The 56,885-nt window shown below is 69.5% G+C and carries 49 protein-coding genes (1 of these 49 running past the window's edge); 24 read left to right on the plus strand and 25 right to left on the minus strand.

Translation table 11 applies throughout. From position 1 onward, the window contains the following. Positions 1 to 328: 328 nt before the first annotated feature. A complete protein-coding gene (locus HWX55_RS31310) occupies positions 329 to 1,753 on the minus strand; it encodes a PLP-dependent aminotransferase family protein (protein WP_175978523.1) in 1,425 nt (474 codons plus the stop codon). A gap of 402 nt (positions 1,754 to 2,155) precedes the next feature. Between HWX55_RS31310 and HWX55_RS31315 the strand changes: the two genes are divergently transcribed. Further along, on the plus strand, positions 2,156 to 2,476 hold the full coding sequence (locus HWX55_RS31315) for a hypothetical protein (RefSeq protein ID WP_244140683.1): 321 nt from the start codon (positions 2,156 to 2,158) through the stop codon (positions 2,474 to 2,476). 83 nt (positions 2,477 to 2,559) lie between these two features. Here HWX55_RS31315 and HWX55_RS31320 read toward each other — a convergent pair whose 3' ends face one another. The 5 genes from HWX55_RS31320 to HWX55_RS31340 form a co-directional block, all read right to left on the minus strand. Beyond that, positions 2,560 to 3,480 (minus strand): hypothetical protein, encoded by a 921-nt coding sequence (locus HWX55_RS31320; protein ID WP_175978524.1) that lies wholly within the window; start codon positions 3,478 to 3,480, stop codon positions 2,560 to 2,562. A gap of 91 nt (positions 3,481 to 3,571) precedes the next feature. Beyond that, positions 3,572 to 3,895 carry a TfoX/Sxy family protein gene (locus HWX55_RS31325; protein ID WP_175978525.1) on the minus strand — a complete coding sequence of 108 codons (324 nt, stop codon included), beginning with the start codon at positions 3,893 to 3,895 and terminating at the stop codon, positions 3,572 to 3,574. Between the two features lie 56 nt (positions 3,896 to 3,951). Continuing rightward, the gene (locus tag HWX55_RS31330) at positions 3,952 to 5,688 is read right to left on the minus strand and encodes a site-specific integrase (RefSeq protein WP_175978526.1); all 1,737 of its coding nucleotides are present in this window, start codon (positions 5,686 to 5,688) and stop codon (positions 3,952 to 3,954) included. A gap of 184 nt (positions 5,689 to 5,872) precedes the next feature. Next, positions 5,873 to 6,064, minus strand: coding sequence for a DUF2964 family protein (locus HWX55_RS31335; protein ID WP_175978527.1), 192 nt, complete (start codon positions 6,062 to 6,064; stop codon positions 5,873 to 5,875). A gap of 13 nt (positions 6,065 to 6,077) precedes the next feature. Next, entirely contained in the window at positions 6,078 to 6,557 is a 480-nt protein-coding gene (locus tag HWX55_RS31340; protein ID WP_175978528.1) for a universal stress protein, read from the minus strand. Between the two features lie 298 nt (positions 6,558 to 6,855). Here HWX55_RS31340 and HWX55_RS31345 point away from each other — a divergent pair, with 298 nt between their 5' ends. Continuing rightward, positions 6,856 to 7,617 carry a fumarylacetoacetate hydrolase family protein gene (locus tag HWX55_RS31345; protein WP_175978529.1) on the plus strand — a complete coding sequence of 254 codons (762 nt, stop codon included), beginning with the start codon at positions 6,856 to 6,858 and terminating at the stop codon, positions 7,615 to 7,617. A gap of 31 nt (positions 7,618 to 7,648) precedes the next feature. Continuing rightward, positions 7,649 to 9,061 (plus strand): 3-deoxy-D-arabino-heptulosonate 7-phosphate synthase, encoded by a 1,413-nt coding sequence (locus HWX55_RS31350; RefSeq protein ID WP_175978530.1) that lies wholly within the window; start codon positions 7,649 to 7,651, stop codon positions 9,059 to 9,061. A 46-nt stretch (positions 9,062 to 9,107) separates the two neighbouring features. Here the strand turns inward: HWX55_RS31350 and HWX55_RS31355 are convergent, their stop codons facing one another. From HWX55_RS31355 to HWX55_RS31365, 3 genes are all read right to left on the minus strand, one after another. Then, positions 9,108 to 10,160 (minus strand): AraC family transcriptional regulator, encoded by a 1,053-nt coding sequence (locus tag HWX55_RS31355; protein ID WP_175978531.1) that lies wholly within the window; start codon positions 10,158 to 10,160, stop codon positions 9,108 to 9,110. 148 nt (positions 10,161 to 10,308) lie between these two features. Beyond that, positions 10,309 to 10,635 (minus strand): hypothetical protein, encoded by a 327-nt coding sequence (locus HWX55_RS31360; RefSeq protein WP_124557104.1) that lies wholly within the window; start codon positions 10,633 to 10,635, stop codon positions 10,309 to 10,311. Between the two features lie 33 nt (positions 10,636 to 10,668). After that, the gene (locus HWX55_RS31365; protein ID WP_175978532.1) at positions 10,669 to 12,174 is read right to left on the minus strand and encodes a hypothetical protein; all 1,506 of its coding nucleotides are present in this window, start codon (positions 12,172 to 12,174) and stop codon (positions 10,669 to 10,671) included. 451 nt (positions 12,175 to 12,625) lie between these two features. Here HWX55_RS31365 and HWX55_RS31370 point away from each other — a divergent pair, with 451 nt between their 5' ends. Both HWX55_RS31370 and HWX55_RS31375 read left to right on the plus strand, forming a co-directional pair. Next, positions 12,626 to 14,794, plus strand: coding sequence for a hypothetical protein (locus HWX55_RS31370; RefSeq protein WP_175978533.1), 2,169 nt, complete (start codon positions 12,626 to 12,628; stop codon positions 14,792 to 14,794). 7 nt (positions 14,795 to 14,801) lie between these two features. Beyond that, positions 14,802 to 15,509 (plus strand): DUF3142 domain-containing protein, encoded by a 708-nt coding sequence (locus HWX55_RS31375; RefSeq protein ID WP_175978534.1) that lies wholly within the window; start codon positions 14,802 to 14,804, stop codon positions 15,507 to 15,509. Between the two features lie 102 nt (positions 15,510 to 15,611). Here HWX55_RS31375 and HWX55_RS31380 read toward each other — a convergent pair whose 3' ends face one another. Together HWX55_RS31380 and HWX55_RS31385 are read right to left on the minus strand one after the other, a co-directional pair. Next, the gene (locus HWX55_RS31380) at positions 15,612 to 16,448 is read right to left on the minus strand and encodes an alpha/beta hydrolase (protein WP_175978535.1); all 837 of its coding nucleotides are present in this window, start codon (positions 16,446 to 16,448) and stop codon (positions 15,612 to 15,614) included. Between the two features lie 133 nt (positions 16,449 to 16,581). Further along, entirely contained in the window at positions 16,582 to 17,415 is an 834-nt protein-coding gene (locus HWX55_RS31385) for an oxidoreductase (protein ID WP_175978536.1), read from the minus strand. Between the two features lie 94 nt (positions 17,416 to 17,509). Between HWX55_RS31385 and HWX55_RS31390 the strand changes: the two genes are divergently transcribed. Beyond that, the gene (locus HWX55_RS31390; RefSeq protein WP_175978537.1) at positions 17,510 to 18,481 is read left to right on the plus strand and encodes an AraC family transcriptional regulator; all 972 of its coding nucleotides are present in this window, start codon (positions 17,510 to 17,512) and stop codon (positions 18,479 to 18,481) included. A 195-nt stretch (positions 18,482 to 18,676) separates the two neighbouring features. Here the strand turns inward: HWX55_RS31390 and HWX55_RS31400 are convergent, their stop codons facing one another. Beyond that, positions 18,677 to 19,882, minus strand: coding sequence for an MFS transporter (locus tag HWX55_RS31400; protein ID WP_175978538.1), 1,206 nt, complete (start codon positions 19,880 to 19,882; stop codon positions 18,677 to 18,679). Beyond that, a complete protein-coding gene (locus HWX55_RS31405; protein ID WP_175978539.1) occupies positions 19,879 to 20,244 on the minus strand; it encodes a RidA family protein in 366 nt (121 codons plus the stop codon). Before HWX55_RS31405 ends, HWX55_RS31400 begins: the two co-directional genes overlap by 4 nt. Before the next feature lie 134 nt (positions 20,245 to 20,378). On the opposite strand from HWX55_RS31405, the gene HWX55_RS31410 reads away from it, so the two are divergent. Together HWX55_RS31410 and HWX55_RS31415 are read left to right on the plus strand one after the other, a co-directional pair. Continuing rightward, positions 20,379 to 21,197 (plus strand): helix-turn-helix domain-containing protein, encoded by an 819-nt coding sequence (locus HWX55_RS31410; protein WP_175978540.1) that lies wholly within the window; start codon positions 20,379 to 20,381, stop codon positions 21,195 to 21,197. 16 nt (positions 21,198 to 21,213) lie between these two features. Further along, positions 21,214 to 22,074 carry a PhzF family phenazine biosynthesis protein gene (locus tag HWX55_RS31415; protein ID WP_175978541.1) on the plus strand — a complete coding sequence of 287 codons (861 nt, stop codon included), beginning with the start codon at positions 21,214 to 21,216 and terminating at the stop codon, positions 22,072 to 22,074. Between the two features lie 27 nt (positions 22,075 to 22,101). On the opposite strand, the gene HWX55_RS31420 is transcribed toward HWX55_RS31415, so the two are convergent. Beyond that, a complete protein-coding gene (locus tag HWX55_RS31420) occupies positions 22,102 to 23,265 on the minus strand; it encodes an aldose epimerase family protein (protein ID WP_175978542.1) in 1,164 nt (387 codons plus the stop codon). A gap of 104 nt (positions 23,266 to 23,369) precedes the next feature. Next, complete coding sequence (locus tag HWX55_RS31425) at positions 23,370 to 24,407, minus strand: AraC family transcriptional regulator (protein WP_244140684.1); 1,038 nt, start codon at positions 24,405 to 24,407, stop codon at positions 23,370 to 23,372. Between HWX55_RS31425 and HWX55_RS31430 the strand changes: the two genes are divergently transcribed. Continuing rightward, complete coding sequence (locus HWX55_RS31430; RefSeq protein WP_089471125.1) at positions 24,395 to 25,303, plus strand: LysR family transcriptional regulator; 909 nt, start codon at positions 24,395 to 24,397, stop codon at positions 25,301 to 25,303. The two genes, HWX55_RS31425 and HWX55_RS31430, sit on opposite strands and share 13 nt — an antisense overlap. Positions 25,304 to 25,477: 174 nt before the next feature. Here the strand turns inward: HWX55_RS31430 and HWX55_RS31435 are convergent, their stop codons facing one another. The 5 genes from HWX55_RS31435 to HWX55_RS31455 all read right to left on the minus strand — a co-directional run bounded on the left by HWX55_RS31435 (position 25,478) and on the right by HWX55_RS31455 (position 31,252). Continuing rightward, on the minus strand, positions 25,478 to 26,965 hold the full coding sequence (locus HWX55_RS31435; protein ID WP_175978543.1) for a mechanosensitive ion channel family protein: 1,488 nt from the start codon (positions 26,963 to 26,965) through the stop codon (positions 25,478 to 25,480). Positions 26,966 to 27,076: 111 nt separating this feature from the next. Continuing rightward, a complete protein-coding gene (locus tag HWX55_RS31440; protein ID WP_175978544.1) occupies positions 27,077 to 27,496 on the minus strand; it encodes a DoxX family protein in 420 nt (139 codons plus the stop codon). A gap of 230 nt (positions 27,497 to 27,726) precedes the next feature. Next, positions 27,727 to 29,532 (minus strand): winged helix-turn-helix domain-containing protein, encoded by a 1,806-nt coding sequence (locus HWX55_RS31445; RefSeq protein WP_175978545.1) that lies wholly within the window; start codon positions 29,530 to 29,532, stop codon positions 27,727 to 27,729. Between the two features lie 408 nt (positions 29,533 to 29,940). Continuing rightward, complete coding sequence (locus HWX55_RS31450) at positions 29,941 to 30,762, minus strand: alpha/beta hydrolase (RefSeq protein WP_175978546.1); 822 nt, start codon at positions 30,760 to 30,762, stop codon at positions 29,941 to 29,943. A gap of 58 nt (positions 30,763 to 30,820) precedes the next feature. Beyond that, on the minus strand, positions 30,821 to 31,252 hold the full coding sequence (locus HWX55_RS31455; RefSeq protein WP_175978547.1) for a DUF3331 domain-containing protein: 432 nt from the start codon (positions 31,250 to 31,252) through the stop codon (positions 30,821 to 30,823). Between the two features lie 526 nt (positions 31,253 to 31,778). On the opposite strand from HWX55_RS31455, the gene HWX55_RS31460 reads away from it, so the two are divergent. Further along, positions 31,779 to 32,600, plus strand: coding sequence for an alpha/beta hydrolase (locus HWX55_RS31460; protein ID WP_175978571.1), 822 nt, complete (start codon positions 31,779 to 31,781; stop codon positions 32,598 to 32,600). A 100-nt stretch (positions 32,601 to 32,700) separates the two neighbouring features. Here HWX55_RS31460 and HWX55_RS31465 read toward each other — a convergent pair whose 3' ends face one another. After that, positions 32,701 to 34,281 carry an MFS transporter gene (locus HWX55_RS31465; protein WP_175978548.1) on the minus strand — a complete coding sequence of 527 codons (1,581 nt, stop codon included), beginning with the start codon at positions 34,279 to 34,281 and terminating at the stop codon, positions 32,701 to 32,703. Positions 34,282 to 34,364: 83 nt separating this feature from the next. Between HWX55_RS31465 and HWX55_RS31470 the strand changes: the two genes are divergently transcribed. Next, complete coding sequence (locus HWX55_RS31470) at positions 34,365 to 35,393, plus strand: HlyD family secretion protein (protein ID WP_175978549.1); 1,029 nt, start codon at positions 34,365 to 34,367, stop codon at positions 35,391 to 35,393. Next, positions 35,390 to 36,826, plus strand: a complete 1,437-nt coding sequence (locus tag HWX55_RS31475) for an efflux transporter outer membrane subunit (protein WP_175978550.1) — start codon at positions 35,390 to 35,392, stop codon at positions 36,824 to 36,826. Before HWX55_RS31470 ends, HWX55_RS31475 begins: the two co-directional genes overlap by 4 nt. A gap of 25 nt (positions 36,827 to 36,851) precedes the next feature. On the opposite strand, the gene HWX55_RS31480 is transcribed toward HWX55_RS31475, so the two are convergent. Beyond that, on the minus strand, positions 36,852 to 38,123 hold the full coding sequence (locus tag HWX55_RS31480; protein ID WP_175978551.1) for an NAD(P)/FAD-dependent oxidoreductase: 1,272 nt from the start codon (positions 38,121 to 38,123) through the stop codon (positions 36,852 to 36,854). A gap of 221 nt (positions 38,124 to 38,344) precedes the next feature. On the opposite strand from HWX55_RS31480, the gene HWX55_RS31485 reads away from it, so the two are divergent. The 12 genes from HWX55_RS31485 to HWX55_RS31540 all read left to right on the plus strand — a co-directional run bounded on the left by HWX55_RS31485 (position 38,345) and on the right by HWX55_RS31540 (position 51,643). After that, positions 38,345 to 38,617: a UBP-type zinc finger domain-containing protein gene (locus tag HWX55_RS31485; protein WP_175978552.1), complete on the plus strand. Its 273-nt coding sequence runs from the start codon at positions 38,345 to 38,347 to the stop codon at positions 38,615 to 38,617. 156 nt (positions 38,618 to 38,773) lie between these two features. Beyond that, positions 38,774 to 39,253: a VOC family protein gene (locus HWX55_RS31490; protein WP_175978553.1), complete on the plus strand. Its 480-nt coding sequence runs from the start codon at positions 38,774 to 38,776 to the stop codon at positions 39,251 to 39,253. A gap of 1 nt (position 39,254) precedes the next feature. Continuing rightward, the gene (locus HWX55_RS31495) at positions 39,255 to 40,478 is read left to right on the plus strand and encodes an FAD binding domain-containing protein (protein WP_175978554.1); all 1,224 of its coding nucleotides are present in this window, start codon (positions 39,255 to 39,257) and stop codon (positions 40,476 to 40,478) included. 73 nt (positions 40,479 to 40,551) lie between these two features. Further along, positions 40,552 to 40,911 (plus strand): DUF485 domain-containing protein, encoded by a 360-nt coding sequence (locus tag HWX55_RS31500; RefSeq protein WP_175978555.1) that lies wholly within the window; start codon positions 40,552 to 40,554, stop codon positions 40,909 to 40,911. Then, positions 40,908 to 42,593 carry a cation/acetate symporter ActP gene (gene actP / locus HWX55_RS31505; protein WP_175978556.1) on the plus strand — a complete coding sequence of 562 codons (1,686 nt, stop codon included), beginning with the start codon at positions 40,908 to 40,910 and terminating at the stop codon, positions 42,591 to 42,593. Before HWX55_RS31500 ends, actP begins: the two co-directional genes overlap by 4 nt. Continuing rightward, positions 42,590 to 43,720: an amidohydrolase family protein gene (locus HWX55_RS31510; protein ID WP_175978557.1), complete on the plus strand. Its 1,131-nt coding sequence runs from the start codon at positions 42,590 to 42,592 to the stop codon at positions 43,718 to 43,720. Before actP ends, HWX55_RS31510 begins: the two co-directional genes overlap by 4 nt. 274 nt (positions 43,721 to 43,994) lie before the next feature. Continuing rightward, entirely contained in the window at positions 43,995 to 45,275 is a 1,281-nt protein-coding gene (locus tag HWX55_RS31515; RefSeq protein WP_175978558.1) for a c-type cytochrome, read from the plus strand. Continuing rightward, a complete protein-coding gene (locus HWX55_RS31520) occupies positions 45,272 to 45,772 on the plus strand; it encodes a (2Fe-2S)-binding protein (protein WP_050014128.1) in 501 nt (166 codons plus the stop codon). The genes HWX55_RS31515 and HWX55_RS31520 overlap by 4 nt, the downstream gene beginning before the upstream one ends. Then, a complete protein-coding gene (locus HWX55_RS31525) occupies positions 45,772 to 48,033 on the plus strand; it encodes a molybdopterin cofactor-binding domain-containing protein (RefSeq protein ID WP_175978559.1) in 2,262 nt (753 codons plus the stop codon). Before HWX55_RS31520 ends, HWX55_RS31525 begins: the two co-directional genes overlap by 1 nt. 103 nt (positions 48,034 to 48,136) lie before the next feature. Continuing rightward, complete coding sequence (locus HWX55_RS31530) at positions 48,137 to 49,054, plus strand: LysR family transcriptional regulator (RefSeq protein WP_050014126.1); 918 nt, start codon at positions 48,137 to 48,139, stop codon at positions 49,052 to 49,054. 181 nt (positions 49,055 to 49,235) lie between these two features. Continuing rightward, positions 49,236 to 50,453 carry an MFS transporter gene (locus tag HWX55_RS31535; RefSeq protein WP_175978560.1) on the plus strand — a complete coding sequence of 406 codons (1,218 nt, stop codon included), beginning with the start codon at positions 49,236 to 49,238 and terminating at the stop codon, positions 50,451 to 50,453. 77 nt (positions 50,454 to 50,530) lie between these two features. Next, entirely contained in the window at positions 50,531 to 51,643 is a 1,113-nt protein-coding gene (locus tag HWX55_RS31540; protein ID WP_124639746.1) for an alkene reductase, read from the plus strand. Positions 51,644 to 51,737: 94 nt separating this feature from the next. Here HWX55_RS31540 and HWX55_RS31545 read toward each other — a convergent pair whose 3' ends face one another. The 3 genes from HWX55_RS31545 to HWX55_RS31555 form a co-directional block, all read right to left on the minus strand. Then, positions 51,738 to 52,412, minus strand: a complete 675-nt coding sequence (locus HWX55_RS31545; protein ID WP_175978561.1) for a phosphohydrolase — start codon at positions 52,410 to 52,412, stop codon at positions 51,738 to 51,740. A gap of 81 nt (positions 52,413 to 52,493) precedes the next feature. Beyond that, entirely contained in the window at positions 52,494 to 54,392 is a 1,899-nt protein-coding gene (locus HWX55_RS31550) for an amidohydrolase (protein ID WP_175978562.1), read from the minus strand. Positions 54,393 to 54,515: 123 nt separating this feature from the next. Beyond that, positions 54,516 to 56,885, minus strand: partial view of a winged helix-turn-helix domain-containing protein gene (locus HWX55_RS31555; protein ID WP_175978563.1) — the 3' portion only. 582 nt of this gene lie beyond the right edge of the window; only the last 2,370 of its 2,952 coding nucleotides appear in the window; the start codon falls outside the window, past its right edge; the stop codon is at positions 54,516 to 54,518.

The raw sequence follows: 56,885 nt of genomic DNA on the forward strand, positions 1-56,885 counted from the left end.
CTCTCAGAATAGTAGATCCTCGGCCTCTGCTTCATTTGCAACACCTCCGCTGCTTGCGCAGATTCTAGTGTGTTGCATCGACCGGTTGAATCCGCAACGCGCTTCGGCCGCTCTCTCCCGGTAGCGGCGTCATCGTAGATCCTAGCCCGTAGGAAGGCCACACAAGCGGCGCGGCAGATCGACTGATCGCTCCGCGGCTGCGAGTCTCGTATCCTCTACGTCCTCTCCGGGTCGGCCAGCGACGCCCACGGAAAACCATGAAGAACCAAAACAAAACCGGCCCGAGGCCGGCTGTGTTATCGAAGCGCGACATACCGCAAACGCCCCTTCACCGCATGCACGCCGCGGCCAGCTTCCCGACCGTAATCACCGCCTGCTCGATCTCCGGCGACCACGGGCTGCTGTAGTTCAACCGGATGAAGTTCCGGTAGTTGTCCGTGATCGAGAACATGTAGCCGGGCCCGATCGTGATCCCCTGCTCCAGCGCAAGCTGGTACAGCCGCATCGCATCGACCTGTGAGGGCAACTCGACCCACAGCACATACCCGCCCGCCGGGCTCGACATGCGCGTGCCGTCCGGAAAGAACCGCGACACCATCGCGCGCATCAGGTTCGCCTGCTGCGCATACGCCTTGCGAATCCGCCGCAGGTGATGCTCGTAGCCGTCGCGCTCGAGAAACTCCGCGATCGCCAGTTGCGGCAATGACGGCGTCGCGAGCGTATTCAGGAACTTCAGCTTCTCGACCTGATCGCGGTAGCGGCCCGGTAGCGCCCAGCCGATCCGGTACGCGGCCGTCAGGCTCTTCGAGAACGACGAGCAATGCAGCACGATCCCGGTCCGGTCGTAGGATTTCAGCGAACTCGGATGCGTGTCGCCGAAATACAGTTCGTTGTACACGCCGTTCTCGATGATCGGCATCCCGGCTTTCGTTGCGAACTCAACCAGTTCGCGCTTGCGCTCGTCCGGCATCTGGAAACCCAGCGGATTCTGGAAGTTCGGCATCACCATGCACGCGGCGATCGGCTGCGACTTCGCGATCGCGGCCAGCGCCGCGATGTCGATTCCGTATTCCGGATGCGTGGCCACCTCGATCGCCTTCATCCCCATCCGCTCGATCGCGTGCAGCATCGCGTAGAACGTCGGCGATTCCACCGCGATCGTGTCGCCCGGTTTCGCGACCGCCTGCAGGCACAGGTTGATCGCCTCCGTCGCGCCGACCGTCACGATGATCTCGTTCGGGTCCACCGACATCCCGTTTTCCAGGTAGCGGCGCGCGATTTGCCGGATCAGCCGCGGATGGCCGGGCGGCAGCCCGTCGGTCACGCCCCACAGCGACTTGTCGCGGCCGGCCGCGTACGCGTAGCGGTTCAGCTTCTCGAACGGGAACAGGCTCGGGTCCGGATACGGCGAACCAAGCGGCACCGCGTCGTCCGTGCCGATCGAGCGCAGCGTCGACAGCACGAGCCGGCTCACGTCGACCGACGACGAGATCGCGATCGGCTTCGACGGCCGCAGCTCGCGCACCGGCGCGTGCCCGTCGTCGCGCCGCAGGTTCACGAAATAGCCGGACTGCGGCCGGCTTTCGAGCAGCCCGCGGCTTTCCAGCAGCAGATACGCATGCAGTACGGTCGTGATGCTGATTCGGTGCTGCTGGCTTGCCTGCCGCACCGACGGAATCCGGTCGCCGTGCCGGTACACGCCCTGGCGGATCAGGCGCTCGATATCGTCCGCGAGTTTTTCATAGAGTTTCATCGTGCGCCTCCCGCCGGCGCGCGCGGCCGCGCCGTCAGGCCGTGTGAACCCGACACGCACATGTTTCGCCCGCCGAGCGGGCCATCGTGATTCCTGATCTTCCCCTCCGGTTTTGCCTTTTCCATCGCACTGGCTCTCTCTTGAAGATGCGCCGGCAGGATTCCGGAACAGCTGGATCTGCGGCACTGTGCACTTGATGATTGGATCTTAAGAGAAGAACAGTTGGCGGCGAGTACACACCTCGGACGCGCGAACAAGAGTACAGTTCGGCGCGAATCACGCATGACGAAAAAACTGTACGTCTTATGAAATGGCCGGACGGTCGGTTGGCCTGCCGGATCGGCCTGGAACGCCCGCCGCACCGGCGACGCAATTGGGGGGCACTACTGCAGGGTTTTCGTCGTGAAAGCCCACGCTGCACGCAGGACGGACCCGGCCCGCCAGCGTGATATCGAAACGCAGCGCCAAGAACCGCCTGAACCGGTGTCGGATCTGCCGCTGGGCGTGAGGGCGCGACATCGCCGGCACGTGCTGTCGCGCGTGTTCGCCGAACCGGTTGCGCAAGGGAGGATCACGCTCGACGAACGCCACGCGCGCGTCGGCGCGTGGCCGGTGCATTGCGCGACCGGCCGCGTGACGCGTGACGCGCGAAGGCGATCCGGTCGAACCGAGGATCGCGTCGTCGCCGTCGCCGCTGCGCGTGGTGCCGTGACTGCCTTATGACGAATCGCTGCTGCAGCGGGTCATCGACGTCGTCGCCGGGTTGCTCGACTGAGCCGACGCCGAGCAGCAGGCGGCAGGCGGCGTCATCGCGCCGCCTGCTGCCGCTGCACCTCCTGCGCTTTCATCTGCAGATACGCACCCCGCTCCACCTCGTGCAGTTGCTGCGGATACTGCTCGGTCGCGTCGAACCAGCGCGCGAGGCGCTGGTCGATCGGCTTGTCGAGCGTCGCGAGATACGTGTCGATCGCGAGGTAGTAGCGCATCGTGTTGCGCTCCAGCAGCCCGCGCACGCCGCCGACGTACTGCGGCTGCCCGGCCGACGCGGCGCCGACGGTCGTGAACCCGACCTTGTCGCTGCCGACCGTCGCGAGATAGGTCTTCATCGCCATCCGGCCGACCGTGCCGAAACCATACGAATACGTGAGATGCAGGAACGTGCGCGACGCGCCGACCGGCACGGCCTCGAGCGCGATCCGGTAATCCTTCGTGCCCATCGGGCCGCTGTCGGCGGTCAGGTCGACCTGGAAATAATCGGGCGTCGCGGCGGCCACGCGATAGCGGAACTGCACGCGATAGGTGTCCGACAGCTTTTGCTCGATCTTGCGGCCGAGGTTCACGTCGAGCACCGGGCCGTTGCCGCCGCTCGACGCATGACAGTACTTGGTGTTCAGGTGCAGGATCAGCACCGCGCACCAGTTCGCGGGGCCTTGCGCGGGATCGTTGAGCTGGCCGTTCACGGCCGCGAACGGATAATCGACGACCGCGTAGATGTCGCCCTTCAGCGACGACGACGCCTCCGACGATTCGAGCACCACGGGCCGGTGAAACGCGTTGTCCTTCAGTTGGGGCCCGAGGCTGCGATAGCGGTCGAGCAGCGCGGCCGCGCCGCTCGCGCCTTCCGCGCCGAACGACAGCGCGCTCCAGCCGACACACAGGCTCACGACGAGCACATGCCATGCGCGGCGCGCCAGCCGCGGGCGGCGCGTCAATCCGGATGTCTCCATGTTGGTACTCCCTGGCGCACGATGGTCGCGCGCATGTGCCACAGAATACGCCTGCCCGCCGCGCGGCGTGGCGCGGCATGCGGCGCGATCGTCATCGGCTTCGCTTCACCGGCAGCGGCAGGTGCGCGGCGGTGATCCGGATCAGCGTCGCCAGCCATTCGCGGTCGTCCCAGCGATCGCCGGCAATCACGAGATGCGGCTTCGCGCTCGGATACGGCGGGGCTTCGTCGTACGCGCCGAGATACGTGCGGCCTTCGGGCGTCGGCTTGACGAACAGCCGGTCGTCGCAGACGAGCGCGACCATCCTGCCGTCGCAATAAATGCCGTATTCGCCGAACATCTTGCGGGCCGATACCGTACCGGCCGCCGCGATCTGCTCGACGATGAAATCGACCGTGCTTTGGCTCGACGCCATATGAATCTCCGGGATCGAAACATCGTCTGACCGGCGTCGATGCCGCGCCGTTCCACTCATTTGTCGATGCCGAACGCGCTCGACATCTGCCGCGCCCGCTTCACGTCGTCGCCATGCAGATAGATCGACGTCGTCGAGATCGACGCATGCCGCAGGTTGTCGCGCACCGTCGTCAGCTCCGCGCCGCGCGCCAGCGCGTGCGTCGCATGCGTATGACGCATCCAGTGCGGGCTCGCCTGGCGCAGCTTGTGCGCGAGCGCCGGGTGGTCGGCTTCGACGGCGTCGGCCGTCTGCGCGAAGAACCGCTGCATCACCTTCCACAGCCGCACGCTCGTGATCGCGGCCGCGTCGTCTTCCGCGAGGCTCGGAATCAGCGGCGTATCGGGCCGCCAGCGCGCCGGCGTGACCGGCAACCGGCGCGCGACCAGATAGCGATCGAGCGCCGTACGCGCGAGCGGCGGCAGCGCGACGCGGGCGGCCTTGCTGCCCTTGCCGATCACCTTCAGCCACGCGTCGCCGTGCGCGTCCGTCTCGATGTCGCCGAGCGTCGCGCCGACCAGCTCGCTCGCGCGCAGCCCGGTCGCATAGCCGAAATCGAGAATGAAACGCAATCGTTGCGCGGCGGCCGGCGTCCAGCCCGACTGCGGCGCACCGTCGCCCGCGCGCTGGCCGAACTCGAGCCCGTCGGCGATCGTGCGGACCAGCAGCCACTCGCCTTCGGTGAACGCATGCGACGTATCGAGCGCGGTCGCGCCGCGCGTGTCGCGCACCTTCACGCCCGCGAACGGATTCGCGAGCAGGTAGCGCTGCTCGATCAGCCAGCGGAACAGCGCACCGAGCACCGACAGCGTGTACGCCGCCGAGCGCGCGGACAGCGCGCCCGAGAACGGCCGCCAGTCGGGCGCGCCGCGCGGCCGCACGGGCCCGACCCAACGCTCGTGCGGCGTCGGCCGCCGGATGAACGCGCGATACGCGAGCGCATCCTCGGTCGTCAGCGACGACAGCGCGCGGCCGCGCTCGACGATCGCCCACAGGATCAGCCGCTCGGCCTCTTTCCGGTACGCGCGCCGCGTCGCGGCCGATTCGTGCAGCGACAGCCACGCGTGCACGGCCGCGTAATCGTTGTCCGCGTCGAGTGTGCTGGTCGCGCGCGGCGCGCGGAACGTGCCGGCCGAGCCGTCGACTTCGTGCGGCAGCTTCAGGTGCTCCCACGGCACGATGCTGCCGCGCGGCGTCGCGGCGATCAGCGCACGCGCCCGTTCGGTCAGGTCCGGATGCGCGGCGAAGAACGCGTCGATGCGCCGCGCGCTGGCCATGCCGAGGCCCGCGATCGCCCGCCACCACTGGCGCCGGCGCGGAATCCGCACCGTCAGGTCGGCGAGCGTCGCGATCCCGTGCGCACGCAGTGCCGCGACCGCGCGCGCCGGCAGCCACAGGCCGACGTCGTCGCTGATCTGCGGGACCGGCGCGCGCGCATGACGCAGCAGGCCGATCGCGTCGGTGGCCGCTTTCGCCTCCCGCAAACGCTCACCGTCCGCATGGCCGAGCCGTTCCGCGAGATCGGGGCGGCCAACCTGCCGCGCGACGCGCACGAGGCGACGGCGGATCGCGCCGATCACGCCGCGCGCCGAGCGCCCGTCGCCGAGCCGGTCGGGCAGGTAGCGTTCGACGGCCTGACGCACGGTCATGCCCGCGTACCACGCGCGCAGCGCGGCCAGTTCGTCGGCGTCGGGAAAGCCTGCGGGCGCAGGCGCGGAATCGGCGGAAAGCGGTGCAGTGAGGCGCGGTTTCATGGGCGCCAGTTTGACAGAAGCGCCGAGCGGGCGGCAACGTTGAAGCGGCTGATGATTCAGGCCGGCCGGGACGGCACGAAATCGCCGGCGACGACACGTGACCACGCGAAATCACGGCGTGACAACGGCTGTCGCCGGTCGTCGCGAAACCGTGGCCCGACGGGCGCCGCGCCCCCCGTGCGGGTCACTCCTCGCCTTTCGGCCCCGGGTTCAGCATCACGACGAAGCCGGCGACGCCGACGATCAACGCGAGCGCGCCACCGCACAGCGCCGTCGCGGCATCGAACAGCAGGCCCGTCACGACGGCCATCATGCCGGCGAGCGACACGAACACGGCGATCGCCGCGACGACGATCCGGTACTGGCGGCGTATCATCGCGCGCGCCGCGTCATGCCGCGGCCGCGGCGGCCGCCGCGTCGACGTCGTCGCCGCGAATCAGCAGCACCGGGCACTTCGAGCCGCGCACGAAGCGCTCGGCGACGCTGCCGAGCAGCACGCGCCGGATGCCGCGCCGCCCGTGCGTACCGACCACCGCGAGATCGATCCCGTGCTCGTTCACGTAGCGTTGCAGGCGTTCCGCGACGTCCTCGCCGATGCTCTCGGTCTCGACGAGTTCGGCTTCGCCCTTCGCGCCGGCCAGCGCGATGATCTGTTCGGCCTCGCGCAGCACCTTGCGCCCGTCGTCGCGGATTTCCTCGACGAGCGCGTGCGGATCGAGACGGCCCGCATACGTGAACAGCACCGACTTGTCGACCACATACACCGCGTTGACGTGCGTGTCGCCCGCCAGCGCCACCTTCACGGCTTCGGCGAGCGCCTGTTTCGACGAAGCGCTGCCGTCGACGGCCACCATGATTTTCTCGTACATGCGAACCTCGCTGGGGTGAGTTGCCGCACGCGCTGTCGCGCACGGCCATGCCACCATCATCGGCCGGCGGCGGGTCCGGATGTTGACGGCGGTCAAGCCCCGGCGCTACCGCCGCATGCGGCAAAGCGACGCGACGGGAAGCGGCCGGCTTGCGTTGTCGCTCAGCCCCCGAACCGGGCAGGCGATGCGAACGCCGCTGCCCTTTCGAGCGCCCATCGCGCCGAAGGCGCTATCATCGACTATGCGACTTTCGTCCGGCCCTTTTTTGCGGGCCCCACTTTCAACTCGCTCAACCGACATGACAACGACTACCGAACGCGTGGACGGCGCCGCCCAGCATCTCGTCGCCGCCCGCCATGCCGGCTCGCCCGGCCCGCTGTTGCCCGATGCACTGCGCCCCGACGACATCGACACCGCGCTCGCGATCCAGCAGCGCGTGGCCGATCTGCTCGGCGAACCCGTCGGCGGATGGAAATGCGCGTTGCCGCCGCCCGATCGCGTGATCCTCGCGCCGATCTTCGCGTCGACGATCCGCGAAGCCGATGCGCCGTACCGCGTCGTCGGCGGGCCGATCGTGCGGATCGAGCCGGAAATCGCGTTCGTGCTCGATCGCGGCCTGCCCGCGCGCGCGCAGCCGTATGACGAAGGCGACGTGCGCGCGGCGATCCGGGAAGTGCGCATCGTGCTCGAGGTACTCGGCTGCCGCTATGCGGAACCGGCGCGCGCATCGAAGTTCGAGCTGCTGGCCGACGGGCAATTCAACCAGGGGCTTTGCGTCGGCCCGGTCGTGCCCGACGGGCTGAACGTGCCGCTCGCGACGCTCGCGCTGTCGTTCGAAGGCGCGCTGAACCGCACGATCGACGGCCGCCACCCGGACGGCGATCCGCTGAAGCCGCTGGTATGGCTCGTCAATTTCCTCGCGTCGCGCGGCGATGCGGTGCGCGCCGGCCAGATCGTGACGACCGGCTCGTACGCGGGCGCGATCGACGTGCCGCTCGGCGATGCGCTGAAGGTGCGCTTCGGCGAGCTCGGCAGCCTGTCGGTGACGCTGACCGCTTGACGGGTCAGGTCTCTTTCACGCCCAGACCGCCATGTCGCTGACACCGCTTCCCGCCCTGCTCGACGCCATCCTGCGCGCCGTCGCGCGCCGTTACCGGCTGCCGCCGCTCGAGCGCGCGTCGTCGCTGACCGACGCGACGAACCCGGCCACCGCGCTGGCGATCGTGATCGAGGAAGCGCGCAGGATGCGGGCGGACGGCCACGCGCCCGGCGCCGACTTGCGGCAGCGCTTCATCGATGCGCTCGCGCGGATGATCCGCGACGCGATGGATCCGTCATCCGGCGATCCGTCGTTTCAGGCGTCGGTGCTGCGTCACGATGCGCCGAACGTGCGCGAATACGCGTCGTTGTCCGCGCACGCCGAGCAGGACCGGCGCGCGCTCCACTCGGCCGTCAACGCGATCGCGCACCCGGCCAAGCTCGAGCGCAGCGCCCAGGCCTGGCAACGCGACGGCCTCGCGCGCCTGCATGCGGCGGTCACTTCGGCGTCGTGGGCCGAGCTGCACGCGGCGCTCGCGCATCTGCTCGCACTGCCCGAGATGGCGGCCGACCCGGCGTTCGAGCAGGACATCGTCAAACTGAAGGACAGCCCCGCGCTCGAACGCATGCTGCGGCTCGATGCGCTCGCCGCGGACAAGGACGTCCGTCGCTACCGCGCGCTGTGGGTCCGGCAGGGGCCGCTCGTCGGCAGCACGGTCGCCGTCGCGCAGGGCGTCGCGTCGCAGCAGCGCGGCGCAGCCGTCGAAGCGCTGGCGGCGCAGGTGCTCGACGCACTGGCGCGCAGGCTCGACGCGGTGGACGAGCAGCGCACCTACCGCGTCGTCACGTCGATGCGCGTGCCGTCGTCGATCCCGGGCCGGCACGACCGCGCGAAAACCGAATGGGATGCGATCCTGCTCGAACGCGCGCGCGGCAACGACCCGGCGCCCGCGTGGAACGTGCGCTTCCTCGTCGAGGCGAAGGCGTCTGCGGATGCCGCGACGACCGATCTGCCGCGGCTGCTGCGCGGCCTGACCCTGCTCGCGCAGGCGGCCCCCGACACGGTCTATGCGTTCGAGACGCACCAGGGCACGGTGCGCGTGCATGGCGCATCGCTGCATGCGTTGACGACCGACGAAGCGGCGCTGCCCCGCGAAGTGCTGTATTGCTGCGACGCGTCGGCGGATGCGACGCCGCGGCTGCTGAGCGCCGCGAGCCGGATGCAGCTGCTGTCCGCGCAGGCGAGCCTCGACTACGCGAGCGCGCTCACGCAACGGCCGGATGCCGATCCGGACGGCCTCGGCGTCATCTGGCACGCGCTGCTGACCCTGCCGCAATGGCAGGCCGTGCTGCATCAGTACCCGTCGCTACGGCAGGTGCGTGAGCTGATGGTGGCCATCGACGACTTGCGCGCCGTGCTGGACGAGATGGACGACGGAGGCATCGCCAGCAGCGTGTGCGCGTGATGCGCGAATACAGCCGGCCGCCGCACGGCGCTCGCGCATGGACCGCTCAGTTGGTGAGCACCCCGAACGGCAGCGTCCACCCGGCCAGCCGGCCGCCGTCGCCCCAGCGCCCGTCGGTCGCACCGCACGGCAGCAGGATCGGCGCGGCCGCGCACTCGAGCGTCTCCTTCGGCGTGTGGCCGAATTCCGCCTTGAACAGCCGGTGGAAATACTTGTCGTCGGGAAAACCGTGCGCCCACGCGATTTCCGCGATGCGCTGATGCCGGCGCTGCGGATCGCCGAGCACGTGATACGCGTGACGCAAGCGCCGCCGTGTGATCTGCCGCATCACGCCGCCCTCTTCCTTGAACAACTGATAGAGCCGCGCCCGCGACACGCCGATGTCGCGGCAGATCCGTTCGGGCGTCAGGTCCGGCTCCAGCAGATGCACGTCGATGTAGCGACGCACGCGGTCGACCAGCGCATGCTCGATCGGGCCGCGCGCGTCGTTCAATGCCTGCGCGGTCGGCGACACCGCCGCGGCCAGCAGCAACAGCATCGACTGCACGATGCTCGGCACGTCCTGCAGGCGCAGGTTCGGCAGGTTACGGAACAGCGACAGCATCTGATCGGCGACCAGCCGGCCCACGCCGCTCGTCAGCGTCTGGCCGTGCATCTGCGCCGCATGGCTCGGCAGCAGGTAGCGGGGCACGACGAGGCTGATCACGTCGCCGGCCTCGACCTTGCAGTCGTTGATCTGCGCGACGTCGTAGACGAACAGGTCGCCGGCACCCTTGATCAATTCGGGGCCGCCGGTATGGCTCGCCAGCCGACCGCCGAGCAGCAGCGTGAAGCGGATCGAATCCTGCCCGTCGAGCCGGATCCGCCGGGGGGTGCGGCGAACCGTATAGGTCGGCGCGCGCGAGTGCCAGTGCCGGCCCGACAAGATCAGCGGGCCGAGCGCCGCGCCGCTGGCTTCCGCGTCGCACGGCCCGTGGCCGCCGTCGTCGTCGAGGCGATAGTCGCACAGCATGTCCTTGACCCAGACGTGGAACCGGTCCGGCTCGGGGTAGTCGATCGTGCGGAACTTGAAAACAGGGACAAATGCAGCTTGATCCATGACAGTTTTTTTATCGAACCGGCGGGCAGGAAAGAATCGGTTCGTCGATTATCGGACCAAATTGCGCGGGCGCAAGGCCCACGCGATGCATCGTCCCCCTAAGCGATCGACCGACGCCCGATGGCGGGCGCGGTCGTCATCGCGGCCATCAGCGTTGCGGATGGCATTCCCAGTTGTTATACGTCGGCCGATCGATCGGCGTGAGCCCCGGAATCATGAACACCGTACAGCCGAAACGCCGCCCCTTGCCGGTCGTCGCGTCGTAACTCACCTTCTGGCCGCCGAGCCCGTCCTTCTTCCCGTACTGGACGTTGGCGATCGTGATCTCGTCCGACGACGCGAGCCCGAGCGTCTTCGCGGTCGACGTCTGCACGTCGACCATGTTCATCTGCGTCGAGCCGCACGCGGCGAGCACGAGGCCGGCGACCGTGACGCCCAGCGCGGTCCGTACGGTGCAATGCAAGGTTTGCTTCATGGTTTCTCCTTCGGTTTCCCCAATGCGAGGCGCTTACGTGCCCGGCGTATAAAAACTGGCCTGGATCTGGCTGCCGATCGTCGCGACGTACGATTGCCAGAGCAGCGCCATCGCTCCCGTCGCGTTGACGGCCAGCGCGGGCCACGACGCGCTCTGCGGCGCCACCGTCGACGCACTCCACGCGCCCTTCCGGTAGCTGGCCGCGATGACGGCCGACGCACCCGGCAAACCGGTGTCCTGCCACGCGGCCGTCACGTTGCCGCCCGCATCGACCACGAGCGGCGGGTACTGGAGTGCCGCGCCGTTCAGGTGTTCGGTCAGCCGCTGCAACGGCCCCCAGTTGCCGCTGGCATCGGACACGCTCACCTGCAGCGCCGCACCGCCTTCCGCCCACATCGCGGCGGCCACGCCGTTCTCGTTGACGGCCAGCATCGGCGTCGCGATGAAACCGGTCGGCTCGACGATGGCGGGCGCGACGGGTTGCGACGGCTGCCACCCGGTGCCGGACACGTAGCGTTGCGACATCGTGGTGGTGGTGAGCTTCCCGCCCGTCACGTCGAGTTGCCCCCAGAGCAGCGTGATGTTGCCCTTCGCGTCCATGCCGGCCACCGGCGAGATGATCGTCGTGAACAGGCTCGTGTTCGATACGGCCTGATTGACGTCGGTCCAGCCGTTGGCCGCGTCGTACGTGGCCGTCCACAGCGCCGAGTGCGTATGGTTGGTCTGCCGCCACGCGAGTACGGCGCGGCCGGACGACAGCACCGAGATCATCGGCCCCACGTTGTCGGTGTCGCCGGTCACCGCGCCCGGCCCGGTCTGCACCGGCATCTGGATCAGCGCCGTCGGCGACCACTGTCCGGACTGCGTGTAGCGCGTCCATGCGATACGCGTATCGAGCAGGCTGATCGACTGCGTCCACGCGACGAGTGCGTTGCCCTGGCCGTCGATGCCGGCCGAATAGGTCGACCCCGTCACGTCCGGCGCGACTTCGAACGCCGCGCCCCAGCCACCGGCCGGGCTGTACGGGCGTGCCCACAGCGCATACGTGTTCGGGCCCGGCATCCATTCGGTCCAGAACGCGACGGCCTGCCCGCTCGCGTTGCCGACCACGCGCGACGGGCTCGAGCTCGTCGTGTTCATCGAATGCGAGCCGTCGCCCGTGTCGAGCCGCGTCGCGGTTCCCCAGCCCGAGCCAGCGGCATAGCGCGCGCCCCACATCTCGTTGCCGTTCGCGCCGGTCGGGCCGTTGGTCATCCACGTGGCGAGCGCATTGCCGCTCGCGTCGATCGTCACGCTCGGGGCGCCCTCCGGCCCCTTGCCGTCCACCGCGGCGGCCGTCGACCAGCCGGCCTGCGGCTGCGTGGCGCCGCCGCCGGTCGGGCCGCCTGTCGACCCGCCGCCGGGCGACGTCGAGCCGGACGGCGAACCGGGATTCGTCGGCGTCGACGACGACGCCCCGCCGTTCGTCGCGACATCGTCGCCGCCGCATGCGGTCAGTGCGAGCGCGGCCGCCATGACCATCCATGTAATGGGTTTCATCGGAATCCTCTTGTTTTCATTTTTCGGCGTACTCTCGTCTGCCGTCGGGCGGATACGACGCATCGTTTCGCCCGTAAAATTGTTAAGCAATGCTATTGAACAGGCATGGAAACCGGCATCTTCCCGCGTCCCTTTCATGATCGCTTCCGTCGTGCGGATCGACGCGAACGCCGCTTTCGGCAGCCCTCCCCCGTCGTGCAGCGCGGCCCCGTCAGGTCGTTCATCGTCGGACGTCCGCCACTGCCGGCTGCATCTTAATTCAAGCGATCCGGATTCAAGGTGGCGTTGCGTCCACACTGAGTGGATTTCCGTTTCGCGGGCGCCGGCCCCCGGCGCGGCCGGCAGGCCGGCACACTGCCGGCCATGACGGCCCGTGAGGTACGATACGCGCCGGGGCAACGCGCCCCCTGAGAGAACCGGCCGTCGCGGCCCCCTACCCGACACAAGAAAAATGCGAAGAAACCCGACGCTGAACCGACACCTGTTCGCCGCACTGGCGGCCAGCCTGCTGTGGATGCCGGCCGCCCATGCGAGCGGAGACGACGGCTGCTACGTGCCGAACACGCTCCGGCAGACGTCCTACTCGTGCGGCAACGTACCGATGCTGACGCCCGCCAACGACACGCGCATCAACGCGATGCTGATGATGGTCGACAGCGCCAAGGTCGCGCAGGTGTTTCCCGACCCGAAGACCATCCCCGCGAAAGAGCGGATCGACCGGATCATCGTGCCGTTCCCGATGGACTTCTCCGGATGGATCGACATCGGCCAGAAGGCGCCCGACAAGACCGGCGGCGGGGTGGATGCCGATGCGTCGTCGAACCGGTACGCGGACGGCGAAGGCAGCATCTGCCGCAGCATGAGCGCGGGCGCGGACGCATTCAACGACGCACTGGGCGGCGCCGGCGGCCTGCCCGCCGACGAAGCCGCGCGCCTGCGCGCGGCGCGCGCCGACATCGCGCAGAAGACCTGTGCCGCGGGCGGCGCGAGCGCCGCGTGGACGAAGCCGCCGGTCAAGTCGCCGCTCGGCCAGCAGTTCGCCGCGTACCTCGACGGCACGAACGCGTTCTACCGCGCCGACTTCCTCACCGCGACCCGCGCGTTCGCGAACGCCTCGCACAGCGCGGACCCGTGGCTGAAGGAAACCGGCCTCTACATGGCCGGGCGCGCGCAGTTGAACGCCGCGCAGGCCAACGCATTCGACAACGACAGCCCGACGCCGACGCGCGCGCGCGTGACGAAGGTATCGCTCGACGCGGCGAACACGGTGTTCCAGACATACCTGAAGATATATCCGAAGGGGCGCTATGCGGTGTCCGCGAGCGGGCTGTTGCGACGGGTCGCGTGGCTCGGCGGCAACGTCACGCAGCAGGCGGACCTGTACGGCCATGCGCTCGCGCGCTGGTCGCCGGCGACGTCGAACGTGCCGCTGATGCAACTGGCGAACGAACTCGACAGCAAGCTGCTGTTCGGCCCGGAATTCGACGCGCGCCAGCTCCAGTCGCCGACCGTGCTCGCCACCGTCGACCTGCAGCACATGCGCACGTCGGACAGCAGCGATGCGAACCGCAAGCCGATGACGCTGGACGAGTTGCAGGCGCAGAAGCCGCGCTTCGCGAACGCGCCCGCGCTGTACGACTACCTGCTCGCGACCTGGTACGTGCAGCTCGGGCACAAGCCGGACGCCGCCCTCGACCTGTTGCCGCAGACGCCCGCCACGCCGCTCGACTACTTCGGGCTGAGCCAGCAGGCGCTGCGCGGGTTCGCGCTGGAGGACAGCGGCCAGAACGACAAGGCCCGCCAGCTGTGGCGCGACCTGATCCCGCTCGCGACGTTCCGCTTCCAGCGCGAAATGCTCGAACTCGCGCTCGCGATCAACCTGGAGCAGGCCGGGCTCGTCAACGACGCGTTCGCCGACGATTCGCCCGTGCAGAACGCCGCGATCCGCGGGGTGCTGCTGCAGCGCACGGCCAATGCCGAGCTGCTGCGCGCGCAGGCGCAGAATCAGGCAACCACCGGCGCGCTGCGCAGCACCGCGCTGTACACGTTGCTGTACAAGGAGCTCACGCGTTCGCACTACGCGGATTTCCTCGCCGATACCGCGCTGGTGCCCGGCACGCCCACCGATCCGGTGAAGCCGTTCGTCGCGGCCGGCGCGAAAAACGAAGACGGCTACACGTGCCTGTCGGCGCGCGACATCGCCGCGACGCTGCAGCAGAATCCCGCCGATCCGAAAGGGCTGAACTGCCTCGCCGATTTCGTGCGGCTGCATCCGCCCGCATCCGGCCTCGAAAGCGATCCGGTGCCGCTATGGATCCGCAACGCGTCGAATACGGCCGCCACGCGCGTGCCGCCGACGCTCGGCGCGACGCCGTCGCAGTTCGCGGGCAAGCCGTACGAGCGGATGTCGAGCTACGTGACGGTGATGGCCGATACGCAGGCGAACCCGAACGACCGCGCGTATGCGTTCTATCGCGCGATCAAGTGCTATGCACCGGGCGGCTCCAACGAATGCGGCGGCAAGGACGTGCCGAAGAGCACGCGCAAGCGCTGGTTCGACACGCTGAAAACCGCCTATCCGGGCAGCCCGTGGGCGCAGAAGCTCCGCTACTACTGGTAAGCGGCGCATGAAGCGCATCGCGTGCGTCGCGCTGCTGCTGGCCGCGCGCGTCGCGCTCGGCGACACCGTCGACGCCGCGCGGTACGACGCGTTCTGGCTGTGGGCGGGCGTGAAGCCGCAGGCGGTCGTGCGCGGCGCGCGCATCGTCTACGTGCTGCAAGGGCAGATCGAAGCGTCGCCGCGGGACGAGTCGCAGCTGCGCGTGATCGCGCAGGGCGTCGCGCTGCCGCCCGCGCCCGACGCGCGCGTGTGGCTCGTCTATCGGGCGCATACGCTGCGCTGGACGCCGCGCGTCACGCAGATCATGCTCGCGCAGCTCGCACGCTGGCGTGCGTCGGGTCGCACGATCGCCGGCATCCAGATCGACTTCGATGCCGGTACGCGTCATCTTCAGGATTACCTTGCGTTCCTGCGCACGCTGCGCGACACGTTGCCGGCCGATTGCCGGCTCAGCATCACGGGGCTGCTCGACTGGAGCAGCCGCATCGATACCGATCAGGTCAACCAGCTCAAGGGGATCGTCGACGAGGTGGTCGTGCAGACCTATCAGGGACGCAGCACGATCCCCGACTATGCCGCGTACCTGCCGCGCGTCGCGCGGCTGCAACTGCCGTTTCGGATCGGCGTGATCCAGGGCGGCGAATGGGATGCGCCGCCGTATCTCGCGTCGAATCCGTGGTTCCGCGGCTACGTCGTGTTCCTGCGCAACGGCTAGCGGCCAGCGGGCGCAAACGCGGCGGGGGCGATCGTGGTCACGGCCGGATCGCCCCTTTTCAATCACGGCGCCGCCCGCCGCAGCGGGCCGGCGCCGCCATCCTTACGCCCGCACGAACGCGAGCAGGTCGGCGTTGAGCACGTCGGCGTTGACGGTCAGCATCCCGTGCGAATAGCCCGGGTACGTCTTCAGCGTGCCGTTCTTCAGCAGCTTGATCGACTTCAGCGCGGCATCCGCGATCGGCACGATCTGGTCGTCCTCGCCATGCAGCACGAGCGTCGGAACGGAGATCGACTTCAGGTCGTCGGTCTGATCCGTTTCCGAAAACGCCTTGATGCCGTCGTAATGCGCCTTCGCGCTGCCTTCCATCCCCTGCCGCCACCAGTTGCGGATCACGCCCTGATGCACGGTTGCACCTTCGCGGTTGAACCCGTAGAACGGGCCGCTCGGCACGTCGAGGAAGAACTGCGCGCGATTGTCGGCGAGCGCTTTGCGGAAGCCGTCGAATACCTCGAGCGGCAGGCCTTCGGGGTTCGATTCGGTTTTCAGCATCAGCGGCGGCACCGCGCTGACCAGTACGGCCTTCGCGACGCGGCCAGCCGGCTCGCCGTGCTTCGCGACGTAGCGCGCCACTTCGCCGCCGCCGGTCGAGTGACCGATATGCACCGCATTGCGCAGGTCGAGCGCCTCGACGACCGCGAATGCATCCGCCGCGTAATGATCCATGTCGTGACCGTCCGACACCTGCGCCGAGCGGCCATGGCCGCGCCGGTCGTGCGCGATCACGCGATAGCCGTTCTGGACGAAGAACAGCAGTTGCGCATCCCAGTCGTCGCTGGACAGCGGCCAGCCGTGGTGGAACACGATGGGCTGCGCATCCTTCGTGCCCCAATCCTTGTAGAAAATCTCGACGTTGTCCTTCGTGGTGACGTACGGCATCGCGGTGCTCCTGTGAGGTGGATGAACGTGGCGAACGGGCCGCCGTCATTATCGGCTTTATTGTGAAACCGCGACGCCATCGTGCAATGCGATGGCCGATCATTCACCGGCAGGAAACGAACGACGCAGCGCGTCAGCCGTCCGTCGACACTGTGACGGCTTCCCACGCGCGGATTTCGTCGTCCAGCGCCGCCAGCTTGTCGCGCACGAGCCGCAGCGCATCGCTGCCGAGCAGCAGATGCGCGGGCGGATGGTCCGCTGCCATCACGGCGAGCATCGCCCGCGCGGCCTTCGCGGGATCGCCCGGCTGCTTGCCGCTTTTTTCCTCGCGCGCACGGCGGATCGGGTCGAACAGCGCGTCGTAGTCGGCGATCGAGCGCGGCGTGCGCGCCATCGAGCGGCCGGCCCAGTCGGTGCGGAACGAACCCGGCGCGACGGCCGTCACCGCGATGCCGAACGGCTCGAGCTCCTTGCCGAGCGTCTCGGAAATACCTTCCAGCGCGAACTTGCTGCCGCAGTAGTACGCGATGCCCGGCATCGTGATGTGCCCGCCCATCGACGTGATGTTCAGGATGCGGCCGCGCCGGCGCTCGCGCATGAACGGCACGACGGCCTTCATCATCGCGACCGCGCCGAACACGTTCACGTCGAACTGCCGGCGCATCTCGTCGAGCGGCGACTCCTCCATGATCCCTTCGTGCCCGTAACCGGCGTTGTTCACCAGCACGTCGACGTGCCCGACGTTCGCCTCGATGTCCGCGACGACGCCGTCGATGCGCTCGAAGTCGGTCACGTCGAGCACGCGGGCGACGGCCGCGTGCGCGGACAGCGCTTCGAAGTCGCGCGCCGCCTGCGCGCTGCGCACCGTGCCGACCACCGTGTGGCCGGCGGCCAGCGCTTCCTGGGCCAGCGCGCGGCCGAAACCGCTGCTGACGCCGGTAATGAGCATGAGGTTGCCGGATGCCATGTGAGCTTCTCCCGAATGTGGATTGAAGCGTGCATACTAGTCTGACGAACGACGCCGAATAAGCCAGATTCCGCTGATTTTCTTGCACAAAACTATGAGCACCGTGCCCGCCTCCGCCCGACCTCCATCGCTGTCGCCGCGTGACCGAAAGCGCCTGGTGACGCTGCTGCGCGCGCTGGCGCCCGACGAGGGCTACAACCTGACCGCGCTGCCGAGCGTGCGCGTCCTGCGCTCGAACCGCGCGCTGTCGCGCACGCCGGTGCTGTACGACCCGGGCATCGTGATCGTGTGCCAGGGGTCGAAGCGCGGCTACTTCGGCGGCGAGCGCTATCTGTACGACGAACACCATTACCTGGCCGTGTCCGTGCCCGTCCCGTTCAGCATGGAAACCGACGCGACGCCCGAGCGCCCGCTGCTCGCGCTGTACCTGCACCTCGATTTCACGCTGGCCGCCGAACTCGCCGCTCAGATCGATCGCGCCGGCGTCGCGGAAACCGTGCAGGCGCCGAAGAGCATGATGTCGACGCCGATGGACGAAGCGATGCACGCATCGGTGCTCCGTTTCGTCGACGCGATGCAGCGGCCGCTCGACGCCGCGGTGCTCGGCCCGGCGCTGCTTCGCGAGCTGTATTTCCGCGTGCTGACCGGCGCGCAGGGCAACGCGATGCGCAGCGCGCTGGCGATGCGCGGGCAATTCGGCCGGATCGGCCGATCGTTGCGGATGATCCACGCCGATTACGCGCGACCGCTCGACGTGTCGCAACTGGCCGACGCAGCCGGCATGAGCGTGCCGAGCTTTCACAGTCATTTCAAGGCGATCACGCAGGTGTCGCCGATGCAGTACCTGAAGTCGACGCGCCTGCATCAGGCGCGGTTATTGATGGTGCGGCAGGACCTGACGGCGGAAGCGGCCGGCTATGCGGTCGGTTATACGAGCCCGTCGCAGTTCAGCCGGGAGTTCAAACGCCTGTTCGGTTCGACGCCGGCGAAGGAAGCGCAGCGCATGCGCGCGAACTTCGCGATTCTGGAAGCGTTCGACGATGCGAGGTTCGTGTCGTCGCATTGATATGTGTGGAAGCCGGCCGCGATGCACCAGTTCATCGCGCCGCATCAAGCGTCAGGCCGGCCAGCGACGGTCACGCCGCAGATGTCCTGCGGTTGATCCGCGCAGTATCCGCCGCCGGCACGTTCGCCATCAGCGTATTGCCGCGGCAGATCCGATTCAGCAGCGCGGCGAACGGGAACACGACAATTTCCCGGCTCAACCGGCCGACATCGGTTCGCCCGCGGCACCGACCGTCGCACAAGCCGCCCCGACCCACGCGGCGGCCGTCACCGCACCGGCCGCGACGAGCATCATCGCGCCCCACCCGATCCGTTCGACGAGCATGCCCGCCGCCGCGGCGCCGCCGGCGCCGGCCGCGTAGTACAGCGTCAGATACGCGGCGTTCAACGCACCGGCCCGCGCCGGCTGAATTGCCACGACACGGGCCTGGTTCGCGACCTGCGCGGCGAAACAACCGGCATCGAACAGCGCGAGACCGACGCCCAGCCAGCCCGGATGACCGAGCGCAACGCCAAGCAGCAACGTGGACAGCGCGGCCACGGCGAGCCCGCCGCCGATCACCGCACGATCGCCGAAGCGATCCGTGAGCTTGCCGGCCACCCGCGTCACGCCGAGGCCGAGCACGCCGGCGAGACTGTATGCGCCGATCGCGGCCGCTCCCAGGTTGTACGGCGGCGCGGCCAGACGGATCGCGAGCCCGACCCAGACCAGATTGAACGCGAAGAACCACAGCATGCCGGCGCAGGTGCGGCGCCTCAATGCGGCGCTGTCGCGCAACAGCCGCGGAATCGCGCCGATCGTGGCCGCGTGGCCGGCACGCCGTTCGGGGCGATCGCCGGGCAACAGCACGCCGCTGCCGACGGCCGCCAGCGCCACGCAGCCGGCCAATGCGAGCAGCGCACCGCGCCATCCGCACCATTGCGACAACGCGCCGCCGACGAAACGGCTCAGCAGGATTCCGGCGGAAATCCCCGCGGAGACGGCGCCCATCGCCCCGGCGCGCCGCTGCGGATCCGCGTGCTTTCCGACGACCGCGCTGCATTGCGCGGCGACCGTCGTGGCCGCCCCCACCAACAGGAAGCAGGCGTCGAGCGCGCGCGGCGTCGGCGACAGCGACGCGCACGCGAGCAATATCGCGAGCACGCCCATTTGCGCCGGAATGAGCGTGCGCGGACGGAACCGGTCGGCCAGCGGAACCAGCAGCGCAAGGCCGGCCAGATAGCCGAGCATCGTCACGGACGCGAGCGTCGCCATCCGCGCGACCGGCACGCCGAAGTCGCCGGCCATCGCCGACAGCGACGGCTGCAGCGCATAGCCGTTGGCGATCGCGACGCCCGCCGCGAGCGCCAGCATCGCGATCGCGGTGCGGGACAGGGACGCGTGCGGGCCGGCGACCGTCATGCGGCGGTCCGGACCGCGATCGCCTCGACCTCGACGCGAATCTCGGGATCGACGAACGGCAACGCATGGACCAGCGAGAACGCCGGCCGGATCTCGCCGTAGATCTCGCCGTGCGCGCGCGCCGCGTCTTCCCAATGGTCGAAATCCGCGACCACCAGCCGGCTCTGGACGACATCCGACAGCGCGAATCCGCTGTCCGCGAGGACCTTGCCGAGCGTTGCCGATGCATCGCGTGTCTGCGCATACACGTCGTCGCCTTTGCCGGCCGTCCCCGACACGTAGATCGTGTCGTCGACGACCACTGCACGCGAATAGCCTACCTTGGGCTCCCACGGGGAGCCGGTACTGATCCGTTGACGCATCTTGTCGATCCTCTTCGATAAGGGTCGGGAATCTCACTTACTACTTCGGTAGTAAGTTGAATCGATTCTATACTACTCCGGTAGTTAATCAAGCCTCTCCGTGACGGTCGTCACGGCCATTCGAGTGCATTCACATGAACGAAAACGCGGAACTGATCACGTCATTGATCCGGCTTGGCTTCACGCAATACGAGGCGCAGGCGTACGCGGCGCTCGTCGGGCAAGCCGCGCTGACGGGTGCGGAAGTCGGCCGGCGCGCCGGCATGCCGCCATCGAAGGTCTACGAGACGCTCGGCCGCCTGGAGGCGCGCGGCGCGGTGCTCGTCAACCGCTCCGAGCCGGTCCGCTATGCAGCCGTGCCGCACCGGTCGCTGCTGGAAGAATTGCGCACGCGCTTCAACGCGGATCTCGAGCTGGCGGCGGGCGCGCTCGACCGGCTGCCGGCGCGGCAAGAGCCGGGGCTGGTCTGGTCGTTGAGCGGACGCGGCGCGATCGTCAGCGCCTTCGCGCGCGTGATCGACCAGGCGAAAACGGAAATCTTCGCGGGCGTGTGGGACGAGGAAATCGACGACCTCGGGCCGCTGCTCGAGGCGGCCGCGGCGCGCGGCGTCGATACGCACGTGGCGATCTACGGCAATCGCACGCTCAATGGGCCGCGCCACTACGACATGGCCAAATGCGGCGCTAGCGCGAGGCTTCGTCTGTCGGGGCGGCGGCTGGCCGTCGCGGTCGCGGACAACACCGAGGCGGTGGTGGCGGAATTCGGCGACCAGTCGCCCGACCATGCGACGCTGACGACCAATCCGGTCATCGCGCTGCTCGCGGTCGAGTACATCAAGGCCGACGTGAGCGGCCGCGTCCTGATCGATGCGATGAGCCCGGCGGAATACCGGAAAGTGCTGAAGCATCCCGACATGCAGGCGATGCTTGCGCCGCTCGACAAGCAGGGCTGACCCACACGAGATACCGATGACGCCATACACCTTCCGCCTGCTGAACGTCTTCGCCGAATCGACGTTCGGCGGCAACCCGCTTTGCGTATTCGACGATGCGCGCGGCATGGACGACGCGACGATGCAGGCGCTCGCCGTGCAGTTCAACCTGTCGGAGACGACCTTCGTGCTGCCGTCCGAGCGGGCACATGCACGCGTGCGCATCTTCACGCCCGGCTACGAGATGGCTTTTGCCGGCCATCCGACGCTCGGCACCGCGCACGTCGTGCGCGAGCGGCTCAACGCAGGCGATGCGCTGACGCTGGAATTCAAGGCCGGCGTCGTCGACGTCACCGCGCGCGACGACGTGTGGACCTTCATCGCGCCGCACGCCGGCATGCCGAACACGGCGCCGTGCACGTTGTCCGATGCGCGGGTCGCGGCGCTGCTCGGGCTCGCCGAGGACGACCTGCTCGCGCCGCCGCTGTGGGTCGATACCGGCGCCGACCAGTTGCTGGTCGCGCTCAAGGACCCGGCCGCCGTGCGACGCGCGCGACCCGACAGCGCGCACCTCGACATCTGGCCGCGAAGCAGCCTCGGCCGGAAGACCGCCTATGTGTTCGCGTTCGACGCCGAACGCCCGGGGACGGTCGTGTCCCGCTACTTCTTCGTGAAGCAGGGCGGCGGCGTATCGGAAGATCCGGGCACCGGATCGGCCTGTGCGAACCTGGGCGGCTGGTTGCTCGCCGCCGGACACGATCTGCCGGCCGCGTTTCGGGTCGAGCAAGGCGAAGCCGTCGGCCGGCCTTGCGTGCTGCGGTTGTCGGTCGATGCGGCGGGCAAAATCGGCGTCGGCGGGCGCGTGATCGAAATCGGGCGCGGCACGATCAACGTGTGACCGACACGCGCGCGCCGGCGCCGACGGTCATCGCGCGCCCACCCGCCACACCGTCACTTCGTGCAGCGTGTCGCCCGGCTTGAGCACCGTCGACGGGAAGGCCGGACGATTCGGCGAATCGGGAAAATGCTCGGCTTCCAGCGCGAACGCATCGGTTTGCCGGTAGGCCGTGCCACCCTTGCCCGCGACGCTGCCGTTCAAGCCGTTGGCCGTATAGAACTGCAGCCCCGGCTGCGTCGTGTACAGCTCGAGGAAACGCCCGGACGCCGGGTCGTAGGCGCGCGCGGCAAACGCGGGCGCCGGCTGGCCGCCCTGGTCCAGCACCCAGTTCTGATCGTAGCCATGCGCGATCGCGAGCTGCGGATACGCATCGCGCAAATGCGCGCCGATCGGCGTCAACTGGCGCAGATCCATCGGCGTGCCCGCGACGCTCGTCAGTTGCCCGGTCGGAATCGACGTATCGTCGGTCGGCGTGAAACGCGATGCGGCGATCTCGATCAGTTGCCGCTCGACGCTGCCGCCGGCGTGCCCCGCCAGATTGAAGTAGCTGTGGTTGGTCAGGTTGACGACCGTGTCCTTGTCGGTCGTCGCGCGGTAGTCGATGCGGATCTGGTCGTCGCGCGTCAGCGTGTAGGTCACGTCCGTCGTCAACGTGCCGGGGAAGCCGTTCTCGCCGTCGGGGCTCACGTAGCGCAGCGTGACGCTCGAACCGGCCGCGTCGCTGTGCGTGCCGGTGACCTTCCACACCTTCGCGTCGAAACTGTCGGGGCCGCCGTGCAGCGTGTTCGGCCCGTCGTTGACCGGCAGCGTCCACGTCTTGCCGTCGAGCGCGAAACGCCCGCCCGCGATGCGGTTCGCATACCGGCCGATCAACGCACCGAAATGGATGTTGCCGTTGTGCGCTTCGTAGTCGCGCAGCGAATCGAAGCCGAGCACGATGTCGGCAACGTGCCCGGTGCGGTCCGGCACGTCGAGCGCCGTCACGATGCCGCCGTACGTGATCACTTTCAGCGTCACGCCGTGCCGGTTCGCGAGCGTGTACTGGCTCACCGCCTGCCCGCTCGCGGTCGTCCCGTAATCGGCGCGGCTGATCGACACGTCGGCCGCCGCCGATGCGATGGCGGCATGCAAGCCGAACGTTGCGAACACACCTATCGCGAGCATCGATTGTCGCGGCCAGTGTCGTTTCATGAAAACCTCCGAAGTGATGCGGCCCGTGCTCGCACGCAAGTCGCATGCCTGCACGTCGCCGCGTGTGTTGTGCCGCGTGCCCCGCCTCCGTCGTATCGCGACGCTCACGTATGGTCCGCGCGCCACCGGCGTGGCGTGACACCGGTCAATCGCGCAAAGGTGCGCGAGAAATGGCTCTGATCGGCGAAGCCGCACGCAACGGCGATCATGCTCAACGGCACGTTCGGGTTGCGCATCCATTCCTTCGCCCGTTCGACACGCTGCACGATGAGCCAGCGATGCGGCGGCAGCCCGGTCGTTCGATGAAACGCCTTGACGAAATGGCTGCGGGACAGCCCGCACGCGCTCGCGACGTCGGCCAGCCCGATGTTGCCGTCGAGGTGCTCGAGCAACAGCTCCTGCGCGCGGCGCGCCTGCGACGGCGTGAGCTTGCCGTCCGACCGTTCCCGCCGTTCGCCGACGCCGCCGTAACGGTGCGCGACGTGTGCCTGAAACGCCAGCCCAACGTGATCGATGAAGATCTGCGATGCTTCGCCCGGCCGGGCCAGCGCCGGCAGTAGCGACTGGCCGAGCGCGTGGATGATCGAGTCGTGGGTGCTCAGATGCGGCGGCAGATAAAGCTGCGGCCGCTGCCGGCCGCCGAGGTCGTCGACCGTTTCCTCGAGCGTGTGGCGCGGCAGGTGGAAATGCAGGCAATCGAATGCGCCCTTGAGGTCGGCCACCCAGCGACGGTCGAGATCGTAGATCGACACGGTTCCCGCGCCATACGGGACGAACGGTGCGGGGCGGCCATCGAGCCACAGATCCTGTTCGCCGAACGGACGCAACTGCAATACGATGAGATCCGTATTCTCGAGTTCGTAGGGTGCGGTCAGCCCCATGTTCCTGCGCAAGCTCTGGAGCCGGACGATACCGATTTGCCCATGCGGCAACGCTTGCGTGACGACGGTCTGCCTGACGTCGGCCGGGAGGAAATCGGACGGTGCGGTATCCGGCTGAGGGGCGCTCATGGGGCGATGCGGGTCGCGAATGACGATACCCGCCACTCTAGCAAATCGCGGCGACGCACGCTGCTCCTGCCGCACCGGCGCTGGTATGATGCGCCAGCCACCCCCTACCGGAACTCGCGATGAAGCTGTCATTCGAAGCGCTCGAAGCCCTGGACGCGATCGACCGCACCGGAACCTTTGCCGAAGCCGCGGAACTGCTGCATCGCGTGCCGTCCGCGCTGACCTACCTGGTGCAGAAACTCGAAAGCGATCTCGGCGTGGCGCTGTTCGACCGCAGCGGACGGCGCGCGAAGCTCACGCATGCGGGACGCATCGTCGTCGAGGAAGGCCGGCGCCTGCTGCGCGCGGCCGAGCAACTCGAAATGAAGGCGCTGCGTGCGCAACAGGGCTGGGAAACGGAAGTGCGTGTCTGTATCGACGAAATTCTGCCGTTCGATGCGCTATGGCCGTACGTGCACCGGTTCTACGCGCTCGGGATGGACACGCGGCTGCGGCTGTCGACCGAAGTGCTCGGCGGCGCGTGGGATGCGCTGATTTCGCGCCGGGCGGATCTCGTCGTCGGCGCGGCGGGCGAACCGCCGGAATTGCCGGGCATCGTCGCGCGGCCGATCGGCTCGCTGAAACACGTGTTCGCGGTCGCGCCGACCCATCCGCTCGCATCGATGCCCGAACCGCTGGCGATGGCGTCGGTCGTCCGGTATCGCGGCGCGGTGATCAGCGATACGTCGCGCGAATTGCAGCCGCAGTCGGTCGCGATCGATGCGGGCCAGCCGACCCTCGCGGTCCCGACGCTGGCCGCGAAACTCGAAGCGCAATGCGAAGGGCTCGCGGTCGGCACCCTGCCGGAATGCATCGCGGCGCGCGCGATCGCCGACGGCAAGCTCGTCGCGCGGCAGGTGACGGGCATGCGCGACACCACGCACTGCTATCTCGCGTGGCGCGGCGACGAGGCCGGCCGCGCGCTGCACTGGTGGGTCGAGCAACTCGACCAGCCCGATCTCGTCGAGCGTTTCACGACGCCGGACTGACGCGCGCGTTCATGGCCCGGCGGCACGGCGGGGTCGCACGCGCGGCCGCCTCGTCGATGGCTGACGGCCCGGCAGCGCACGCGCCCTCCAGCGCCCCCGGCACGGCGCCACGCGTCGTGAAAAAACGCGCATGCCCATGCCCCCGCTGCCGGCCCCTCGCGGTCCACCCCGGCGTCAGCCGAGCGAATCGTGCAGCCGCTTCATTTCCTTCTCGAGCCAGCCGATCAGGCTGAACCCCGCGTGCGCCTTCTCGACCGGCGGAATCATCATCCGTTCCTCGGTCGCGATATGGTCGGTGAGCGCCTCGCACATCAGCCTGCCGAGCGCCGGCTTCCGGCCGATCAGCGCCGACAGATCCTCGCTGCGAAGCTGATGCACGGTCATCGCGGTCACCGCGTGGACGGTCGCGTGAAGCCGCGTGCCGGCGAGCACGACCGACTGCCCGATCGCATCGCCCGGCGCCATCCGCCGGACTTCGACGTCGCCGGACGCGCCCGGCACGAACACCGCCGCGACGCCCGATTCGACGATCGTCAGCACGCGCGACTCCGAATTCGACGCATAGATCACGTCGCCCTTGCCGAACGAACGCGAGACCAGCGCCTCGGCCAGCACGGCCAGATCGTCGTCGTCGACGCGCGCGAACAGTTCGACCGCGCGCAACAGCAGCAGCCGACGCGATACCGGATCCGCTTGCGACGTCGACGACGATGCGGACACCGGCGCCGGCCCCACGAGCGGCCGCCACGCGACGCCCGCCGCGGCCAGATGCCGATGCGCGAGATCGTAGAGCGCGTTGCGCACGGACGTTTTCTTCTGCAGCGCGTCGACGTAGCAGACGAGTTCGTACTGGATCGCGTTCGCGCGGAACGCCTTCACGACGGCAATCGGCGCGGGGCGCGCGAGCACGTCGAGCGAACTCGCCGCGGCCCGCTCCAGTGCGCCGACGGCGACGGCCGGCCGCACCGCGGGATCGAGGTCGAGCACGAGCGTGACGCCGTGCAGGCCAGCCGGCTCGCTCAGGTTCACGATGGTGGCGCGCGCCGCCGAGCTGTTCGGCACGACGACCAGGTTGCCGAGGTTGTCGATCAGCTTCGTCGAACGCCAGTTGCTCTCGACGATCCGCCCTTCGAGCTCACCGATCGACACCGTGTCGTCGAGCCTGAACGGTTGCGTGGTGTTCAGCACGAGCCCGGAGAACACGTCGTTCAGCGTGTTCTGGAGCGCGAGACCGAGGATCACCGCGACGGCGCCGGAGGTCGCGACGAGGCCGCTCAACGGCAGGCCGAGCACGTAGCCGAGGGCGGCCACCGCGGCCGCGCCGAACACGATGCCCGCGGCGATATCGTGAAAGAGCCGCTGGCTGTGCCACGCACGCGGCAGCAGTAGATGATTGAGCAGCAGGCTGAACACGATCGCGCACTGGAGCCACCACGCGATGCAGACGGCCTGGACCACGATCCGGTCGAGCCCGCCGAGCGACGCGGGAACGGCGAGCGGGCTGACGCCGGTCGCGAACAGCACCGCGCTCAGCGCGGCAAACGCCGCGCAGCGCCGGATCGCGCGAACCACGGGGCGATCGCGCGCGAACAACCGCCACGCGGCGAGATCGGCGAGCACGATCGGCGCGCCGTAGATCGCCGTATCGGAGAAATTCAACATGTCGGATCGCAAGCGCGGCGCGCGAAAAGGGGGAAGCGGCAGCACGCAGTTCGCCGCGGGAACGGCATCGTCGGGCACATCGCGTGCAGCCCACCGACGCGCGGGCTGCGGCTAGTCACGCCGACGCACGACGCCCGGCAACGGCAACACATAGCGCCCGGCGCCCGCGATCGCGATCGTGCCGAACAGGATCAGCAGCATCCACGCGAACTGCGCATCGCGCAGCGGCCAGTCGGGGTGGACGAACACCAGCGCGACGAGCGTGACGATCATCACCGGCAGCGCCGCCAGCCGCGGGAACAGACCGACGATCATGAAGATCGGGCACACGGCCTCCGCGAAGATCGCGAACAGGATCGACAGCGTGCGGCCGAGATGGAACGGATCTTCGATGGCCGCGGCTTCGGCCGTGTAATGGACGATCTTCGGCAAGCCGTGCACCACGAGCAGCAGCACGCTGGCGGCGACACGCAGGAACAGCAGGCCGAGGTCGGTCGCGTGGCGGGAAAGGTCGGATGGATCAGGTTTCATGCGCCGGTTCGTCGATTGAGCGGGATACGCGGCGACGTGCACCCCCGGCGTTTCGCCGCGCCGGCGTTCAGTGATGTCGCGCGATGTCGGCGAGCGCGCGGGGTCGGCGCGCACGCGTGCCGACGAGGTGCCGGCGCCCTCCGTTCATGCAATCTACGCGCGCAGCCTGCCGCCGTCCTGTAACCTGGCTGAATCGTTCTGAAGCACCGGAGACGCGTGACGACCCGGCGTCACGACTCGCGCGTCGGCAGCTCGGCCTCGGCCGCATCGAGTCCGAGCGCATGCACTTCCGACCACGCATCGTGCACGACCTGTGTCGACCCTGCGGTATGCGCGAGCGCGGCTGCATACGCGGCCAGCAACCGCACGCGCGCATCGTCGGACACGGGAGCCGCGCCTGCGTCGCGCATCGCATCGAGCGCGACGCGCGCCCGCTCGCGGCATTCGTCGACGAGCGACAGATCGAACAGGCAAGGCACCGCGACGGCCGCGAGCGCGATGCCGAGCGCCGCGTCGCCCTGCGCCGAAAACGCCCAGTCGAGCGCGGCCCGCAGATTGCCGAGCTCGCGCCGCACCGCATCGAGCCGGGTCGTGCTGCCGGCCTCGCCGCGCGGCTCGTCGCCACCGTGGGCCGCGCGCCGGAACAACGCGAGGAAGTAGGTCGCATGCGCGCGCGCGGCAGCCGCCCCTTCGCCGTGACTGTCGAGCTGCTGTTGCGCGTAGGCGCGCGTGGTCGTCAGCAGCCGGTAGCGCGGTGCGCCGTGCGCGGTCTCGAGGATCAGCAGCGACTTCGACACGAGGCCGGCGATCGTATCGAGCAGGTCGGCGCCGGCCAGCCCGTTGGCGCCGACGACCTCGCGCACGGCCTCGATCGAGAAGCCGTCGCGAAACACGCCGAGCCATCGCAGCAGCAGGCGCTCGGCGTCCCCGAGCAGCCGGTAGCTCCAGTCGTACATCGCCTGCAGCGTCTGATGGCGCGGCAACGCGGTGCGAAAACCGCCCGTCAGCAGCCGAAAGTGATCGTCGAGATGCGCGGCCAGCACGTCGATGCCCAGCACGGCGGCGCGGGCCGCGGCCAGCTCGATTGCGAGCGGCAGGCCGTCGAGGCGGCGGCAGACCGACGCCATCAACGACAGGCTGCGCGCATCGAGCGGAAAACGCGGATCGGCCGCGCGCGCACGCGCCGCGAACAACTGCACCGCGCTCGCGCTCATCGCCTCGCGATCGCCGGCCCCTTCGTCGGGCACGTCGAGCGGCGGCACCGGGCACACGCGCTCGCCGTGGATGCGCAGCGATTCCCGGCTCGTCGCGAGCACGCACAGCCCGTCGTCCGCATCGGTGAGCGCGCTCGCGATCTGCGCGGCGGCGTCGAGCAAGTGCTCGCAATTGTCGAGCACGAGCAGCATCCGCCGACGCGCGACGCTGGCGAGCACCGCTTCGAGCGTCAGCGAGCCGATCGGCTGCGTGATGCCGAACGCGCCGGCGAGCGCATCGGGCACGAAGCGGGGACACGCGACGGTGGCGAGCGAAACGAATACGGTGCCTTCCGGAAAACGTGCGGCGGCGCGCGCCGCCGCTTCGATCGCGACCCGCGTCTTGCCGATGCCGCCCGCGCCGACCAGCGTCACGACGCGCGCACCCTGCAGCGCGGCCAGCACGTCGGCGACCGTCTGTTCGCGGCCGAACAACGCGCTCGGCGCAGCGGACGGCCGCCCCATCGCGGGACGCACGGGCGCGTCGCCGTCGTCCTGCCCGACGACCAAACGGTAGCCGCGGCCGGGCACCGTCACGATCAGGTTCCGGTCGCCGGCCAGCGCCTTGCGCAGCGAAGCGATGTGCACCTGCAGGTTGTTTTCCTCGACGACGGTGTGCGGCCATACGCGCTGCATGATGTCGTCTTTCGATACCAGCGCACCGTCCGCCCGAATCAACAGCTCGAGAATTTCGAATGCGCGGCTGCCGATGCGCAGCAGCTTGCCGTTCGAACGAATTTCACGTCTGTCGAGAAAAACGTGAAGTGTTCCAATCCGGATCATGAGAATTTCTTGAGGGTGACATTCAACGGCGCCCCACTGAAATCGGGGGCCGGTTCGGCATCAATGCTACGGTATTTGCATGGTCGAATGATTCAAATTATCAGAATGAACGACACGAATTTTTTGAAATGACGAACAATGCCGTCGCGAAACGCTGCTTTTCGCGCTCGCACCGAAAGGCGGCAGGGCCGCGCACGTTTCATGTGCAAATCGTGGATGCGCCGATGAATGCGATTTCGTTATATCAGACGAAACGATTTTCGATCGGCGCAATGCGGCGCATTTTCGTTTTGATTGACCGGCCGGTTTATTTCAGACGCCTCTATTGCGGCCGCCGAATATCCGTCGGCTCGTTTGCCCGCGTTTGCGCGCGATTCGCCGCAGGCCGGGCCAGCCTGCGGCGCGGGCTCAGGCCTGCGCGAACGCCAGCAGTTCGTCGTTCAGCCTGGCCGCGTGCGTCAGGTAGAGCGCGTGCGGGCCGCCTTCGTAGACGCTCAGCGTCGCATGCGGGACGCGCTTCGCGGTGGCGGCGCCGGTCAGCGCGAGCGGCGCCGTCTGGTCGTCGTCGCCGTGAATCACGAGCGTCGGCACGTCGAACCGTTGCAGGTCGGCGCGGAAATCGGTTTCGGAAAACGCGCGGACGCAATCGAGCGTGCCCTTCAACCCGCCCTGCAGCGCCATGACCGACGTCCACCCCAGCGCCGCGCGCGACACCGTCGAGCCGCCGCGGTTCGAGCCGGTAAAGAGCGGCCAGAAGCCGTCGAAAAACGCCGCGCGATCGGCCACGATGCCCGCGCGGATGCCGTCGAATACCGCGACGTCCACGCCTTCCGGATGATCGTCGCGGCGCGCGACGAGCGGCGTCACCGAGCCGATCAGCACCGCCTTCGCGATACGGCGCGTGCCGTGCCGGCCGATGTAGCGCGCCACCTCCCCACCGCCCATCGAAAAGCCGACGAGCGTCACGTCCTGCAGGTCGAGCGTGTCGAGCAACGTCGCGAGATCGTCGGCCAGCGTGTCGTAGTCGTATCCGCTCCACGGCTGCCCGGACCGCCCGAAGCCGCGCCGGTCGTACGCGATGCAGCGCAGGCCGTGCGACGCGAGATGATGCATCTGCGCGTCCCACATGTCGGCGTTCAGCGGCCAGCCGTGAATGAACACGACCGGGCGGCCGCTGCCCCAGTCCTTGTAGTGAATCGACACGCCGTCGCGGGTGGTGAACGTGCTCATGAGGGTTCCTTGCGGGTAGGGAAGCCGCGGACGCGGCCGAAGCGTGCGGCGCGGCGCGTCATGCCCGGGACTGCCGGGCGACGAACTGCTCGAGCGCCGTCGCGAGGACCATCTCACGGCAGTTCGCGGGGCGTTTCTCGCCGCGCCACTGGGGTTTGTAGATCGCGTCGCCGATCCGGATCGGCTGCCCGGTGAGCGCGCAGCGTGCCAGCCTGCGCGCCTTCGCGCAGATCCAGCGTTGTTCGTCGTAGCGGCAGCGGGTCGGATCGCTCCACGACACCAGCATCGACGAATCGGTCTGCCGCTCGACGGCGACGATCGCGCTGCGGCGGCGCACGTCGCCGCTCGACGGCACCGGCGCATCGTCCCGATGCGGGCGACGCGAGCCGTCCGTCTCCCGCGTGCGCGGCATCGGCAGCATCCGGACGCCCGCGACGGGCAGCGGTCCGAGCGACGTGATCATGTGCTCCCAGCGATTGAAGGCGTCCATGGCGGCATATCCAGGCAGGTGACGGGCGGCGCGGGCCCTGCCGGCCCGTTCGCGTGGCGCGCAACGTGTGGCGGTGACCCGATGTTGACGATAGCCGCCGCGCGCTGAAGAGTCCCGGTCCCGCGCTTAATTTTTCTGCAATGCGGCAAATTCGCGCGCGGCGCCGCGGCGTTCAAGAAAATTCAGCCGGATTTCAGTACGGCGCGCACCGCGCCGGGATACGCTCCCGACGGCATTCGTTCGTCCGCGCGCGCCAGTCGCCGCGCGGCGGCGCACGCCGGACGGCTGCCGGGCGGGATGGCCGCGGCCGGCCGTCACCGATCCACCATCCCGTGCGGCCTCGCCGCCGCATACCCCAGGAGTCCAGATGCATCCCGAACCAACCGATGCCGTTGCGTCGGCCCGCCGCCGCGACATGCTGCTCGCCGGCGCGACGGCCGTTGCCGCAGCCGCGCTGCCCGCGATGGCGGCCGCCGCCGGCACGCCGTCCCACAGCCCCTCTTCAGCCCATGCAGGCGCGCAGACGATGAACACGATCACCACCAAGGACGGCACGCAGATCTACTTCAAGGACTGGGGTAGCGGCCGCCCGGTCGTGTTCTCGCACGGCTGGCCGCTGTGCGCGGACGCGTGGGATGCGCAGATGCTGTTCCTCGTGCAGCGCGGCTATCGCGTGATCGCGCACGACCGCCGCGGCCACGGCCGCTCCAGCCAGCCGTCGCGCGGCAACGACATGAACACGTACGCGGACGATCTCGCCGCGCTGCTCGATGCGCTCGACGTGCGCGAAGCCACGCTCGTCGGCCACTCCACCGGCGGCGGCGAAGTCGCGCGCTATATCGGCCGTCACGGCACGAAGCGCGTGGCGAAGGCCGTGCTGATCGGCGCGGTGCCGCCGCAGATGGTGAAGTCGCCGACCAATCCGGGCGGCCTGCCGATGGACGTATTCGACGGCATCCGCAAGAACGTCGCGGAGAACCGTTCGCAGTTCTACAAGGATCTCGCGGTGCCGTTCTTCGGCTTCAATCGCCCGAACGCGAAGGTGTCGCAGGGCACGATCGACGCGTTCTGGTCGCAGGGGATGATGGGCGGCATTCACGGCCAGTATCTGTGCGTGAAGGAGTTCTCCGAAGTCGACTACACCGAGGACCTGAAGAAGTTCGACGTGCCGACGCTCGTGCTGCACGGCGACGACGACCAGATCGTGCCGATCGACGATTCGGCCCGGCTGTCGTCGAAGATCGTCAAGCACGCGGTGCTGAAGGTGATCGAGGGCGGCGCGCACGGGATGTGCGTCGTGAACGCCGATCGCATCAACGCCGAGTTGCTCGCGTTCCTGCAGGCGTAAGCGTGCCGTCCGTCGCGGCGGCGCTCATGCCGCCGCGACGGACGCTGCGCCCACGCCGTTCAGGACTTTTCAGGAAATTTCAGATCGCGCGGCGCCGCGCTCACGGCGCCCGCACCGGGCGCAGCAGGATGCCGAGCAGCGCGCCGGCGAGCGCGAACGCCATCGCCACGCGGAAGTTGTCGGCCAGCGCGAGCGTCGTGGCCTGCACGCGCACCGCGCGATCGACGAGCGCATAGGTCGCCTGGTTGCCTGTCGCGAACGTGGCGCCATGCGCGACCAGCGACGCCGCGCCGGCCCGCAGCCGTTCGAGCGTTTCCGGATCCGACAGCGACACATGCAGACCGACGAGATTCGAATGGGTAGCCTCCCTGATCCGCTGAATCACCGCGATCGACGTCGTGCCGAGCTGCCCGCTCAGCAGGCGCGTCGTCTGCACGACCGCGCCGAACGTCAGCGCATGCTCGGCCGTCACGTGCCGGCCGAAGAAAACGATGACCGACGTGAGCGCCATCGTCTGGCCGAGCGCCTGCAGCAATTGCGACGGAATGAAATCGGGCTCGGCCCACACCGGCGTGAGCCGCGAGCCGAGCGCGAACGCAATCGCCACCATCGCGAAGCCGGCGACGATCAGCCGGCGCGGGTCGACACGCTGCAGCAACAGCGCGACGCACGGCGCGAACAGCAACTGCGGGATCGCGATCCAGCGCAGCGTATCGCCGATCTGCAGCGGGCGCAGCCCGTACGTACTCGCGAGGAACAGCGACGGGATGAAGCTCGTGTTCAGCACGGTGAAGCGCACGAGGCCGACGAGCACGATCAGCAGCGCGATGTTGGGCCGCGCCAGATAGCCGAGATCGATGCCCGCGCGCGGCGATGCGAGTTCGTGGATCAGGAACGCGGCGATCATCAGGATGCCGACGGCCAGCAGCGCGACGATCAGCGGCGACTGCAGCCAGAACAGCCGCTCGCCCTGGTCGAGTGCGACGCACAGGCACGCGAACCCGCCCGCGCCGAGCAGCATCCCGCGCGCGTCGATGCCGGACGCGAAGCGCTTGATCGGCTCGTCGGCGAGCGACAGCATCAGGCACGCGATGAACGGCACGGTCAGCGCCGCGTTCTGCCAGAACAGCCAGCGCCAGCTCAGGTGTTCGCTGTACCAGCCTTCGAGCGTGGCCGACAGGTTCAGCGACATCTCCAGATTCATCGCATACGCGGCGATGCCGAACGGGATCAGCCGCGGCGGCAGCGTGCGCACGACGAAGCCGATCGTCAGCGGCACGAACACGCCGGACGCGAGCCCCGCGATCGCCTGGCACACGATGAACGCGCCGAATTGCGTGCAGAGCGGCAGCACCGTTTCCGCGCCGAGAAACACCACGGCGCCCGCGACCAGCACGCGGCGCGTGCCGAACATGAAGGCCGCCGCGATCGCGAGCGGCCCGACGAACATCTGCGATGCGGTAAACGCGGTGTTGATCCACGCGCCTTCGTCGAAGCCGACGCCCAGCGCGCCGCGCACGTCGGCGAGCCCGAGCGACGTGATGCGCGATGTCAGCGTCGCGATGATCGCGCCGAGCAGCACGGCCGCGATCGCGGCGATCGACCGAAACGTCGGAATGTCGGAGGCCGGCCCTGCGGCCGGCGCCGGCATGGCACTGCCGGTGGCGAACGTCGTGTTCATCGTCGAGCGGCTCCCGCCTGTCAAGCTGGCGCAAGCATAACGCGGTGCGTCGAATCCTGCCCGTACAACGGAGTTTGCCGATCATGACCCCACCCTCCCCCGCGCCGACGCCTGCCGTGCCCGCGCGTTCCCGCAAGCCGGCCATCGTCGCGATCGCCGCGATCGCGCTGCTGCTCGTCGCGTTGCTCGCGTACGAGTTCGACGCACGCGATCGCGGCACCGATGATGCATACGTGACCGGCCACCTGCACGTGATCTCGCCGCGCGTGTCCGGCACGGTCGAGCGCGTGCTCGTCGACGACAACCAGTTCGTGCACGCGGGCGACGCGCTCGTGCAGATCGACCGGCGCGACTTCGACGTGCGCGTCGCCGCGCAGCGCGCACGCGTCGCGCAGGCGCATGCCGATGCGAGCCGCGCCCACGCGCTGATCGAGCAGGCGGACGCGGCGCTCGTGTCGGCGCACGCCGATGCCGAAAAGGCCGAACTCGATTACGCGCGGGCCCGCGAACTGACCCGCGAGACGCCGCGCGGCCTGTCGAAGCAGGAGTTCGATGCGGCCGATGCCGCCCGCAAGTCCGCCCGCGCGCGCGTCGCGGCGGCCGACGCGCAACGGCGCAGCGCCCTCGCCGCCGCCCAGGCCGCCGACGCCGCGTCGAACCAGAACGATGCCGAATTGCGCGACGCACTGCTGCAGCTCGGCTACACGGCGGTCGTCGCGCCGTCGGACGGCTACGTCGGCAAGAAGACCGTCGAGACCGGCGAGCATGTCGCGCCCGGCCAGGCGCTGCTCACGCTGGTCGAGCCGCATCCGTGGATCGTCGCCAATTTCCGCGAGACGCAGTTGCGGCACGTACGCGCCGGCGACGCCGTGCAACTGCGCTTCGATGCGCTGCCGGAACGCGCGTTCAGCGGCCGCATCGACAGCCTGTCGCCCGCGACCGGCGCGCAATTCGCGCTGCTGCCGCCCGACAACGCGACCGGCAACTTCACGAAGGTCACGCAGCGCGTGCCCGTGAAGATCCTGCTGGACGGCCCGGCCGCGACGGAGCCGCGCATCCGGCCCGGGCTGTCGGTCGTCGTCACGCTGCAACCCGGCGGCGCAGCGCGATGAAGCGCGCCTTCGCCGTACTCGCCGCGAGCCTGCTGGCCGCCTGCTCGATCGCGCCGCAGCCGCTCGCGCCCGTCCCGGTCGGGCGCGACGGGTTCCTCCATGCCGCTCCGTCGACCGATGCGCGCGCGCCGTCGCTCGCGGCGTGGCCCGCGCGGTTCGGCGACCCGCAACTCGGCCGCCTCGTCGACGCCGCGCTCGCGCACAACCTCGACATCCGCGCGGCGGCCGCGCGCGTCGACCAGGCGCAGGCGCTGCTCGGCGTGCGCGAGGCCGCGCTGGCGCCGACCGTGCGCGTCGACCCGTCGTTCAGCCGCACGCGCGTATCCGGCACGGTCGACAACGCGCTGCCGAAGCGCACGATGCACAACTGGTCGGTTCCGGTCGCCGCGAGCTACGAAGTCGATCTATGGGGACGCTTGCGCGGCGACGCCGACGTCGGCGAACAGAACGTGCTGCAGGCGGCGGCCGACCGCGATGCGATGCGTTTGCGGGTGGCGACCGAAGTGGCCGTCGACTACCTGACGCTGCGCTACGTCGACGACGATCTCGTGACGCTCATGCGCGCGATCGGGCTGCGGCGCACCGCGCTCGACGTGATCGCCGCGCGCGTGCGGGCCGGCGCGGCGAGCGATCTCGACGGGCTGCGCGCGTCCGCCGATCTCGATACCGCACATGCCGATCTCGCGGAGAGCCGCCGGCTGCGCGAGAACCTCGTCGACGCCCTCGCGGTGCTGACCGGCGTGTCGCCGACCGCGTTCGACGTCGACACGGGCGCCGTGCCCGTGCAGGTGCCGGAGGTGCCGGCCGGGCTGCCGTCCGCGTTGCTCGCCCAACGCCCGGACGTATTCGCGGCGGCCCGGCGCGCCGACGCGGCGTCGCTCGAGCTGGGCATCGCGCGCACCGCGTGGCTGCCGACGCTGACGCTGACCGCCGACGGCGGTTTCGCCACCCGCGACCTGCGCTCGTTTCTCGACCGCAACAGCTCGCTGTGGAGTCTCGGCGCGAACGTCGCGCTGACGCTGTTCGACGGCGGCAAGCGCGACGCGGCGGTGGCCGCCGCGCGGGCCGGCACGGACGTCGCCGACGCCAACTATCGCGCGACCGCGATCGCTGCGTTGCGCGACGTGCAGGACGCGCTCAACGACATCGCCGCGCAAAAGGAGCGGATCGTGCGCTACGACCATGCGGCACACGCGACGGACGCCGCGGCGCGGCTGTCGCTGAGCCGTTACGCGCACGGTTACGTCAGCTACCTGGAAGTGATCGACGCCGATCGCGATGCGCTGAATGCGCGGCGCCAGCTGATTCACAGCCGGCAGGCGCTGGCCGTCGCGACGGTGAGCCTCGTGCGCGCGTTGGGCGGCGGATGGACGCCGCCGGCGCGCGCCGGCCGGGACGGGTTACGCGACGCGACGCAGGCCGACGCGCGATGAATGGATCGAACGGCCGGCGAGCACGTCACACGAGCGCGAGCCGATGCGCGTCCTCGCCGAGAAACCGGTGCACGAAGGTCACGGCCATCGCGCCTTCGCCGACCGCCGACGCGACGCGCTTGACCGATCCCGATCGCACGTCGCCGGCCGCGAACGATCCCGGCACGCTGGTTTCCAGGTGATACGGCCGCCGCTCGAGCGGCCATACGCGCTCGAACGCGGGACAGTCGTACAGGTCGCCGCCGGTCACGAGATAACCGTCCGGATTGCGAATGATGTCGGTGTCCTTCGCCCAGTCGGTATTCGGCGCGCCGCCGATGCACACGAACAGGCGCGTGGCCGGCAGCCGTTCGCGCGTGCCGTCGGCCGAGCGAAGCTCGATCGCGTCGAGCCAGCCGTCGCCGTGCAGCGCGGCGACGCTCGAGCGGTAGCGGACCTCGATGTTCGGCGTCCGCTCGATCCGGTCGATCAGGTAGCGCGACAGCGTGTCGGCGAGCGATGCCCCGCGCACGAGTATCGTCACCTGGCGCGCATGCCGCGCGAAATTCATCGCGGCCTGGCCGGCCGAATTGCCGCCGCCGACGATGAACACCTGCTCGCCCGTGCACATCGGCGCTTCGCTCGACCCGGCGCCGTAGAACAGCCCCGCATTGAGAAACGCCGGCTCCTCCGGCAGCCCAAGGCTGCGATATTCGATGCCGGTCGCGCAGATGTTCGCGCGCGCGACCAGGATCGACCCGTCGGCGAGCTCGACGCGGATCTTGCCGTCGACGAACGTCGCATGCACGCCTTCACGCATCGTCAGCAGCTCGACGCCGAACTTCACCGCCTGCTCGCGCGCGCGTTCGGCGAGCTCCGCGCCCGGGATGCCGTCCGGGAAGCCCATGTAATTCTCGATCAGCGAACTCGTGCCGGCCTGCCCGCCGATCGCGCCGCGCTCGATCACGACCGCGCGCAGCCCTTCGGACGCCGCGTAGACCGCCGCCGACAGCCCGGCCGGCCCCGCGCCGTAGATCGATACGTCGTATTCGACGAAGCGCGGGCGCGCGACCCAGCCGAGCCGCGCGGCGATCTCGGTCAGCGTCGGCTGGTACAGGCGCGAGCCGTCCGGAAAGATCACGACCGGCAGCCGGATGTCGTGCAGCGGCGCGATGCCGAGCACCTGCGCGCAGTCGGCGTCGGATGTCAGCTCGCACCAGTCGTACGCAATCATGCGCCGCTGCAGGAAATCGCGGATCGCATACGCGTCCCTGCTGCGCGGCAGGCCGACGATCCGCACGTGTTGCGGTTGATCCATGAGCGCCTCCCGATGATGTCGATGTCGAATGCGGTCCGGCCGGTGCCCGCGCCGGACGCATTCGCGACTGTACGCCGCCGTCGTGCGCCGCGCGGGCCGCTTCATGACAATTAAGGTGCGGCCGCGACGCGACGCTGCACAATGCCGCGTACCCCTCCCGCTTGCGGCTTCGCGCCGGCCGTGCCGCAAGCGTCGCTCCCGCGCCGGCACCGGAGCGCAAGATGGCCAACGCCTGTACGCATCTCGACGAAGCACGCGTGTTCGACACCGACAAGGACTACTGTGAGGAATGCGTCAAATCGGGCAGCCGCTGGGTGCATTTGCGGATGTGCCTGATCTGCGGGCACGTCGGCTGCTGCGACTCGTCGCCGAATCGCCACGCGAGCCGGCATTTCCACGAAACCGGCCACCGGCTCGTCCGCTCGATCGAGCCTGGCGAGCGCTGGATCTGGTGCTACGCGGACGAAGTCGTCGCCGGCGAAGTTCCGTCGTAACGTGACACGCGGCGCCATCGGCGCCCGTTCATCCCCGATTCGCCCCCGATTCCGGGCCAAGGGTTAACACGGCTCGATCACGGCTTTGCGCTGCGCCGTTTTCGACCTACAATTTATCGAACGATAACTTATCCTTCGATAAACAAGAGGTTCGTCATGCCCGTATCTCGACTCGCGCATTACTCGATCCGCACGCCCGATCTCGAAGCATCGTGCCGCTTCTACGAACGCGTGCTCGGCTTCAGACGCGGCTACCGCCCGCCGTTCGACTTTCCGGGCGCGTGGCTCTACCTCGGTGACGACGAAGCCGATTACGGCACGGTCCACCTGATCGGCATCGATCCGGCCAACCCGAACGGGCTCGCCGCGTATCTCGGCGACAAGCCCGTGCCGGCCGCGGGCACCGGCACCGTCGACCACATCGCGTTCGTCGCGACCGGCGTCGAGGCGATGTGGCGCACGCTGCGTGCCGAGCACATCGCATGGCGCGACCGCACCGTGCCGAGCCTCGGATTGCATCAGGTCTTCATCGAGGATCCGTCGGGCGTGACGATCGAACTGAACTACCCGGCCGCCGAAGTCGCCGGCCTCGACATGCGCGGCGCCGCAGCGGCCGCCGCTACCCGTGGAGACTGACATGAGCATCCATTCGACGCATCGCAAGGCCGCCATCGTCGGCGGCTCGCTGGGCGGGCTGTTCGCCGCGAACCTGTTGCTGCGCAACGGCTGGGACGTGGACGTGTTCGAGCGCGTGCCCGACGCGCTGTCCGGCCGCGGCGCCGGCATCGTCACGCATCCGGAGCTGTTCGACGTGCTGCGCGCGGCCGGCGTGCGCGTCGACGCATCGATCGGCGTGAACGTCGAATCGCGCGTCACGCTCGCGCGGGACGGCTCGCTCGCATCCGAGCGGCAACTGCCGCAGACGCTGACCGCATGGAGCAAGATGTACCACGTCCTGCGCGCCGCGCTGCCCGACCAGCACCATCACGCGGGGGCCGTCGTCGCCGACGTCGCGGACGGGCCCGAGCACGCCACGCTCACGCTGGCCGACGGGTCGGTCGTGCATGCCGACCTCGTCGTCGCGGCCGACGGCTTCCGTTCGGCGATCCGCGAACGATTCCTGCCGGACGCGCGCCTGCAGTACGCGGGCTACGTCGCGTGGCGCGGCCTCGTCGACGAGCGCGAACTGTCGGAGCGCACGCACGCGGCGCTGTTCGACAAGTTCGCATTCGGCCTGCCGCCGCGCGAGCAGATCCTCGGCTATCCGGTCGCCGGCCAGCACAACAGCACGCGGCCCGGCGAGCGCCGCTACAACTTCGTGTGGTATCGCGCGACCCGCGAGGACACCGACCTGCCGAACCTGCTCACCGACGCGACGGGCAAGCTGTGGGCGACCGGCATTCCGCCAACGCTGATCCGCCGCGACGTGCTCGCCGACATGGAAGACGCCGCGCATGCATTGCTCGCGCCGCAGTTCGCGGAAGTCGTGTCGCGCGCCGCACAGCCGCTGTTCCAGCCGATCTACGACCTCGAGGTGCCGCGCATGGCGTTCGGCCGCATCGCGCTGCTCGGCGATGCGGCATTCGTCGCGCGGCCGCACTGCGGGATGGGCGTCACGAAGGCCGCGGGCGATGCGCTTGCGCTGGTCGGCGCGCTGGCCGCGCATGCCGATCCGCTGGATGCACTGCACGCGTACAGCGAAACGCGCACCGCGTTCGGCGCCGCGATCGTGGAACACGCGCGCCATCTCGGCGCATACATGCAGGCGCAACTGAAGAACGACACCGAACGCGAGATGGCCGAACGCTACCGCACCGCGGAAGTCGTGATGCGCGAAACGGCCGTGCCGCCGCGGTTCTGACCACCGGCGGGCGCATGGACGAAGTCTTGCGCACGCCGCATCGCGCCCCATCCAATACCGACAAGGAGACACCGTGAACCGCTCGATTACGGCCGCCGCCGGCCCCGCACCCGATCAGGACGTGCCCGCCGCGGCCACGCATCCGCTGCTGCGCGACGCCCGCTTCCGCCATCTCGTCACGCGAAGGCGGCGATTCGCGTGGTCGCTGACCGCCGTCATGCTCGCGCTTTACTTCGCGTTCATCCTGTCGCTGGCGTTCTCGCCGGCATGGCTCGGCCGGCCGATCGTGCCGGGCCGCCCGACCACGTGGGGCATCCCGGTCGGCTTCGGCATGTTCGTCGCGACGTTCGCGCTCGTCGCGCTGTACGTGCGGCGTGCGAATGCGGTGCACGACGCGCTCGTCGCGTCGATCCGCGACGGAGGCGGCCAATGAAACGCACCTTCGTCATCCTCCTCGCCGCAACGGCGAGCGCAGCCGCGGCGCCGGCGTTCGCGGCGGGCTCCGCGCCGCTCGCGCACCCGCACAATCCGGTCGCCATCGGCATGTTCGTGCTGTTCGTCGCGTCGACGCTCGCCATCACGCGCTGGGCCGCCCGCCAGAACCGCAGCGTCGCCGATCATTACGCGGCCGGCGGCCGCATCACCGCGCTGCAGAACGGCTGGGCGATCGCCGGCGACTACATGTCGGCCGCATCGCTGCTCGGCATCTCCGCGCTCGTGTTCACGAGCGGTTACGACGGGCTGATCTATTCGGTCGGCTTTCTCGCGAGCTGGCCGATCATCCTGTTCCTGATCGCGGAGCCGTTGCGCAACCTCGGCAAGTACACGCTCGCCGACGTCGTGTCGTACCGGCTGCAGCCACGGCCGATCCGCGCGTTCGCCGCGTCGAGCTCGATCGTCATCGTCCTGCTGTATCTCGTGTCGCAGATGGTCGGCGCCGGCAAGCTCGTCGAGCTGCTGTTCGGGCTCGACTACACGGCCGCGGTGGTGATCGTCGGCGTGCTGATGGTCGTCTACGTGTTCTTCGGCGGCATGCTCGCCACCACGTGGATCCAGATCGTCAAGGCCGTCCTGCTGCTCGCCGGCGCGGCATTCATGGCGTTCATGGTGCTGAGCCGCTTCGGCTTCAGCCTCGACGCGCTGTTCGCGCAGGCGCTGCGCGTCCATCCGAAGCACGCGGCCATCATGCGGCCGGGCGGCCTCGTGTCCGACCCGGTGTCCGCGGTGTCGCTCGGGCTCGCGCTGATCTTCGGGACGGCCGGCCTGCCGCACATCCTGATGCGCTTCTTCACGGTCGGCGACGTCGGCGCGGCGCGCAAGAGCATCCTCCATGCAACCGGCATCGTCGGCGCCGGCTATGCATTGATCATCGTGATCGGCTTCGGCACGATCGCGCTCGTCGCGGCGGACCCGCGGTATCACGATGCGTCCGGCGCGGTGGCCGGCGGCGCGAACATGGTGGCGATCCATCTCGCGCATGCGATCGGCGGCAACTTTTTCCTCGGCTTCATCTGCGCGGTCGCGTTCTCGACGATTCTCGCCGTGGTCGCGGGGCTGACGCTCGCCGGCTCGTCGGCGATCTCGCACGACCTCTATGCGAACGTGCTGCGCCGCGGCCAGGCGACCGACCGCGAAGAAATGCGCGTCGCACGCGCGACGACGCTGGTGCTCGGCGTGCTCGCGATCGTGCTGGGCATCGCATTCGAGAAGCAGAACATCGCGTTCATCGTCAGCCTCACGTTCTCGATCGCCGCCAGCTCGAATTTCCCGGTGCTGCTGCTCTCGATCTACTGGCGCGGCCTGACGACGCGCGGCGCGGTGGTCGGCGGCACGATCGGGCTCGTCACGGCGGTCACGCTCACCGTGCTGAGCCCGACCGTCTGGGTACAGGTGCTCGGCCACGCGCACGCGCCCTACCCGTACGAATATCCGGCGCTGTTCTCGATGGCCGCCGCGTTCGTCGCGATCGTCGCGGTGTCGGCCACCGACGGCTCGGCCCGCGCGCGACGCGAACGCGCGCGGTTCGACGCGCAGCTCGTCGCATGCGAACTCGGCGCCCTGCCGCGCCACGGCACGCCACAACACGACAATCACGACCTGGAGACGATCCGATGACCTGCCCCTGCTGCCTGCCCACCGGCCGGCGCCGCATGCTCGGCACATTCGCCGCGCTTGCCGTCGCGGCCCTTGCCGGACGCCCGGCCGCGGCGGCGCAACCGGCGCCCGCCTCGGCCGCTGCAGCCGCGCTGCCGGCCCGGCGTCCACGCGCGATCGACATCCACGCGCACTATTACCCGGAAAGCTTCTGCGACCTCGTCGGCGGCGAAGGCAAGCGGTTCGGCGGCGCATTCGCGTGCGACGACACGACGTTCACGTTCCGCACGCCGGCCGGCGGCCTCGGGCCGCTGCCGATGAAATTCATCTACGTCGACGCGCGGCTCGAGGACATGGACGCGTCGGGCGTCGACGTGCAGGCGCTGTCGCTGAGCGTGCCGATGGCGTACTGGGGCGACCGGCCGTTCAACGCGAAACTGGCGCGCACATGGAATACGGCCGCGTCGCGCGTGCACCAGCGGCATCCGGCGCGCTTCGTCGTCCTCGCGACGCTGCCGATGCTCGACGCCACCGATGCGATCGACGAGCTCGAGCGCGCGTCGGCGCTGCCCGGCGTGCGCGGCGTGTACATGGGCACGAACATCGACAACCGCGACCTCGACGATCCGCGGTTCGCGCCGGTGTTCGCGCGCATCGAGCAACTCGGGCTGCCGGTGTTCCTGCACCCGCAGCAAACCGTCGGCGGCGCGCGCCTCGGCGATTTCTACCTGAGCAACCTGCTCGGCAATCCGTTCGATACGGCAATCGCCGCTTCGCACCTGATACTCGGCGGCGTGCTCGACCGCCATCCGGCGCTGCACGTCACGCTGCCGCATGCGGGCGGCGCGCTGCCGGTCCTCGTCGGCCGGCTCGACGCCGGGTGGACCGTCCGGCCGGAAACGCGCCGGCTCGCGCAACAGCCGAGCAGCTATCTGCGGCGCTTCAGCTACGACACGGTGTCCCACTCGGGGCCGGTGCTGAACTTTCTGATCGAGAACGTCGGCATCGACCGGCTGGTGCTCGGCAGCGACTATTGCTTCGACATGGGCTACGCGCAACCGGTGCGTTTTCTCGACCGGCTGGACCTGCCCGACGACCAGCGCGCGCTGGTGCTCGGCGGCAATGCGGGCCGGCTGCTGCGGATCTAGCGCATGCGTGCCGGGTGCCGCCGAACCAGGCCGGACCCCGTTCAGAACGTTTCAGCCCGGTTTCAGGAAATGACGCGGGCGTCTGCGTAGACTGGCTGCAAGAGCGACCGCGCAGGCCAGCGCCTGCGCGCCTTTTCGATTGATGGAGTGACAACGTGGATCCAGTTGCCAATCACCGCCGCGCAGCCACGCGTTCGCGGCCCGGCCGGCCGACGCACGACGCCCCGGGCGCGCCGCGCACGACGTGCGGCGCACCGCTTCGCGCGGAGCGCACATGAAGCACAAACGACTCTGGTTCGGCGCGGCCGGCATCGCGATCGCGGGCATCGCGGTCGCGCTCGGCATCATGGTGCGGCCGTCGATCGCGCCGATCGATCCGCCCGCCCCTGCTTCGTTCGATCCGCAACTGGTGCGCGCCGGCGCGCGGGTCGTCGCGCTCGGCGACTGCGTCGTATGCCACACCGCGAAGGACGGCAAGCCGTTCGCGGGCGGGCTGCCGCTCGCGACGCCGTTCGGCACGATCTACGCGACCAACATCACGCCGGACGCCGAAACGGGGATCGGCCGCTGGTCGCGCGACGCCTTCGCCCGTGCATTGCGCACCGGCATCGGACGCAACGGCCAGCCGCTTTACCCGGCGTTTCCGTACATTCATTTCACGCGGATGTCGGACGACGACATCGCCGCCGCGTACGCATACCTGATGACGCGTGAACCGGTACATGCGACGGCGCCCGCGAACGACCTGATCTTTCCGCTGAATTTCCGGCCGCTGGTCGCGTTCTGGAACGTGCTGTTCCTGCGCGAAGGCGCGTATCAACCCGACCCCGCGCAGTCCGCGCAATGGAACCGCGGCAGGATGCTCGTCGACGGGCTCGGCCACTGCGCATCGTGCCATTCGCCGCTGAACGCGATCGGCGGCGAGCAGCGCGGCCGTGCATTCGACGGCGGCATCGTCGACGGTTGGGAAGCGCCGCCGCTCAATGCGCTCGGCCAGGCCGCGCGCCCGTGGACACAGGCGCAGCTCGTGACCTACCTGCGCACCGGCCACGCAAGCGAGCATGGCGCGGCGGCCGGGCCGATGCTGCCGGTCACGCGCGACCTCGCGACGGTACCGGTGGAGGACGTCGAGGCGATCGCCGCGTACATCCTGTCGATCCAGAAGCCGGCGACCGCGCATGCGGCCGCGAATCCGCTCCAACGCGCCGCGACGACGCCGGCCGCGCAGCGCGGCGCGACGCTGTTCCAGGCGTCGTGCGCGCAGTGCCACGGGCCGGCCGCGCCGATGCAATCGATCGGCGAGCGCCCGACGCTCGCGTTCAGCACGGCGGTCAACGCCGATACGCCGCGCAACGCGATCCAGATGATGTTCAACGGCATCGGCTGGCACGGCGAGGACACGCTGAACTACATGCCGTCGTTCATCGACCAGTACGACGACGCGCAGATCGCCGATCTCGCCGCGTACGTGCGCGAGACCTATACCGACCGTCCCGCATGGTCGGGCGTCGACGCGATGGCCGCGAAGCTCAGAAAAGAGGACACCGCACGATGATTACCCTCACCGTCAACGGCGTGCGGCACACGCTGGACATCGATCCGTCCACGCCGCTGCTGTACGCGCTGCGCAACGACCTGCACCTGCACGGCGCGAAGTTCGGCTGCGGCCTCGGCCAATGCGGCGCCTGCACCGTGATCGTCGACGGCAAGCCGACCTTCTCGTGCCTGATGCCGGTGGCCGCGGTCGGTTCGCGCAGCGTGCGCACGATCGAGAGCCTCGGCACCGCCGAGCATCCGGGCCCGCTGCAACGCGCGTTCATCGAGCACCAGGCCGCGCAGTGCGGCTACTGCATCGCCGGGATGATCATGCGCGCGCAGGCGCTGCTCGAACGCAACCCGAAGCCGACCGAACAGGAACTGCGCACGCACATGGAACCGAACCTGTGCCGCTGCGGCACGCACATGCGGATTCTCGCGGCGGTGCGCTCGGTCGCGGGGCTGCCAGCCCCCGAACCGGCTTCCGCTCCCGTCACGATCAGCAAGGGGCTGTAATGAATTCCCACGACGACATCGACGAAGGCCGTCGGCACTTCATCGTCTCCGGCGCGCTGTTCGTCGCGTTCAGTCTCGCGCCCGCGTCGCGCGCGGCCGCGCAGCTGGTGATCGCCGACGAAGGCGCGGCCGTGCACGTGGCGAAGGCCACGCAGGCGCTCGCCGGCAGCCTGAAGACCAATCCGCTGCTCGATGCATGGGTCAAGATCGCGCCCGACGGCAAGGTCACCGTGTACACCGGCAAGGTCGAGCTCGGCACCGGCGTGCGCACCGCGCTGCTGCAGGTGGCCGCCGAGGAACTCGACATGAAGCCGTCGCTGATCACGTTCCTGACCGCCGACACCGGCGCGTCGCCGGACGAAGGCTTGACCGCCGGCAGCCACACGATGGCCGACAGCGGCTCCGCGCTGCTGAACGCGACCGCGCAGGTGCGCGCGCTGCTGGTCGAAGGCGCGGCGAAACGCTTCGGCGTCGATCCGCGCATGCTGACGACCGCCGACGCGGTGATCACGGCGCCCGACGGCCGCACGATGACCTACGGCGACGCGATCCGCACGGTCGACCTGCACCGCAACGCGACGCCCACGTCGCCGCTGAAGAACCCGGCGACGTTCTCGGTGATCGGCACGTCGCTGCCGCGCGTCGACATCCCGAACAAGGTCACGGGCGGCGTCAGCTACGTGCAGGACATGCAGCTGCCCGGCATGCTGCACGCACGCGTCGTGATGCCGCCGGTGTACGACGCGAAGCTGCTGTCGTTCGACGAAGCCGCGATCCTGAAGCTGCCGGGCGTCGTGCGGATCGTGCGCAACGGCAGCATGCTCGCGGTGGTCGCGCAGGGCGAGTGGCAGGCGGTGGTCGCGCAGCGCGCGCTCGCCGCCGGCTGCCAGTGGTCGCCGGGCCGCAAGCTGCCCGAGCGCAGCACCGTGCACGCGGACCTGAAGCGGATCTCGACGCAGCGCATCGAGATCGCGAACACGCATGCGGCCACCGCGCCGGCCGTGAAGACGCTGAACGCGACGTTCCTGAAGAACTACCTGCTGCATGGGTCGATCGGGCCGTCGTGTTCGGTCGCACATCTCGAGAACGGGATGATGACGGTGTGGACCCACTCGCAGGGCGTCTATCCGCTGCGCGATGCGCTCGCGGAAATGCTGTCGATGCCGAAGGCGAACATTCGCTGCATTCACACCGAGGGCTCCGGCTGCTACGGCCACAACGCGGCGGACGACGTGGCCGCGCACGCGGCGCTGATCGCCGCCGCGATGCCGGGCAAGCCGATTCGCGTGCAATGGATGCGCGAACAGGAACACACGTGGGATCACTTCACGCCCGCGATGGTGACCGAGGTCAGCGCATCGCTCGACGCGAGCGGCCGCATCGTCGACTGGAACTATGCGTTGTGGAGCAGCTCGCACAACGAGCGGATCGTCAACGCGGGCCGGCTGCTGCCCGCGCGCATGCTCGAGCCGCCGTTCGTGCCCGCGCCGTCGACGCCGATGCTGCAACCGGAAGGCGGCGGCGACCGCAACGCGATCCCGCTGTACGCGCTGCCGAACCAGCACATCGTCAACAACTTCTCGCCGACGATGCCGCTGCAGACGTCCGCGATGCGCTCGCTCGGCGCGCACACCAACGTCTGGGCGATCGAAAGCTTCATGGACGAGCTCGCGCACGCCGCCGGCGTCGATCCGGTCGAATTCCGGCTGCGCCACATGGAAGACCATCGCGCGCGGCAGGTGATCCAGCTCGCCGCGAAGCACTTCGGCTGGCCGCGGCCGCCGCGTGCGCGCAACCGCGGCGTCGGCTTCGCGTTCGGCAAGTACAAGAACCTGATGGCGTACGTCGCGATCGCGGTCGAGGTGTCGGTCGTGCCGGAAACCGGTCAAGTGACGCTCGAACACGCGGAAGCCGCCGTCGACGCGGGCCAGATCGTGTCGCCGGACGGCATCCGCAACCAGATCGAGGGCGGCATCGTGCAGGCCGCGAGCTGGACGCTGTACGAGGCGCTGAAGTACGACACGGAACGGATTCGCAGCTTCGACTGGAGCAGCTACCCGATCCTGCGCTTCTCGGCCGCGCCGCAGAACGTGAAGGTCCATCTGGTCAATCGCCCCGGCGCGCCGTTTCTCGGCGCGGCCGAGGCGTCGATGGGGCCGACCGCCGGCGCGCTGGCCAACGCGATCTTCGATGCGACCGGCCAGCGCCTGCGCGAAATGCCGTTTGCCGGCGACGCGCTGAGAAAGCGCATCGACGCGTAGCGATCGGTCGCGTTCGCTGCGCGATACGCCCTATCCGATACCCGACAAGACGGCGCCGGCACGCACCGGCGCCGCATGCCGACAGGCTGGAGAACTTCCGACGATGGATACCTTGCTTTCGATGCGCGTGTTCACGCGCATCGTCGAAACCGGCAGCTTCACGCGCGCGTCCGACACGACCGGCCTCACCACGCCGCGCGTGTCCGCGCTGCTGAGCGCACTCGAGCAGCATCTCGGCTGCCGGCTGCTGAACCGCACCACGCGCCGCATCTCGCTGACCGAGGACGGTCAGGCGTATTACGAACGCGCCGTCGCGGTGCTGCGCGAGATCGACGACATGGAGGCGTCGGTGTCGCAGGCCCGCAACGTGCCGCGCGGCCGGCTGAAGGTGAACCTGCCGCCCGCGATGGCGAAGCAGGTCGTCGTGCCCGCGCTGCCGGCGTTTCTCGACGCCCATCCGGACATCATGATCGAACTCGGCGTGACCGACCGGCAGATCGACCTCGTCGGCGAAGGGGTCGACTGCGTGGTGCGCATCGGCGCGCTCGACGATTCGGGGATGATCGCGCGGCGGATCGGCAGCCTGACCACCTGCACGTGCGGCTCGCCCGCGTATTTCGCGCGGTGCGGCGAGCCGGAGACCGTCGACGATCTCGCGCAGCACGTGGCGGTCAGTCACATCTCGGCCGACACCGGGCGACCGCGCCCGTGGGATTACGTCGTCGACGGCGAGCCGCGCATCGTGCAGATGTGCGGCACGGTGGCCGTCAACGACGCGGACAACTACATCGAGTGCGGCGTCGCCGGCATCGGCCTGATCAAGACGTCGCTGTACCTCGTCGAGCCTTACCTGAAATCGGGCCGGCTTCGCGAGGTGCTGACCGATTTCAACGCGCCGGCCAGGCCGATTTCGGTGCTGTATCCGCCCAATCGCCACATTCCGGTCAAGCTGAAGGTGTTCGTCGACTGGCTCGCGGGCCTGTTCGAGCAGATTCCGACGCTGCAGGGCAAACGCGGCTGAACCGCTGCGGCGCGGCACCTTTGCGTGCCGCGCAACACTCGATTGCGCGGCGCCTCGCTTCCAGTTTTATCGATTGATCAATAGTATGGACGGCAATGCGGTGCACCGTCCCGCGGCCGAGCGAACCCGATGCCGGCGCGACGCTTCGGTGTCCGGCCTTTCCCTTTTCCAGGAGTCGATCATGTCAACGGATTCAACACCGCTCGCGCCACCCGCGCACGGCGCCAAACTCACGCAAGGGCTGATCCTGCTGTTCGCCTTCAGCTGCGGCGCGATCGTCGCGAACCTGTACTACGCGCAGCCGATCACCGAGCTCATCGCGCCGAGCCTGCACATGTCCGGCAACACGGCGAGCCTGATCGTGTCGCTGACGCAGATCGGCTATGCGCTCGGGCTGTTCTTCATCGTGCCGCTCGGCGACCTGCTCGAAAACCGCAAGCTGATGATCGTGACGGCCGTCGTGTCGATCGCGAGCCTCGCTGCGGCCGCGTTCGTGCACACGCCCGGGCTCTTTCTCGCGATTTCGCTGCTGATCGGGTTCAGCTCGGTGGCCGTGCAGATCCTCGTGCCGCTCGCCGCGCACCTCGCGCCCGACCATTCGCGCGGCCGCGTCGTCGGCACGATCATGAGCGGGCTGCTGCTCGGCATCCTGCTCGCGCGGCCGCTGTCGAGCGTCGTCGCCGACGCGTTCGGCTGGCGCTTCGTGTTCGCGGCCGCGGCCGTGCTGATGACGCTCGTCACGGCCGTGCTCGCGCTGACGATTCCGTCGCGCCAGCCCGATCATCGCGCAACCTATTTCGAACTGATCGGCTCCCTGCTGCACCTCGTTCGCACGATGCCGGTGCTGCGCCATCGCGCGCTCTACCAGGGCCTGATGTTCGCGTCGTTCAGCCTGTTCTGGACCGCCGTGCCCGTCGAACTGACGCGTCACTACGGGTTGTCGCAATCGGCGATCGGCCTGTTCGCGCTGGTCGGCGCGATCGGCGCGACGTCGGCGCCGGTGGCCGGACGCCTCGCGGATGCCGGCCATACGGTGCGCGCGACGCTGATCGCGCTGGTTGCCGGCGCGCTCGCGTATGCGGTCGGGGTCGTGCACGGCGCCGGCCTGTACGGGCTCGTCGTCACCGGCATCGTGCTCGACTTCGCGGTGCAGATGAACATGGTGCTCGGCCAGCGCGAGATCTACGCGCTGCATGCGGCGAGCCGCAACCGGCTCAATGCGCTGTACATGACGAGCATCTTCGTCGGCGGCGCCATCGGCTCCGCGCTCGCGAGCCCGCTGTACGAACACGGCGGCTGGCCGCTCGTCGCCGCGGTGGCCGGTGCGTTCCCGATCGTCGCGCTCGGCCACTACCTGCTCGTCGGGCGGCCGCACGCGCAACGTCACGCCGCCGGTTGATCCATCGTTACCCATCGAATCGATCCGTTCGCGGGGCGCGAAGCCGCCCCGCCCCCGTCGAACCACAGGAGTCCATCATGTCTTCCCTGCTCAGTGCCTACGATCTGCGCGGCCTCGCGCTGCCGAACCGCGTCGTGATGGGGCCGATGACGCGCTCGCGCGCGCCGTCGCGCGGCCTGCCCACCGAACTGATGGCCGAGTACTACGCGCAGCGCGCGTCGGCCGGCCTGATCGTGACCGAGGCCACCAACGTCAGCCCGGCGTCCGCCGCATTCGAGCTGACGCCCGGTCTCGTCGACGATGCTCAAGCCGCCGCGTGGAAAACCGTCACCGATGCCGTCCATGCGAACGGCGGACGCATCTTCGCGCAGCTGTGGCACGGCGGCCGCGTCAGTTCGCTAACACTGCTCGGCGGCGCCGCGCCGCTGTCGCCGTCCGGCGTGAACGACGACCTCGAACAGTTGCAGGTGTGGGCGCAGTTGCAGAACGGCTATTACACGAAGATTCATGCGACGCCGTCGCGCGCGATGACGACCGATGAAGTCGTCGCGGCCGTCGACGAATTCCGGCAGGCCGCCGCGCACGCGATGGCCGCGGGCTTCGACGGCGTCGAGATCCATGCGGCCAACGGCTATCTGCCGCACCAGTTCCTGTCGTCGACGCTGAACCGCCGCGACGATCGCTACGGCGGTTCGGTCGCGAACCGCGCGCGCTTTCTCGAGGAAATCGTCGACGCGGTCGGCGGCGTGATGCCGCTGAACCGCGTCGGCGTGCGCATCTCGCCGTACGCGAAATACAACAACGTGCGCGACGCCGATCCGGACGCGACGCTCGCGTACGTCGGCCGGATGCTCGACGCGGCGGGCGTCGCGTATCTGCACGCGGCCGACACCAACGGCTGGAGCGGCGAACCCGATCTGCCGCGCATCGTCGAGCACGCGCGCCGGTCGTTCCACGGCACGCTGATCGTCAACGGCGGCATTTCGCCGGACGCGGCGAACGCGCTGATCGACGCGGGCGACGCCGATCTCGTCGCGTTTGCGCGCGCGTATATCGCGAACCCGGATCTGGTCGAGCGCATCGCGGCCCGCGCACCGCTCGCGGAGCCGAAGGCCGCCGGCTGGTACGGCGGCGACCGCGCCGGCTACGTCGACTATGCGCGGTACGACGCGGCGCCGTCGCACGCGTGACCCGCACATGCGGCGCGCCACGTGCGGCATCCCGCGCGCGGCCGCGCGCCGCAGCCGGTCGAGCGTGCGGCTGCCGCACGCTCGACCGGGGCCGTCACATGTCGTTCCACCGCGCGCCCAGCACGCGGCCGCAGAAATTCGGCCGATGGAAATCCGGATCCGCGCGTTCGAGCACGTCGGCGCTCCACGTGCCGAAGGTCGACTGCGGTCGGTGCGCGACGCCGCGCGCGACCAGGTCGAGAAACGCCTCGGGGAAATCGCCAGCGCGCGGATACGCGGCAAGGAGCGCGTCGCGCTCGTGGGCCATGTACGCGTCGAAGTCGGTCGCCATCAGGTCCGTCGACACCGCGCACGCCAATGCGCGCGCGAGCGGCGACGCGCGGACGGCCACGCCCGGCGTCGTATGCAGCGCGATCGCGTGCCACACGTCGTCGCGCATGCGCCGCGACCGGCGATGCCGCAGCAGCAACGCGTGCGCGGCATCCGCGCCGTCGAGCTCGTAGCGTTCGGTCGAACGGCCGTACGCCGGGCTCAGCCCCATGTTGGCGTACATCGCGGCGACATACAGTGCATCGGCATCGCACGCGTCGCCCGCACGCCGCGCGGCGAGCGACGCGAACACGAACACGCGCGCCCCGTGATCGACGAGCGCGGCGGGCAACGACGCGCGGGCCGCGTCGGCTGCCTCGATCGCAACGGGCGTGCGCGGAATGCGAACGCCGGCCACTTCGTCGCCGGTGGCCGATGCGCGCGGGTGCGCAGCATTCATCCTGTCTCCTTCATGCCCCGCGCACGGGGCGGAAAATCGTTCAATGCACGGCGGCGTGCGTCGCGCACCGGCACGCGCCGCTCAAAACGCGACGCAGCAGCGGCCGAAGGCTTCGCAGCGTTCGGCGGCCGCGCTTGCGGTCGGATAGCGCGACCGCGCGAAGCGGCGTCCGTGACCGCGCGCGCGGCACGCATCGATGCCGGGCGCCGCGCATGCGTCGCCCGCCGCCGACGCGTGCGGCGCGTCGCGGCCGCCGGCGCCCGCCGCATCGGCGACGCCGCCTGCGGCGACCGGCGACCATACGGGGCTGACGGGCGGCGGCGGCGGCGCCAGCGGCGAGAATTCCTGCTCCGCGTGCACGACCTTGCCGTCGACGACCGTCAGCACCGACGACAACGTCGGGATACGCAGCGCGTCGACCGTGAAGTAGTCGTCGCTCAGCACCGCGAAGTCGGCGTATCGGCCGGGCACCAGCGCGCCCTTGCGGTGCTCGTCCGCGGAGAACCACGCGCTGCCGACCGTGTAGCGGCGCAGCGCCTCCATCCGGCCGAGCCGGTTGCGCGCCGGATACAGCGCGGTGCCGCCCAGGCTGCGCCCCGACACCATCCAGTACAGCGCGACGAACGGGTTGTAGCTCGCCGCGCCCGTCGCGCCCGAACCGGCGCCGACCGGCAGCCCGGCCGCGAGCATCGCGCGGATCGGCGGCGCGCGCGTGGCCGCCGCCGCCCCATGGCGCGCGATGAACGCTTCGCCCTGGAACGCCATGCGCGGCTGCACGGTGATGCCGCCGCCGAGCGCCGCCACGCGCGCGATATTGGCATCCGAAATCGTCTCGCAGCGGTCGAAGCACCAGCGCAGCCCGTCGAACGGCGTGTCGCGATCGATCGCTTCGAATACGTCGAGGAAGCGGCCGATCGATTCGTCGTAGGTCGCATGCAGCCGGAACGGCCAGCGGTGACGCACCAGCAGCCGGACGATGGCCGCCAGCTCCGCGTCGACCGACGCGGGCAGGTCGACGCGCGGTTCGAGAAAATTCCCGAGATCGACGGCCGAGCACAGCAGCCGCTCGCCCGCGCCGCTCATGCGCAGGAATGCGTCGCCGCGGCCGGGCGCCGTCAGCGCGATCCATGTCGCGAAGTCGTCGAGCTCGCGGCCCGCGTGCCGCGCGCCCAGCGCATACGCGATGCGCGTCGTCAATTCGCCGCGCCGCGCGAGCGTCGCGACCGCCGCATAGTCGTCCGGATACGCGAGACCGTCGCCGCCGGCGTCGATCGCGCTCGTCACGCCGACGCGGTTCAGCGCGCGCATGAACTGCCGCATCGAGTTGACGCGATCGTCCGCATCGAGCATGGGCGCGCGGGCGAGCGCCGCGCCGAGCACCGCCGGGTCCGGGCGCGCGAGCAGCAGCCCGGTCGGCCGCCCATGGCGGTCGCGCCGCAACTCGCCGCCGGGCGGATCGGGCGTGTCGCGCCCGTAGCCGAGCGCGCGCAGCGCGGCCGCATTCAGCCACGCGCTGTCGGCCAGATGCTGGATGAACACCGGCGTGTCGGGTGCGATCGCGTTGAGCTCGGCCGCCGTCGGGCCGCGCTTTTCCGCGAACTGCAGCGCGGTCCAGCCGCCCGCCACGCGCGCCCAGTGCGGCGCGGGCGTGCGGCGGACCTGCCGGCCGAGCAGCTCGAGCGCGTCGGCGAGCGACGGTACGCCGTCCCAGCGCACCTCGAGGTTGAAGTTCATGCCGCCGCGGATCGCCTGCAGGTGCGCGTCGATCAGGCCCGGAATCACGGTACGGCCGTTCAGATCGATTCGGGTCGTGTCGTCGTGCGCATGGCGCAGCACGTTGCGATCGTCGCCGGTCGCGACGATGGTCCCGTCCTTCACGGCGAGCGCGCGAACGAACGAGCGCTGTTCGTCCTGGGTCGCGATCTTGCCGTTGAACACGACGAGGTCCGCCGAACGCGCGGGTTCCGTCGCTCTAAGCACCGTCGGGTCTCCCGTGCGCGCCCACGCGCGACGCCGCACGACACGCGCGGCTTCCCGCGGCGCGCGCGTCGGTACGCATGCTGCGATCGCGCGGCCGCACTGCCGTACCGGATTCGCGCATCGTCATGCCGCCTGCTGCGCCGCGTCGGCGGCATCGCGTCGTGCATGCGTCAGGCACGGCGCGGGCGGCGCATCCGGACGGACGAAGTTCTGCACGCGCAGCAAGCGGCGCACGTCGTGGGCGCGCGAATGCGGATCGAAGTGCCGCGCGACTCCGGCGACGAGCGCCGACGCCTGTGCGGTGTGGCCGCGCTCGATCAGGTGATCGGCGAGATCGAGCGAACCGCGCAGCGCCCACATCGCGGCGCCCTGCGCGTTCGCGGTCTGGATCGCCATCTGCAGATGACGATGTCCGTCCGCCTCGTACGCGACGGCGAGATCCGCGCCGACGGTGCGCGCCTGCTCGAGCATCGAGACGCCTCGCACGCGCAGCAGTTCGGGGACGAACAGGTGCTCGCCGTGCGCGCGGCAGCGCGCGAGCGTCGCATCGAGCCGGGTGCACGCTTCGTCCGCGCGGCCGGTCCGTACGAGGCCCTCCGCGTACGCGACGGTCAACGGCGCGAGCACGCGCCGGAAGCCGCTCGCCTCGACGCGCCGCAGCGCCGGTTCGAGGCGCGCGAGCCCGGCGCCGGGATGGCCGGCCTGGATGTCGAACTGACCGGTCAGGCATTCGGCGTGACTGCGCCAGATGTCGAAACCGTGCGCGTCGGCGGTCGCGCGCAGCGTCGCGAGATAGTCGGAGCTGATGTCGTGATCGCCGTAGCGCAGCGCGATCGGCACGGCGGCCGCGCCGAGCACGATGCACAACGCGAGCGGCGACGGGCCGCGGCGCGCATGCTCGACCGCTTGCGCGGCGACGCGCATCGCGTGCTCCGGCTCGCCTTGCATCCACAGCAGACGGATCAGCATCGTGCGGCCCAGCGTCGCCATGTCGACGCCCAGCGCGGCCTGCGCGCACGGCGATTCGCCCACGTCGGCGAGCTCGGCCGTCGCCGCTTCCAGCCGCTCGCGCGCCTGCTCATGCTCGCCGAAGTAATGCAGCGACGTCGCGACCATCGTGTTCGCCAGCAACCGCTGCGACCGGTCGCCGCGCCGCTCGGCCGCCCGCTCGAAGCGCGTCGCGTAGCGCAGCGATTCGTGAATGTCCGACAGCGTCAGCATCGTGTTCCACAGCCCCACCAGCGCGCGCGCGTCGAACGCATCGTCGCCGACGTGCGCGGCGAGACCGAGCGTGCGGTCCCACATCGCGGCGGCGGCCAGCGCGTCGCCGTCCGTATGCAGCAGCGCCGACGCGCAGGCCGCCCGCAGCCGCATCTCGCGCGCGGCGTCGACCGGGTCTGCCGCGCCCGTGTCGAGTTCGTCGAGCACCTCTCTCGCGCGCGCCGTGCATGCGCGCATTCGCGACGGCTCCAGCAGCGCGCGCGCCAGCCGGTCGGGCTCGGGCACGGCTGCGGCCTCGGCGGCGTCTACCGCTTCGTCCATCGGTTCGTCCACGGCCAGCGCGCACGCATCGGCAGGCGGCACGTCGGCGGGCGTCACGGGCGCGACGAGCCGCACGGGCGCGCGCTCGCGCTCATACGCCGCATGGCGCGCGACGATGCGCTCGAACTCGCCTTCGTTGTGCAGCTTTTCGAGCGCGTACGCGCGCGTCGATTCGGTCAGCCGGTAGCGCGCATACGCACCATGAAACTCGACGGTCACCAGCGATTTCGCCACCAGTTCGCCGAGCACCGCGATCATGTCCGCGGCCGACGTGCCGGGCTCGGTGGCGACCGCGTACGCGGCATCGAACGAAAACGGCCCGATGAAGCACCCCATCCGGCGAAACAGCGCGCGCGCGGGCCGATCGAGCAGCACGTAGCTCCAGTCGAACGTCGCGCGCAGCGTCTGATGACGCGGCAGCGCCGAGCGCAGCCCGCCCGTCAGCAGGTTCAGCCGGTCGTCGAGACGCGACGCGACGACCGCGAGCCCGAGCGTCGCCACGCGCGCCGCGGCCAGTTCGATCGCGAGCGGCAGCCCGTCGAGGCGCCGGCAGATGTCGCCGATCAGCCGCACGCCGGCTTCGTCGACCCTGCAATCCGGCGCGGCCGCGCGCACGCGTTCCAGGAACAGCTCGACGGCCGAGCAGCGGACGATTTCGTCGGCGGACGCGTTGCCGTCCGGCACCGCGAGCGGACTCATGCGCAGCACCGCCTCGGCCGAGATGTGCAGCGGCTCGCGGCTCGTCACGAGCACGCGCAGCGAGCCGGCGCACGACGTCAGCGTTTCGACGAGGCTCGCCACCAGGTCGACGATGTGCTCCGCGTTGTCGAGCACGAGCAGGCAGCGCGACGTCGCGAACGCGTCGCCGATGCGGTCGATGGCGGGCACGCCGGGCGTGTCGAGGCCGAGCTCGGCGGCGAGCGCGATCAGCATGTCGTCGCGCGTCGACGC

Source organism: Burkholderia sp. BCC1047 (assembly GCF_902833155.1).
GTDB classification, from domain to species: domain Bacteria; phylum Pseudomonadota; class Gammaproteobacteria; order Burkholderiales; family Burkholderiaceae; genus Burkholderia; species Burkholderia sola.

What these genes read in the sequence shown, in the direction of transcription:
- HWX55_RS31310 (WP_175978523.1), bottom strand. Translation starts at nt 1,753, where the DNA reads ATGAAACTCTATGAAAAACTCGCGGACGATATCGAGCGCCTGATCCGC.
- HWX55_RS31320 (WP_175978524.1), bottom strand. Translation starts at nt 3,480, where the DNA reads ATGGAGACATCCGGATTGACGCGCCGCCCGCGGCTGGCGCGCCGCGCA.
- HWX55_RS31325 (WP_175978525.1), bottom strand. Translation starts at nt 3,895, where the DNA reads ATGGCGTCGAGCCAAAGCACGGTCGATTTCATCGTCGAGCAGATCGCG.
- HWX55_RS31330 (WP_175978526.1), bottom strand. Translation starts at nt 5,688, where the DNA reads ATGAAACCGCGCCTCACTGCACCGCTTTCCGCCGATTCCGCGCCTGCG.
- HWX55_RS31335 (WP_175978527.1), bottom strand. Translation starts at nt 6,064, where the DNA reads ATGATACGCCGCCAGTACCGGATCGTCGTCGCGGCGATCGCCGTGTTC.
- HWX55_RS31340 (WP_175978528.1), bottom strand. Translation starts at nt 6,557, where the DNA reads ATGTACGAGAAAATCATGGTGGCCGTCGACGGCAGCGCTTCGTCGAAA.
- HWX55_RS31345 (WP_175978529.1), top strand. Translation starts at nt 6,856, where the DNA reads ATGACAACGACTACCGAACGCGTGGACGGCGCCGCCCAGCATCTCGTC.
- HWX55_RS31350 (WP_175978530.1), top strand. Translation starts at nt 7,649, where the DNA reads ATGTCGCTGACACCGCTTCCCGCCCTGCTCGACGCCATCCTGCGCGCC.
- HWX55_RS31355 (WP_175978531.1), bottom strand. Translation starts at nt 10,160, where the DNA reads ATGGATCAAGCTGCATTTGTCCCTGTTTTCAAGTTCCGCACGATCGAC.
- HWX55_RS31360 (WP_124557104.1), bottom strand. Translation starts at nt 10,635, where the DNA reads ATGAAGCAAACCTTGCATTGCACCGTACGGACCGCGCTGGGCGTCACG.
- HWX55_RS31365 (WP_175978532.1), bottom strand. Translation starts at nt 12,174, where the DNA reads ATGAAACCCATTACATGGATGGTCATGGCGGCCGCGCTCGCACTGACC.
- HWX55_RS31370 (WP_175978533.1), top strand. Translation starts at nt 12,626, where the DNA reads ATGCGAAGAAACCCGACGCTGAACCGACACCTGTTCGCCGCACTGGCG.
- HWX55_RS31375 (WP_175978534.1), top strand. Translation starts at nt 14,802, where the DNA reads ATGAAGCGCATCGCGTGCGTCGCGCTGCTGCTGGCCGCGCGCGTCGCG.
- HWX55_RS31380 (WP_175978535.1), bottom strand. Translation starts at nt 16,448, where the DNA reads ATGCCGTACGTCACCACGAAGGACAACGTCGAGATTTTCTACAAGGAT.
- HWX55_RS31385 (WP_175978536.1), bottom strand. Translation starts at nt 17,415, where the DNA reads ATGGCATCCGGCAACCTCATGCTCATTACCGGCGTCAGCAGCGGTTTC.
- HWX55_RS31390 (WP_175978537.1), top strand. Translation starts at nt 17,510, where the DNA reads ATGAGCACCGTGCCCGCCTCCGCCCGACCTCCATCGCTGTCGCCGCGT.
- HWX55_RS31400 (WP_175978538.1), bottom strand. Translation starts at nt 19,882, where the DNA reads ATGACGGTCGCCGGCCCGCACGCGTCCCTGTCCCGCACCGCGATCGCG.
- HWX55_RS31405 (WP_175978539.1), bottom strand. Translation starts at nt 20,244, where the DNA reads ATGCGTCAACGGATCAGTACCGGCTCCCCGTGGGAGCCCAAGGTAGGC.
- HWX55_RS31410 (WP_175978540.1), top strand. Translation starts at nt 20,379, where the DNA reads ATGAACGAAAACGCGGAACTGATCACGTCATTGATCCGGCTTGGCTTC.
- HWX55_RS31415 (WP_175978541.1), top strand. Translation starts at nt 21,214, where the DNA reads ATGACGCCATACACCTTCCGCCTGCTGAACGTCTTCGCCGAATCGACG.
- HWX55_RS31420 (WP_175978542.1), bottom strand. Translation starts at nt 23,265, where the DNA reads ATGAAACGACACTGGCCGCGACAATCGATGCTCGCGATAGGTGTGTTC.
- HWX55_RS31430 (WP_089471125.1), top strand. Translation starts at nt 24,395, where the DNA reads ATGAAGCTGTCATTCGAAGCGCTCGAAGCCCTGGACGCGATCGACCGC.
- HWX55_RS31425 (WP_244140684.1), bottom strand. Translation starts at nt 24,407, where the DNA reads ATGACAGCTTCATCGCGAGTTCCGGTAGGGGGTGGCTGGCGCATCATA.
- HWX55_RS31435 (WP_175978543.1), bottom strand. Translation starts at nt 26,965, where the DNA reads ATGTTGAATTTCTCCGATACGGCGATCTACGGCGCGCCGATCGTGCTC.
- HWX55_RS31440 (WP_175978544.1), bottom strand. Translation starts at nt 27,496, where the DNA reads ATGAAACCTGATCCATCCGACCTTTCCCGCCACGCGACCGACCTCGGC.
- HWX55_RS31445 (WP_175978545.1), bottom strand. Translation starts at nt 29,532, where the DNA reads ATGATCCGGATTGGAACACTTCACGTTTTTCTCGACAGACGTGAAATT.
- HWX55_RS31450 (WP_175978546.1), bottom strand. Translation starts at nt 30,762, where the DNA reads ATGAGCACGTTCACCACCCGCGACGGCGTGTCGATTCACTACAAGGAC.
- HWX55_RS31455 (WP_175978547.1), bottom strand. Translation starts at nt 31,252, where the DNA reads ATGGACGCCTTCAATCGCTGGGAGCACATGATCACGTCGCTCGGACCG.
- HWX55_RS31460 (WP_175978571.1), top strand. Translation starts at nt 31,779, where the DNA reads ATGAACACGATCACCACCAAGGACGGCACGCAGATCTACTTCAAGGAC.
- HWX55_RS31465 (WP_175978548.1), bottom strand. Translation starts at nt 34,281, where the DNA reads ATGAACACGACGTTCGCCACCGGCAGTGCCATGCCGGCGCCGGCCGCA.
- HWX55_RS31470 (WP_175978549.1), top strand. Translation starts at nt 34,365, where the DNA reads ATGACCCCACCCTCCCCCGCGCCGACGCCTGCCGTGCCCGCGCGTTCC.
- HWX55_RS31475 (WP_175978550.1), top strand. Translation starts at nt 35,390, where the DNA reads ATGAAGCGCGCCTTCGCCGTACTCGCCGCGAGCCTGCTGGCCGCCTGC.
- HWX55_RS31480 (WP_175978551.1), bottom strand. Translation starts at nt 38,123, where the DNA reads ATGGATCAACCGCAACACGTGCGGATCGTCGGCCTGCCGCGCAGCAGG.
- HWX55_RS31485 (WP_175978552.1), top strand. Translation starts at nt 38,345, where the DNA reads ATGGCCAACGCCTGTACGCATCTCGACGAAGCACGCGTGTTCGACACC.
- HWX55_RS31490 (WP_175978553.1), top strand. Translation starts at nt 38,774, where the DNA reads ATGCCCGTATCTCGACTCGCGCATTACTCGATCCGCACGCCCGATCTC.
- HWX55_RS31495 (WP_175978554.1), top strand. Translation starts at nt 39,255, where the DNA reads ATGAGCATCCATTCGACGCATCGCAAGGCCGCCATCGTCGGCGGCTCG.
- actP (WP_175978556.1), top strand. Translation starts at nt 40,908, where the DNA reads ATGAAACGCACCTTCGTCATCCTCCTCGCCGCAACGGCGAGCGCAGCC.
- HWX55_RS31510 (WP_175978557.1), top strand. Translation starts at nt 42,590, where the DNA reads ATGACCTGCCCCTGCTGCCTGCCCACCGGCCGGCGCCGCATGCTCGGC.
- HWX55_RS31515 (WP_175978558.1), top strand. Translation starts at nt 43,995, where the DNA reads ATGAAGCACAAACGACTCTGGTTCGGCGCGGCCGGCATCGCGATCGCG.
- HWX55_RS31520 (WP_050014128.1), top strand. Translation starts at nt 45,272, where the DNA reads ATGATTACCCTCACCGTCAACGGCGTGCGGCACACGCTGGACATCGAT.
- HWX55_RS31525 (WP_175978559.1), top strand. Translation starts at nt 45,772, where the DNA reads ATGAATTCCCACGACGACATCGACGAAGGCCGTCGGCACTTCATCGTC.
- HWX55_RS31530 (WP_050014126.1), top strand. Translation starts at nt 48,137, where the DNA reads ATGGATACCTTGCTTTCGATGCGCGTGTTCACGCGCATCGTCGAAACC.
- HWX55_RS31535 (WP_175978560.1), top strand. Translation starts at nt 49,236, where the DNA reads ATGTCAACGGATTCAACACCGCTCGCGCCACCCGCGCACGGCGCCAAA.
- HWX55_RS31540 (WP_124639746.1), top strand. Translation starts at nt 50,531, where the DNA reads ATGTCTTCCCTGCTCAGTGCCTACGATCTGCGCGGCCTCGCGCTGCCG.
- HWX55_RS31545 (WP_175978561.1), bottom strand. Translation starts at nt 52,412, where the DNA reads ATGAATGCTGCGCACCCGCGCGCATCGGCCACCGGCGACGAAGTGGCC.